The organism is Cupriavidus sp. DF5525 (assembly GCF_040149425.2).
In the GTDB taxonomy this organism is placed as follows: domain Bacteria; phylum Pseudomonadota; class Gammaproteobacteria; order Burkholderiales; family Burkholderiaceae; genus Cupriavidus; species Cupriavidus pickettii_A.
Genome location: NZ_CP168265.1, coordinates 4,460,927 through 4,518,099 on the forward strand (window position 1 = coordinate 4,460,927; position 57,173 = coordinate 4,518,099).

The 57,173-nt window shown below is 67.8% G+C and carries 47 protein-coding genes, 1 tRNA gene and 1 pseudogene (2 of these 49 running past the window's edge); 29 read left to right on the top strand and 20 right to left on the bottom strand.

Annotated features, from left to right (window positions below; all coding sequences use genetic code 11):
- A protein-coding gene (locus ABNX08_RS20865; protein ID WP_022537049.1) for a carbohydrate porin crosses the window boundary here: on the top strand, positions 1-567 show its final stretch. Its footprint begins 1,224 nt before the window's first position; the window shows 567 of its 1,791 coding nt (coding positions 1,225-1,791); its start codon lies beyond the left edge, outside the window; it ends in the stop codon at positions 565-567.
- Here ABNX08_RS20865 and ABNX08_RS20870 read toward each other — a convergent pair.
- Positions 551-1,276 carry an MIP/aquaporin family protein gene (locus ABNX08_RS20870; protein WP_022537050.1) on the bottom strand — a complete coding sequence of 242 codons (726 nt, stop codon included), beginning with the start codon at positions 1,274-1,276 and terminating at the stop codon, positions 551-553. The two genes, ABNX08_RS20865 and ABNX08_RS20870, sit on opposite strands and share 17 nt — an antisense overlap.
- Positions 1,277-1,527: 251 nt before the next feature.
- A complete protein-coding gene (locus tag ABNX08_RS20875; RefSeq protein WP_349608354.1) occupies positions 1,528-2,226 on the bottom strand; it encodes a LysE family translocator in 699 nt (232 codons plus the stop codon).
- A gap of 35 nt (positions 2,227-2,261) precedes the next feature.
- On the opposite strand from ABNX08_RS20875, the gene ABNX08_RS20880 reads away from it, so the two are divergent.
- A complete protein-coding gene (locus ABNX08_RS20880) occupies positions 2,262-2,570 on the top strand; it encodes a diguanylate cyclase (protein WP_349608356.1) in 309 nt (102 codons plus the stop codon).
- On the opposite strand, the gene ABNX08_RS20885 is transcribed toward ABNX08_RS20880, so the two are convergent.
- From ABNX08_RS20885 to def, 9 genes are all read right to left on the bottom strand, one after another.
- Positions 2,562-3,053 (bottom strand): hypothetical protein, encoded by a 492-nt coding sequence (locus ABNX08_RS20885; protein WP_349608358.1) that lies wholly within the window; start codon positions 3,051-3,053, stop codon positions 2,562-2,564. The two genes, ABNX08_RS20880 and ABNX08_RS20885, sit on opposite strands and share 9 nt — an antisense overlap.
- A 249-nt stretch (positions 3,054-3,302) precedes the next feature.
- Positions 3,303-3,378 (bottom strand) — tRNA-Phe (locus ABNX08_RS20890).
- Positions 3,379-3,438: 60 nt separating this feature from the next.
- Positions 3,439-4,149 (bottom strand): response regulator, encoded by a 711-nt coding sequence (locus ABNX08_RS20895; protein WP_022537053.1) that lies wholly within the window; start codon positions 4,147-4,149, stop codon positions 3,439-3,441.
- A gap of 52 nt (positions 4,150-4,201) precedes the next feature.
- The gene (locus ABNX08_RS20900) at positions 4,202-6,643 is read right to left on the bottom strand and encodes a PAS domain-containing sensor histidine kinase (protein WP_022537054.1); all 2,442 of its coding nucleotides are present in this window, start codon (positions 6,641-6,643) and stop codon (positions 4,202-4,204) included.
- The gene (locus tag ABNX08_RS20905) at positions 6,640-7,548 is read right to left on the bottom strand and encodes a DUF4390 domain-containing protein (protein ID WP_349608360.1); all 909 of its coding nucleotides are present in this window, start codon (positions 7,546-7,548) and stop codon (positions 6,640-6,642) included. Before ABNX08_RS20905 ends, ABNX08_RS20900 begins: the two co-directional genes overlap by 4 nt.
- 9 nt (positions 7,549-7,557) lie before the next feature.
- Positions 7,558-8,976: a 16S rRNA (cytosine(967)-C(5))-methyltransferase RsmB gene (gene rsmB / locus ABNX08_RS20910; protein WP_349608362.1), complete on the bottom strand. Its 1,419-nt coding sequence runs from the start codon at positions 8,974-8,976 to the stop codon at positions 7,558-7,560.
- 154 nt (positions 8,977-9,130) lie between these two features.
- On the bottom strand, positions 9,131-9,991 hold the full coding sequence (gene htpX / locus ABNX08_RS20915) for a zinc metalloprotease HtpX (RefSeq protein ID WP_022537057.1): 861 nt from the start codon (positions 9,989-9,991) through the stop codon (positions 9,131-9,133).
- 215 nt (positions 9,992-10,206) lie between these two features.
- The gene (gene fmt / locus ABNX08_RS20920) at positions 10,207-11,229 is read right to left on the bottom strand and encodes a methionyl-tRNA formyltransferase (protein ID WP_022537058.1); all 1,023 of its coding nucleotides are present in this window, start codon (positions 11,227-11,229) and stop codon (positions 10,207-10,209) included.
- A gap of 175 nt (positions 11,230-11,404) precedes the next feature.
- Positions 11,405-11,911: a peptide deformylase gene (gene def / locus ABNX08_RS20925; RefSeq protein WP_349608365.1), complete on the bottom strand. Its 507-nt coding sequence runs from the start codon at positions 11,909-11,911 to the stop codon at positions 11,405-11,407.
- A 160-nt stretch (positions 11,912-12,071) separates the two neighbouring features.
- Here def and ABNX08_RS20930 point away from each other — a divergent pair, with 160 nt between their 5' ends.
- The 4 genes from ABNX08_RS20930 to ABNX08_RS20945 all read left to right on the top strand — a co-directional run bounded on the left by ABNX08_RS20930 (position 12,072) and on the right by ABNX08_RS20945 (position 17,276).
- Positions 12,072-13,241, top strand: a complete 1,170-nt coding sequence (locus ABNX08_RS20930; RefSeq protein ID WP_022537060.1) for a LysM peptidoglycan-binding domain-containing protein — start codon at positions 12,072-12,074, stop codon at positions 13,239-13,241.
- A 7-nt stretch (positions 13,242-13,248) separates the two neighbouring features.
- Positions 13,249-13,917 (top strand): DNA-processing protein DprA, encoded by a 669-nt coding sequence (locus tag ABNX08_RS20935; RefSeq protein ID WP_374063632.1) that lies wholly within the window; start codon positions 13,249-13,251, stop codon positions 13,915-13,917.
- A gap of 93 nt (positions 13,918-14,010) precedes the next feature.
- A complete protein-coding gene (locus ABNX08_RS20940; RefSeq protein WP_349608367.1) occupies positions 14,011-14,415 on the top strand; it encodes a thioredoxin family protein in 405 nt (134 codons plus the stop codon).
- Between the two features lie 158 nt (positions 14,416-14,573).
- Complete coding sequence (locus ABNX08_RS20945) at positions 14,574-17,276, top strand: DNA topoisomerase III (protein ID WP_022537063.1); 2,703 nt, start codon at positions 14,574-14,576, stop codon at positions 17,274-17,276.
- A gap of 87 nt (positions 17,277-17,363) precedes the next feature.
- On the opposite strand, the gene ABNX08_RS20950 is transcribed toward ABNX08_RS20945, so the two are convergent.
- On the bottom strand, positions 17,364-18,311 hold the full coding sequence (locus ABNX08_RS20950; protein ID WP_022537064.1) for a LysR family transcriptional regulator: 948 nt from the start codon (positions 18,309-18,311) through the stop codon (positions 17,364-17,366).
- A gap of 199 nt (positions 18,312-18,510) precedes the next feature.
- Here ABNX08_RS20950 and ABNX08_RS20955 point away from each other — a divergent pair, with 199 nt between their 5' ends.
- A complete protein-coding gene (locus ABNX08_RS20955; RefSeq protein ID WP_022537065.1) occupies positions 18,511-18,765 on the top strand; it encodes a hypothetical protein in 255 nt (84 codons plus the stop codon).
- A gap of 299 nt (positions 18,766-19,064) precedes the next feature.
- On the opposite strand, the gene ABNX08_RS20960 is transcribed toward ABNX08_RS20955, so the two are convergent.
- The 3 genes from ABNX08_RS20960 to ABNX08_RS20970 form a co-directional block, all read right to left on the bottom strand.
- Positions 19,065-19,529, bottom strand: a complete 465-nt coding sequence (locus tag ABNX08_RS20960) for a hypothetical protein (RefSeq protein WP_022537066.1) — start codon at positions 19,527-19,529, stop codon at positions 19,065-19,067.
- A gap of 223 nt (positions 19,530-19,752) precedes the next feature.
- Positions 19,753-19,947, bottom strand: coding sequence for a YbdD/YjiX family protein (locus ABNX08_RS20965; protein ID WP_010811333.1), 195 nt, complete (start codon positions 19,945-19,947; stop codon positions 19,753-19,755).
- A gap of 14 nt (positions 19,948-19,961) precedes the next feature.
- Entirely contained in the window at positions 19,962-22,031 is a 2,070-nt protein-coding gene (locus tag ABNX08_RS20970) for a carbon starvation CstA family protein (protein WP_022537067.1), read from the bottom strand.
- Positions 22,032-22,421: 390 nt separating this feature from the next.
- Here ABNX08_RS20970 and ABNX08_RS20975 point away from each other — a divergent pair, with 390 nt between their 5' ends.
- Positions 22,422-23,840 (top strand): cache domain-containing protein, encoded by a 1,419-nt coding sequence (locus ABNX08_RS20975; RefSeq protein WP_349608371.1) that lies wholly within the window; start codon positions 22,422-22,424, stop codon positions 23,838-23,840.
- Positions 23,837-24,517, top strand: coding sequence for a response regulator transcription factor (locus tag ABNX08_RS20980; RefSeq protein ID WP_349608373.1), 681 nt, complete (start codon positions 23,837-23,839; stop codon positions 24,515-24,517). The genes ABNX08_RS20975 and ABNX08_RS20980 overlap by 4 nt, the downstream gene beginning before the upstream one ends.
- 88 nt (positions 24,518-24,605) lie before the next feature.
- Here the strand turns inward: ABNX08_RS20980 and ABNX08_RS20985 are convergent, their stop codons facing one another.
- Positions 24,606-26,462, bottom strand: coding sequence for a phosphoenolpyruvate carboxykinase (GTP) (locus tag ABNX08_RS20985; RefSeq protein ID WP_022537070.1), 1,857 nt, complete (start codon positions 26,460-26,462; stop codon positions 24,606-24,608).
- A gap of 509 nt (positions 26,463-26,971) precedes the next feature.
- On the opposite strand from ABNX08_RS20985, the gene ABNX08_RS20990 reads away from it, so the two are divergent.
- From ABNX08_RS20990 to ABNX08_RS21015, 6 genes are all read left to right on the top strand, one after another.
- Positions 26,972-27,997: a D-2-hydroxyacid dehydrogenase family protein gene (locus tag ABNX08_RS20990; RefSeq protein WP_349608375.1), complete on the top strand. Its 1,026-nt coding sequence runs from the start codon at positions 26,972-26,974 to the stop codon at positions 27,995-27,997.
- Between the two features lie 230 nt (positions 27,998-28,227).
- A complete protein-coding gene (locus tag ABNX08_RS20995; protein WP_022537072.1) occupies positions 28,228-29,400 on the top strand; it encodes an MFS transporter in 1,173 nt (390 codons plus the stop codon).
- A 183-nt stretch (positions 29,401-29,583) separates the two neighbouring features.
- Positions 29,584-30,222, top strand: coding sequence for an MOSC domain-containing protein (locus ABNX08_RS21000; protein WP_022537073.1), 639 nt, complete (start codon positions 29,584-29,586; stop codon positions 30,220-30,222).
- 261 nt (positions 30,223-30,483) lie between these two features.
- Positions 30,484-31,725 carry an efflux RND transporter periplasmic adaptor subunit gene (locus ABNX08_RS21005; RefSeq protein ID WP_022537074.1) on the top strand — a complete coding sequence of 414 codons (1,242 nt, stop codon included), beginning with the start codon at positions 30,484-30,486 and terminating at the stop codon, positions 31,723-31,725.
- A gap of 3 nt (positions 31,726-31,728) precedes the next feature.
- Complete coding sequence (locus tag ABNX08_RS21010; protein ID WP_022537075.1) at positions 31,729-34,926, top strand: efflux RND transporter permease subunit; 3,198 nt, start codon at positions 31,729-31,731, stop codon at positions 34,924-34,926.
- A gap of 64 nt (positions 34,927-34,990) precedes the next feature.
- Complete coding sequence (locus ABNX08_RS21015; protein WP_349608378.1) at positions 34,991-35,584, top strand: cobaltochelatase subunit CobN; 594 nt, start codon at positions 34,991-34,993, stop codon at positions 35,582-35,584.
- Between the two features lie 123 nt (positions 35,585-35,707).
- Here ABNX08_RS21015 and ABNX08_RS21020 read toward each other — a convergent pair whose 3' ends face one another.
- Positions 35,708-36,931, bottom strand: coding sequence for an RNA-guided endonuclease InsQ/TnpB family protein (locus ABNX08_RS21020; protein WP_374063633.1), 1,224 nt, complete (start codon positions 36,929-36,931; stop codon positions 35,708-35,710).
- A 22-nt stretch (positions 36,932-36,953) separates the two neighbouring features.
- Here ABNX08_RS21020 and tnpA point away from each other — a divergent pair, with 22 nt between their 5' ends.
- The 10 genes and pseudogenes from tnpA to ABNX08_RS21070 all read left to right on the top strand — a co-directional run bounded on the left by tnpA (position 36,954) and on the right by ABNX08_RS21070 (position 46,250).
- Positions 36,954-37,367 (top strand): IS200/IS605 family transposase, encoded by a 414-nt coding sequence (gene tnpA, locus ABNX08_RS21025; RefSeq protein ID WP_374063612.1) that lies wholly within the window; start codon positions 36,954-36,956, stop codon positions 37,365-37,367.
- Positions 37,368-37,444: 77 nt separating this feature from the next.
- Positions 37,445-37,654 (top strand): annotated as a pseudogene (locus ABNX08_RS21030) (DUF2149 domain-containing protein); the annotation flags it as partial.
- A gap of 11 nt (positions 37,655-37,665) precedes the next feature.
- Positions 37,666-38,502: a ChaN family lipoprotein gene (locus ABNX08_RS21035; protein ID WP_349605290.1), complete on the top strand. Its 837-nt coding sequence runs from the start codon at positions 37,666-37,668 to the stop codon at positions 38,500-38,502.
- Between the two features lie 368 nt (positions 38,503-38,870).
- Positions 38,871-39,839 (top strand): tripartite tricarboxylate transporter substrate binding protein, encoded by a 969-nt coding sequence (locus ABNX08_RS21040; protein WP_022537081.1) that lies wholly within the window; start codon positions 38,871-38,873, stop codon positions 39,837-39,839.
- Between the two features lie 266 nt (positions 39,840-40,105).
- The gene (locus ABNX08_RS21045; RefSeq protein ID WP_022537082.1) at positions 40,106-40,579 is read left to right on the top strand and encodes a tripartite tricarboxylate transporter TctB family protein; all 474 of its coding nucleotides are present in this window, start codon (positions 40,106-40,108) and stop codon (positions 40,577-40,579) included.
- Positions 40,580-40,611: 32 nt separating this feature from the next.
- Positions 40,612-42,126, top strand: a complete 1,515-nt coding sequence (locus ABNX08_RS21050) for a tripartite tricarboxylate transporter permease (RefSeq protein ID WP_022537083.1) — start codon at positions 40,612-40,614, stop codon at positions 42,124-42,126.
- A 125-nt stretch (positions 42,127-42,251) separates the two neighbouring features.
- On the top strand, positions 42,252-43,310 hold the full coding sequence (locus ABNX08_RS21055; protein WP_022537084.1) for an AbrB family transcriptional regulator: 1,059 nt from the start codon (positions 42,252-42,254) through the stop codon (positions 43,308-43,310).
- A gap of 51 nt (positions 43,311-43,361) precedes the next feature.
- The gene (locus ABNX08_RS21060; RefSeq protein WP_022537085.1) at positions 43,362-43,796 is read left to right on the top strand and encodes a PaaI family thioesterase; all 435 of its coding nucleotides are present in this window, start codon (positions 43,362-43,364) and stop codon (positions 43,794-43,796) included.
- 22 nt (positions 43,797-43,818) lie between these two features.
- The gene (locus ABNX08_RS21065) at positions 43,819-44,715 is read left to right on the top strand and encodes a patatin-like phospholipase family protein (protein ID WP_349605289.1); all 897 of its coding nucleotides are present in this window, start codon (positions 43,819-43,821) and stop codon (positions 44,713-44,715) included.
- A 65-nt stretch (positions 44,716-44,780) separates the two neighbouring features.
- On the top strand, positions 44,781-46,250 hold the full coding sequence (locus tag ABNX08_RS21070) for an NAD(P)/FAD-dependent oxidoreductase (RefSeq protein WP_022537087.1): 1,470 nt from the start codon (positions 44,781-44,783) through the stop codon (positions 46,248-46,250).
- A gap of 2 nt (positions 46,251-46,252) precedes the next feature.
- On the opposite strand, the gene ABNX08_RS21075 is transcribed toward ABNX08_RS21070, so the two are convergent.
- Complete coding sequence (locus tag ABNX08_RS21075; RefSeq protein ID WP_349605288.1) at positions 46,253-47,707, bottom strand: sensor histidine kinase N-terminal domain-containing protein; 1,455 nt, start codon at positions 47,705-47,707, stop codon at positions 46,253-46,255.
- A gap of 2 nt (positions 47,708-47,709) precedes the next feature.
- On the bottom strand, positions 47,710-48,384 hold the full coding sequence (locus ABNX08_RS21080) for a response regulator (protein WP_022537090.1): 675 nt from the start codon (positions 48,382-48,384) through the stop codon (positions 47,710-47,712).
- Between the two features lie 326 nt (positions 48,385-48,710).
- Between ABNX08_RS21080 and ABNX08_RS21085 the strand changes: the two genes are divergently transcribed.
- Entirely contained in the window at positions 48,711-49,805 is a 1,095-nt protein-coding gene (locus ABNX08_RS21085) for an ABC transporter substrate-binding protein (protein WP_374063687.1), read from the top strand.
- Between the two features lie 44 nt (positions 49,806-49,849).
- Here ABNX08_RS21085 and ABNX08_RS21090 read toward each other — a convergent pair whose 3' ends face one another.
- Positions 49,850-50,596 carry a TetR family transcriptional regulator gene (locus ABNX08_RS21090; protein WP_022537092.1) on the bottom strand — a complete coding sequence of 249 codons (747 nt, stop codon included), beginning with the start codon at positions 50,594-50,596 and terminating at the stop codon, positions 49,850-49,852.
- Positions 50,597-51,224: 628 nt separating this feature from the next.
- Here ABNX08_RS21090 and ABNX08_RS21095 point away from each other — a divergent pair.
- The 3 genes in view from ABNX08_RS21095 to ABNX08_RS21105 are tightly spaced (at most 56 nt apart) and all read left to right on the top strand, a layout consistent with a single transcriptional unit that may run on beyond the window.
- A complete protein-coding gene (locus tag ABNX08_RS21095; protein WP_349605286.1) occupies positions 51,225-52,475 on the top strand; it encodes an efflux RND transporter periplasmic adaptor subunit in 1,251 nt (416 codons plus the stop codon).
- 56 nt (positions 52,476-52,531) lie between these two features.
- Positions 52,532-55,684, top strand: a complete 3,153-nt coding sequence (locus tag ABNX08_RS21100; protein WP_022537094.1) for an efflux RND transporter permease subunit — start codon at positions 52,532-52,534, stop codon at positions 55,682-55,684.
- A 2-nt stretch (positions 55,685-55,686) separates the two neighbouring features.
- Positions 55,687-57,173, top strand: the 5' portion of a protein-coding gene (locus ABNX08_RS21105; RefSeq protein WP_349605284.1) for an efflux transporter outer membrane subunit. 1 nt of this gene lie beyond the right edge of the window; 1,487 of the gene's 1,488 nt are visible here — the first part of the coding sequence; its start codon is at positions 55,687-55,689; only part of the stop codon is in view: it crosses the right edge, with 2 bases visible at positions 57,172-57,173.

The window sequence follows — 57,173 nt, forward strand, 5'->3', positions numbered from 1 at the left end:
GTGGAAGCGCAGCCAATGGTAGAAGACACCGGTGGCGCCTGGTGGGCATCCGCCCTGCATGAGCAGAAAGGCGTGCTGTTCGGCACCAACCGGCTCGGCCTGCAGTTCGGCTCGGGCTCGCGCAACGCCATGACTGGCTATACCGGCATGGGCCCGTCGCTGTCGCGCATGCGCGTGGCCGAATCGATCGAATGGAAGGGGCGCTCGGGGCTAAGCGGCGCGGTGGAACAAAGCCTGCAGTTCGACCGCTCGCCAGTCGGCACGATGCAGTGGACCACCACGCGCCTGCGCCCCGCCTATGTGGCCAGCGACCAGTTCCGACTGAATTTCGAGGTCTCGCACGACCAGATCTCTTCCGGCTTCGGCGTCAGCGGCCAGCGCACCGCGCTTACCGTTGCGCCGACGCTGACGCTGGGCAAGTCGGCGGGCAACGCCAATCTGCGCGCTTTCTACACCTACAGCCGGGCCTCGGACGTGGACGGCATCGGCTACACCGCGCCCGCGGACGCCTGGGCCTCGCAGCCCAGCGGCTCGATCTTCGGCGTGCAGCTCAATCGACGCTGGTAGGCGCGGCGCGCCAGTCGCGGCGCGAGCCCTTGATAGCGCCAGCCGCAGGCACAGGCTTGCGGCACAGCCAGTGGAACAGCAGCGTCGCGGCCAGCCCGCCGCCGATCTGTGCCAGCACAAAGCCCGGCACATCCTCCGGGCGGATCCCGGTAAAGGTATCGGTCAGCGCACAGGCAATGGTCAGGGCCGGATTGGCGAACGAGGTCGACGACGTGAACCAGTACCCCGCCGTGATATAGCCCGCCACCACGAACGGCACCAGCTGCGGCCGGCTGCGCAGCGTGCCGATGCCCACGCCCACCAGCCCGAAGGTCGCCACGCACTCGCTCCACCACATCGATGCGCCGGTACGGCTCTGCGCCGACCACGCCAGCGCCGGTTCGCCGAACATCGCATGCGCGGCCAGCACGCCGCAGACGCCGCCGGCCACCTGCACCAGCACATAACGCAGCGCATCGCGCGGCGACAGCGCGCCCTGCACCAGCGCCGACAGGCTTACCACCGGGTTGAAATGCCCGCCCGACACCGGGCCCAGCGACACCAGCAGCGCCACCAGCCCGGCCCCGGTGGCCAGCGAATTGGCCAGCAGCGCCAGCGCGGTGTCGCCTGCGGCGAGGCGCTCGGCGCGGATGCCGGAGCCCACCACGATCGCCACCAGCAGGGCCGTGCCCAGGCCTTCGGCCACTAGGCGGCGTGCGAGCGTACTCATCGCTGCGCTCCGCTGGCGTCGCGCCGGGGCGAACGAAGGTGGCACGGGATCGGCCGCAAATTCGCGGCCAAAGCGGTGGAAGAAGCGATGGAAAAAGCGTGCAGCGGCATGGAAAACGTCGCCTGAGACGACGCCTCGGAGGTGTGGCGGTACAGTGGCAAGCCCGCGCGCACAGGCTGCGCGCGGACGCGACAGTGTTCCGCTCGCGCACCGGGTGCGTCAATGCGCAGCCGCTTCGTTGTGTGCGGACGCTAGGTATCGAATCGCCGGGATCGCCGCGCGGCCGCTGACCTTGCCGTTACCGGTTGCTGGCCGCCAGCCGCAGGCCGAAGCCGATCAGCGCGATCCCGGCCAGGCGCGTTGCCAGCGTGCGCGCGAACGGAAGTGCCCGCAGCCGGCTGGCCACCGCGTTGCCCGCCAGCACCAGCGCCGCCTAGTAGGCAAAGCTGAGCACCGTGACGTGGGCCATCATTGCCGCCAGCGTGGCCGGCGACGCATCCGGGCGCAGGAACAGCGGGAAGAACGCGACAAAGAACAGCACCACCTAGGCTGACCGTGAAGCCCTGGCGCAGGGTCACGCGCGCGGACTTGCGCGGCTCAGGCACGCCGGCGTCCGCGGCAAGGCGCGTACGCAGCAACTGCACGCCCATCCAGCACAGGTACGCGGCACCAAACCACTGCAAGCCGTGGAACAGCAGCGGATTGGCCTGCATCACCGCCGCCAGCCCCGCCACCGCGGCGAGCATGTACACGAGATCGCCCAGCAGCGTGCCGCAGACGGCGCCCATGCCCGCCGCCACGCCATTGCGCGCGGTGGCGTTGAGGATGGCGATCGTGCCCGGGCCGGGGATCAGCTGGAACACCAGGATGGCGAGCACGAAGCTGGTGTAGTTCTGGATGTCGAACATGGCGTTGCGCGGGTTGGATGGCAGGGCGATAGGAGTTTGCACGCGAAGCCAGGCGCCAGCAGCGCGACGGCAACCCCATGTCAGTGCTGATGGTCGATATCGACTTCTTCAAGAAGATCAACGACCACTGGGGTCACGGCAGCGGCGACCGCGTGCTCAAGACAATGGCGCAGGCGTTGCGCAACGTGCTGCGCGCAGCCGACCTGCCTGCGCGCCTTGGCGGCGAGGAGTTTGCCGTGATGCTGCCGCAGACCGGCCTGGCCGACGCGGTGCAGACCGCCGAACGCCTGCGCCAGGACATCGCCGGCTGCGTCGTCGAAGCCGAGGCCGACACAAGCCGGCTTCAGCGGGCTGAGCCGTGCTCCGTTGCGTGTGCCTCAGCGTAACAGGAACGCGATGTCCTCCACGCTGATCTGCGAAACCGGGATGCCCTTGCGGCGTTGGAAGAGGATGTGCTGCTGCACGCGGCTGCGCTGCTCGGCGAATGCCGCCGCATCGATCGGCGTACCAAGGCGCATGTAGTGCCGGACCAGCAGCTTGTAGGCGCGGTGCCGCACCTGCATCGCCTCGGCCTCCCCGCGCAGCCGTTTCATCTCCGCCGGGCTGCGGTCGATGGCCTGGTGCAGTTCGTCGACGGTGCGGGCGTGCAGTTCGCGGTAGACATCGCGTTCGGCTTCCGCCTTGTGGAGTTCGTCGCGCAATTCGCGGATCTTGCGCTGCAGCTTCAGCGTCTGCGTGACCGCCTGCTGCATCCGCCCGGCCGCGCCAAGCGCGTGGCTGGCCGCGGCCATGGTGCTCTTCCACAGACCGCGCTCGCTGCCCGCGCCTTCCGGCGGCCAGCGCTTGTCATCCCCGATCAACGTATCCATCAGACCCCCGGTAGAGAAACGATAGCCCTGGGCCGGCGTTGTCCGCTCTATTGGCGCGGCTAGACCGGCTCGGCACGCGCTGCCGGGTGGCAGGGCGTCAGGGAATCGTAGAGATACATATAACGGGTGCCAAGTAGAAGATATTTACTTCTGGATTGTCTGTTGCAAGTTGTGCAAAGGTATTGTCTTGGCGGCCGGACAGCGCCCAATGCAAAAAGCCCGGCTGCAGGAGCCGGGCTTTTCTTGTTCTGGTGGCCTGGGACGGAATCGAACCGCCGACACAAGGATTTTCAATCCTCTGCTCTACCGACTGAGCTACCGGGCCAAAGAAGTGAAACTATAACTGGACTTTTTTGGCCAGTCAAGCGTCATCTGCGTCACTGCCTCATTGTTCGGCAGGCTCGGGCTTGTTGCGGCCCAGTTCGACGCCGAGCTGCTTGAGCTTGCGGTACAGGTGGGTGCGTTCCAGGCCGGTCTTTTCGGCCACGCGGGTCATGCTGCCGTGTTCGCGCAGCAGGTGGTATTCAAAGTAGGCGCGCTCGAACAGGTCGCGCGCTTCGCGCAGCGGCATGTCGAAGGAGAACTGCATCTCGGCCTCGGGCACGCGCGCGGGGCTGCCGTTGGTGGCGGCCTCGGCGGTGGGCTCGGGCGCGGCGCCGACGGTGCCGGCTTCGGCCAAGGGCGCGGTGGCCGGCGCGGCTGCAGCGGCCGGGGCGCTGCGTGGGCGATCGACGGCGCGCGCCAGGCCCTGCTCGACCGCGGACAGCAGCTTCTGCAGCGCGATCGGCTTCTCCAGGAAATTCAGTGCGCCGATCTTGGTCGCCTCGACTGCCGTGTCGATGGTGGCGTGGCCCGACATCATGATGACGGGCATCGTCAGCTGGCCCTGCGCGGACCATTCCTTGAGCAGCGTCACACCATCGGTATCGGGCATCCAGATATCGAGCAGCACGAGGTCAGGCGTGCCGGCCGCGCGGTATTCGCGCGCCTGGTGCGCGTTTTCCGCGAGTTCGACCACGTGGCCTTCGTCGCTGAGGATCTCCGAGAGCAGCTCCCGGATTCCCATTTCGTCATCGACTACGAGGATCGTTGCCATACTTCCCCTCTTAACCCCACCGCAGCGTTCCGGGACCGGACGCCAATGTTGACTATGCCAGCTTAACGAACAGGATCGAGATCTGTGCACCGACGATCTCCGCACCTTCCATGCGATTGCGCAGCTCGATGCGCGCACCGTGTTCGTCAATGATCTTTTTTACCATCGCGAGCCCGAGACCCGTGCCCTTGGCTTTCGTGGTCACATAGGGCTCGAACGCACGGCTCAGGATTCGTGGTGCAAAGCCGGGACCATTGTCCGCAATGGTGAGCTTGACGGCCTGCCGGTTTTCGCCGGCAGAATCTTTGTATTCTACAGTCTCGGTGTTCAGAGTGATATGGGGCGCCGCCCTACCCGCCGCCACGTTCTCCGTGGCCGCATCCTGCGCGTTCTGCAGCAGGTTGTGGATGACCTGGCGCAGTTGCGTGGGATCACCCTTGATTTCAGGCAGGCCCGCGCCCAGCGTCGGATGGATCACCGGGTGCTCGTGCACCGCCGCATCGTCGATGCCGTACAGGTGCAGCACCTCCGCCACCAGGCTGTTGAGCTGCAGCGATTGCAGCACCGCCGGCGGCGTGCGCGCGTAGTCGCGGAAGTCATCGACCATGCGCTTCATCGCCTGCACCTGGTTAACGATCGTGGCCGCGCCGCGCTTCAGCACATCCACGTCGGTGCCTTCCAGCTTGGGCGAGAGCTTCATCTGCAGCCGCTCGGCCGAGAGCTGGATCGGCGTGAGCGGGTTCTTGATCTCGTGGGCGAGGCGCCGCGCCACTTCGCCCCATGCCACTGAGCGTTGAGCGGAAATCACATCGGAAATATCGTCGAACACGACCACATAGCCGGGCTCGTCGCGCTCGCCGCCGGGCAGGCGCGCGCCGCGCACCAGCAGCGTGAGCGGCTGTTCCTCGATGCCTGCATTGCCGTGTGGCAGTTCGATCTGCTTCTGCCAGTGTTCGGCGCCGCCCAGCACCTCGCTGGTGTTCTGGTCCGAGAAGGCCTGGCGCACGATCTCGCCGAAGGGCCCCATGCCAGGGATCTGCTCCACCGGCAGGCCCAGCACCGCGCCAAACGGCTGGCGGAAGATGCGCTCGGCGCCGGGATTGGCGGTGATCAGCACGAAACGGCGGTCGAACACCAGCACGCCCGCGGTCAGGTTCTGCAGCACGCTCTCCAGGTAGGCCTTGGACTGCTCCAGCGCGGCGCGGTTTTCTTCGACGGCCAGGCGCGCCTCGGCCAGCTGTCGCGTCATCTGGTTGAACTGCTGCGTCAGCATGCCGAGTTCATCGCGGCTCTTCAGTTCGCGCTTGGGCGAGAGGTCGCCCTCGGCCACTTCCTTGGTCCCTTGCAGCAGCATCAGCAGCGGCCGCGCCAGCTGTCCGCCCAGCAGCAGCGCCAGCATCACCGCGATAAACACCGCCAGGAACAGCGTCAGCGTCAGCGTGCCGATATACATCTTGCGCAGGCCGGTGCGGCCCAGCGCCTTTTCCTGGTATTCCTGGTACGCGCGCTGGACCTCGTCGGCATTGCGCGCGAGCACCGCCGGCACCGGGTGCAGCACCTGCAGGTAACGCTCTTCGCGCACGGTCTCGCCGACCAGGCCGAAGCCGCTGGAGGGCGATTCTTCCGGTCGGCGCTCGACCGACAGGCCGGAGCCGGCCCAGCGCGACTTCGGTGCCGCGCGCGGCACGCTGGCGCCCTCGACCATGTCCTGCGTCGCGGTCGGCGCCGCGCCCAGCGGGATGATCACGCGCAGCCGGTACAAGTGGCTGCTGTCGACGCGCTCGGCGCCCTGGCCGCTGTCGGTGGATGGGTCGGTGCCGCCCTCCACCGCCGCGAAGCCGCCGGCCAGGCGTGCCTGCTCGGCCAGCACGCCCGAAGGCAGGTCTGGCACCAGCGAGGCATAGTTGCTCGACGCGGTCGCCAGCACGCGGCCGCTGCCGGTGAAGATCGCGGCTTCCTGGATGCCGTACTGCTCGCGCAGCCGGTTCAGCTGCAGCGAGGTGGCTACGCCGGTGGAACCGGAGAGCTGGTCGGCCATCAGCCGCGCCTTGACCTGCAGGTCGGCGAGCGAGCTGTCGATGGTGGAACGGCCCAGGTTCAGGCCCGCCTCGAGCGCGGTTTCCACGCGCACGTCGAACCAGGACTCGATGCTGCGCGAGACGAACTGCAGCGATACCAGGTAGATCAGCACGCCCGGCAGCACGCCCACCACGCCGAAGAACACGGCGAGCTTGGTCATCAGCCGCGTGCCGAACTTGCCGCGGCGATAGCGCAGCCACAGCGTCAGCGCCAGCGCGCCAATGGTCAGCACCAGCAGCGCGCCGATCACCAGGTTCACCTTGAACAGCAGCGTGAAATAGCGATCGAAGAATTCAGTGTTGGCCGACGCGCCGGCCAGCAGTCCCACCAGCACCAGCGCCAGGAAGGCGATGATCCCGGCCACGACGCGGTACAGCACGCGCCGGAACCGGCTGTCCCACAGCGAGGTGTTCATGGCTGGCTCGAGGCGGGCTGCGCCAGCAGCGTGGGCGACAGCGCGGTCGACGCTGCTTGCATGAAGACGGTGCCGCGCGCATCGTTGGCGGCGGCGGGCGCGCCCGGCACCGATGCCGGCGCGGGCACGGCGGGCGAAGCCGGCAGCGGCGGCGATGCGGGAGCCGGGGGCGGTGCGGGCGGCGCAGGCGGTGGCGGCTGCGGCGGCGGTGGTGGCGGTGGTGGCGGTGCCGCGTTGAGGTCCGTCGGCACCGTGTAGGTAAAGCGCCGCCAGTCCGACGCCAGGTTCCAGTCGCGCGTATTGACGGCATTGATCTGGAATGGCTTGGGCAGCTGCGACAGGTCGAGCCGCATGCGCACTTCAGCGTGGTAGCTCTCGCCCGGCTTGACCGCATTGCGCTCGAACACGCGCCAGCCGCGCACGCGCTGGATGAATTGCAGCGCGCTCTTCAGGCGCGTGAACGGCAGCTGCAGGCCGCCGGTGGAGACGCGGTACTGGCGTGTCAGCGGCTGGTACGACAGGCGCACGTTGCGGCTGATGTTGACGGGCTTTTCGTCGAACCAGTACCAGCGCGGACGCGTGAGCTGAAAGTCGACCGCGAAATAGAGGGAGATGCCCTTGTGCAGCGCGTCTTCGAGCGCGGGCGGCAGGTCGAAGTCGAAACTGGCAGCGAGTTCAAAACCGCCATCCTGGTATTCGATGCGCGCTTCGGTGGCTTCGATGACTTGCGCCTGCACCGCAGGCGGCTGCAACAGCAGAGTCGCCAGCGCCAGCACGAGGGCCAGCCACCAGCGCGCCAGTGCGCCACGCCTGGCTGCGCCGTGGTGGGGCGGATGCAGGCGCGCCTTGCCCGCCGTAGTGTCCACGGTCGCGCGGCAGTCTGACAGGCGCGGCATGCTCGGCATCGGATCAGATCAGGCGCGTTTCTGAAAGCGGGCGTAGAAGAAGCCATCGTGATCCGATGGCAGGCTGGCCTGGCCGGCTTCCTTTTCACCTTGTTCGCCAGCCATTTGCGTGGTTCGGGTGCCGGGCAGCAGCTGCCCCGGCGCCTGCAATCGTATCGCATCTGCCAGCTGTGCACCAAACCAGCGCGCCTGCTCCTCGCCTTCCGTTGGGAAAATAGAACAGGTGACGTAGACCAGGATGCCGCCCGGTTTGAGCAGCGGCCACAGCTGCGAGACGATGCGGCGCTGTTCGGTGATCAGCTTGGCGATATCGGTGTCGCGGCGCAGCCAGCGGATATCGGGATGGCGCCGCACGATGCCCGAGGCCGAGCACGGCACGTCGGCCAGGATGCGGTCGAATGGCTGGCCGTCCCACCAGTCTGAGGGCCGGCTGGCATCGCCCACCACGATCTTTGCTTCCCTGCCCAGGCGGGCCAGGTTCTCGCCGATGCGAACGGCGCGTTGCGGGTCGCTCTCCACTGCGGTCACGTCGATATCGGCGAGCTCCAGCAGGTGGCCGGTCTTGCCGCCGGGCGCGGCGCAGGCGTCGAGCACGCGCATGCCGTCGGCCACTTCCAGCAGCGGTGCGGCCAGTTGCGCGCCGGCATCCTGCACCGACACCACGCCTTCGGCAAAGCCCGGCAACTGCGTTACCGGCACTGCGCGGATCAGCCGCACGGCCTGCGGGCCGACCACGGTGCCGGCCAGGCCGGCATTGGCGAGGTCGGTCTGGTATTGCTGGACCGAGGTGCGCGCGGTGTTCACGCGCACCGTCATTGGCGGGCGCACGTTGGCGCTGGCGGCAAGCGTCATCCATTGGTCGGGGTAGGCCTCGCGCAGCATGCGCAGCCACCACGGCGGCAGGTTCCAGCGTGCCTGCTCGTCGCGGTTGACGTCGGCCAGCAGCGCCTTGCGTTCGCGCAGGAAGCGGCGCAGCACCGCATTGACCAGGCCGCGCGCGTGCGCGGTCTTGGGTTCGGAGGCGGCGGCGCTCACCGCCTGGTCGACGACCGTGAAGGTGCTGTAGCCGGGGCGGCCCGCGCCCCCGTCCTGCTGGTCTTTGTCTGCATTGTCCTGCTTGTCGCGCGGGCCCGGCGCGTGTTCCAGCAGCAAGGCCAGCGCCACGGCCAGCAGCGAATCGACCTGCGCGCCGGGCGGGCGCGTGACCAGCTTCGTCACCAGCGCGCGCGCGGTGCCGAACTGGCGCATGGTGCGATAGGCGATGTCCTGCAGCGCACCGCGCGTGGCAGCATCGCGCACGCGGTCCAGGCGCAGCTGCGCAGCGGCGTCCTCGATCGCCTGCGGCAAGGCGGTGCCTTCGCTGACGGCACGTACCGCGGCGGCGGCGCCGAGCATCTGGAAGGCAAGCGAATCGGGAGGCAGGCGCATATCGGTCAGGCAGCAGCTAAGGCAGTAAAGTGAGTGGTGGGATCGCGCCGCACGGCGCGGGCCATGAAAAAGCCCGCCGGTCCATGCGGAAACAGCGGGCAGTTTACCCTGTGCGCGGGCCGGGGCCGGTTTTCCGGCCAGCGGGCAGAGGCGATCAGGCCGGGTACGTACCCGTCTGCGCCATCTGCATCAGGCGTGCGATGCGCTCCTCGGTGGCCGGGTGGGTCGAGAACAGGTTGGCGATGGCGCCGCCCGACAGCGGGTTCATGATCATCATCTGCGCCGTGGCCGGGTGCTCCTCGGCCGCCTGGAACGGGATGCCCTGCGCGTAGCGGTGGATCTTGTCCAGCGCGCTGGCCAGCGCCTGCGGGTCGCCGCAGATCTCGGCACCGCCGCGGTCGGCTTCGAATTCACGCGCGCGCGAGATCGCCATCTGGATCAGCGAGGCCGCCAGCGGCGCCAGGATCGCCACGGCAATGCTGGCGATCGGGTTGCTGCGGTTGCCGTTCTCGTCGCGCCCGCCAAAGAACATCGCCATATTGGCCAGCGCGGAAATGGCACCGGCCATGGTCGCGGCGATGGTCGAGGTCAGGATGTCGCGGTGGCGCACGTGCGCCAGTTCATGCGCCATCACCCCCCGCAGTTCGCGCTCGGACAGCACGCGCAGGATGCCGGTGGTGGCGGCCACGGCAGCGTGTTCCGGGTTGCGGCCGGTGGCAAACGCGTTGGGCGCGTCTTCATTGATCAGGTACACGCGCGGCATCGGCAGCCCAGCGCGCTGCGCCAGCTCCTGCACCATGCCGTAGAACTGCGGCGCGCTGCCGGCGTCGACTTCCTGCGCGTTGTACATGCGCAGGACCATCTTGTCCGAGAACCAGTAGGAGAAGAAGTTCATGCCCAGCGCGATCAGCAGCGCCAACATCATGCCGCTGCGCCCGCCGATCATGCCGCCGATGACGATGAACAGCGCCGTGATGGCCGCCATCAGCATGAAGGTCTTGACCCAGTTGAACATTGCGGTGATCTCCGTGTAATCGCGAATCGCGTGACTCGCGCCCGGCCGGGAAAGCTGGCGCGATGACCGTTAGATAGGGGCCGATACCGGAAAATTCAACGGTTGGGCGAGGTCCGGGCCTTGCGCGCCACGCGATGGCGAGCCGCGCACCCGGCGCGATGCGTAGCGTGTCTGCCGGGCGATCCCGCCAGCACTTGCGCCACCTGGCCGCCTGATTATGCCTGTGCCGTCCCGTCCCCGGGCACCGCGCAGCGCGCACCCGGCACCAGCGGCATGCCCTGCAGGAACTGCTGCGCGGGCTGGCGGCGCCCGCCCGGCCTCTGCAGCTCGGTGACCAGCAGCGCGCTGCTGTCGCCGCAGGCGATGAGGATGCCGGCGGCATCGGCCGCGAGTACCGTACCAGGCGAATGCGGCAGGCTGCTGGCCGCGGCAAGCGGCGCGGCCTGCCAGCACTTGATCACGGTGTCGCCGACCTGCACCGTCGCCCCCGGGAACGGATTGAACGCGCGCACCTGGTTGGCCAGTTCCACGGCCGGGCGGCGCAGGTCCAGCGGCGCCTCGTCCTTGGCGATCTTATCGGCGTAGGTGACGCCCTCTTCCGGCTGCGGCGTAGCGGTCAGCGTCTGGCCCGCGGCCAGCGCCGTCAGCCCCTCGACGATCATGCGCGCGCCCAGCGCGGCCAGCGTGTCGTGCAGCGTGCCGGTGGTGTCCTCGGGGCCGATCGGCACCGCTTCGCGCGTGAGCATGTCGCCGGTGTCCAGGCCCTCGTCCATCTGCATCAGCGTGATGCCGGTCTCGGCATCGCCCGCCTCGATGGCGCGGTGGATCGGCGCCGCGCCGCGCCAGCGCGGCAGCAGCGAGCCATGGATATTGAGGCAGCCCAGGCGCGGCAGCGCCAGCACCTCGGCCGGCAGGATCAGGCCGTAGGCGGCCACCACCATCACGTCGGGCGCGATCTCAGCCAGTGTGTCCACCGCGGCCGCGGCTTCTTCCGGGTACTTGCCCTGGCGGCGCAGCGAGCGCGGCTGCAGCACCGGGCCGAGCCCGTTGGCGGCGGCGTACTGCTTGACCGGGCTGGCCTGCAGCTGCATGCCGCGGCCGGCGGGACGGTCCGGCTGCGTGAGCACGGCCACGACGGGAAAGCCGGCTGCGTGGATGGCTTCAAGCGCGACGCGCGCGAACTCGGGCGTGCCGGCAAAGGCGACACGCAGGGATCTGGCTTGGGAGGCTTTCGACATGGCAGGTTCCGGGCTTGCTGGCATCAGGACCGGTGGGCCCTAAAGCAGAACCGGCCGCTATAGCGGCCGGTACCTTCGTTCTTCGGAAGTCATAAAGATAACAGACCCCCGCGCGGGGGCCATGCGCCGGTGGCTGGATTCCGGCGGGCTGTTACATCTTTGTGAGGGGCGCCGCTTACATGCGCGTGCGTTCGCGCTTCTGCAGCTTGCTCTTGATGCGATTGAGCTTGAGCGGCGACAGGTACTCGACAAACACCTTGCCGCGCAGGTGATCGATCTCGTGCTGGATGCACACGGCCAGCAGGTCGTCGGCGTCAAGCTCGAAGGTCTCGCTCTTCTCGTTGAGCGCGCGCACGCGCACGCGGTCCGGGCGCTCGACGCGGTCGTAGACCTCGGGCACCGACAGGCAGCCCTCTTCCCACACCTTGCGGTTCTCGCTGGCCCAGATGATCTCCGGGTTGATAAAGACCTGGAGCTGGTCGCGCGTCTCGGAGACGTCGATCACCACCACCTGCTCGTGCACGTTGACCTGGGTGGCGGCCAGCCCGATGCCAGGCGCTTCATACATGGTTTCAGCCATGTCCTTGACCAGCTGGCGGATGCGGTCGTCCACCGCGGCCACGGGTTTGGCAACGGTGTGCAGGCGGGGATCGGGGTAAGTCAGGATGTCGAGTTTTGCCATGATGCTAGGGCGCAACGCCGGGCGCTGCCGGCGCACCGGTCGCGTTGCGGCGGCCAGTGTTTACATGCAGAATCGGGGCGCAAGTACAAAAATTCAAGGCGCGCCGCAGCAGGCACGCTCTCCCGGGTCAATCCGGCCGAACCACCGGCTGGTCAGGAAAATGCGCGATCTTACCAAAGAACACCAGGCGGCGTCGGGCCGCAGGCTGCACGCGTTCACCCTCCTCTTGCTGAGTGCTGCCGGCCTCACAGCCGCGGCCAGCCTGCCGGCATTGGCAGCGGACCTCACGGTCACGCCAGCGCAGCAGGCCGAGGCCCAGCGCACCGCCCAGCAGGGCATCCCCGTTTCAGAACTCGCCCCCAGTGCGCCGTCGCAGTACACCGTGCGCACCGGCGACACGCTGTGGGGGATCTCGGGCCGCTACCTGCGCCAGCCCTGGCGCTGGCCCGAGTTGTGGGGCATGAACCAGCAGCAGATCCGCAACCCGCACCTGATCTATCCAGGCCAGATCCTGTACCTGATCCAGCGTGACGGCCGCGCCTGGCTGTCGACCACGCCTGGGGGCAGCGGCACGGTGCACCTGTCGCCACGCACGCGCGGCGGCGACGCCGACAGCGCCGCCATCCTGAGCATCCCCGCCGGCGATATCGAGCCTTTCCTGATCCGCCCGCTGGTGGTCGACGAAGGCACGCTCGCCACCTCCGCACGCATCGTCGCGGTGCCCGAGTCGCGCGTGTACCTGGGCCGCGACGACAATGCCTACGCGCGCGGCATCGCCGTCGACGCGCCGCCGGGCAGCGACTGGCAGGCCTACCGCCCGGTCACCCCGGTGCGCGACCCCGTCACCAACGCCGTGCTCGGCTACGAAGCCGAGTACGAAGGCAACGCCCGCCTGGCGCGCGGTGCGCAGGGCCCGGACGCGGTGTCGACGCTGCAGGTCACCCAAGCCCAGCAGGAGATGGGGGTGGGCACGATGCTGATGCCGCAGCCCGCGCGCGAAGCGGTGCGCTACGTGCCGCACGCGCCCGACGCCGAGGTCGACGGCCGCGTCGCCAAGGTCTTCGGCGGCGTGCAGTACGGCGGCGCCAAGCAGGTGGTGGTGCTCAACGTCGGCAGCAAGGCGGGTCTCGAACCCGGGCAGGTGCTGGCGTTGTCGCGCGCCGGCGAGATCGTGCACGACAAGACCGACAGCAACCGCAACATCCGCCTGCCGGACGAACGCTACGGGCTGGCCTTTGTCTTCCGCGTGTTCCCTGGCGTGGCGTACGCGCTGGTGACCGACGCCTCCAACGTGATCGCGGTGGGCGATCGCGCCACCTCGCCACGCTGAGCCGGCCTTGCTCGCAACCTGGCTGGCGGCCGCCGCTGCTCCAGGCGACGCCGCCGCCGGTCCGGGGCGGCGCGACAGTACGCGCGACCCCGATGACGTGATGGCGTGGCTGCGGCTGGCCTGCGCGCCCGGGGTCGGCCCGGTGGCCGCGCGCCTGCTGCTGGCCGCGTTCGGGCTGCCGCAGCAAGTGCTGGCGCAGAGCGTCGAGGCGCTGTCCTCGGTGGTGCCGCAGAAGCAGGCGCGTGCGGTGCTGGCCGCGCCCGGCGCGGCGCTGTCGGGGCTGGCCGCGCGCACGCTGGCCTGGCTCGACACGCCCGGCAACCATCTCGTCACGCTGGCTGACGACGCCTATCCCCGTCGGCTGTTCGACCTGCCCGATCCGCCGCCGCTGCTATATATCAAAGGCGATCCCGCGCTGCTGGCGCGCCCCGCGGTGGCCATCGTCGGCGCGCGCGGCGCCACCCCACCCGCCCAGCCGGGCCGACCGGACTTTTCTGACTTTGCCGACCCTTCCGACCCCCTGCTGGCCGCACTCGGCTACGATCCCGTTACGCTGGACGCGCTGTGCGAGCGCAGCGGCCAGCCCCCGGAAGCCGTCGCCGCGCGCCTGCTCGAGCTGGAACTGGCCGGCCACGCCGAGCGTCTACCGGGAAACCTGTTCCGCCGCCTTGGCTGAGCCGCCCGCGAGGCGTCCCGAGGGGGCCGGTGCGCAATACCGATACAATCGCCGGCTGTCCGCGTGCCGCGGGCGCCTCATGTTTCCGATGCCATGACCGTTTACTTCCCCGAGCGTGATGCCGACGCCATCGCCGAGTGCCTGGCGGCGCGGCCGCAGGGCCGCCTGGTTGCCTGCCTGTGCGCGCAGTGGTGCGGCACGTGCCGGGACTACCTGCCGGCGCTGACGGCCCTGGCCGGGCGCCATCCGGAGGATTGCTTCGTCTGGATCGACATCGAGACGCATGCGGACGCGCTCGGCGATGTCGATATCGAGAACTTCCCGACGGTGCTGGTGCAGCCGGCGTCGGGCGGCACGCCGCAGTTCTATGGCACGCTCCTGCCGCATATCGAGGTGCTGGAGCGTATGCTGACGCGCGGCGCAGCGATGCCGGCAAGTGCCGACGATGTGCCGCAAGTGCTGGACTGGTTACTTGCCGGAAGCCGTGGTGCCGCCTAGGTTAAGTTCTGGCGGCGCGGTAAGCCGCGACGGGGCTTGCTTGCACCGCCGTTGATACCGCGCTTATTATTGGCGCCTCAAAGCCTCCCGGCGTTCTGATTACTTCGTTTGCAGTGCATTAGCGGGTTGCCGGAAGCGGCTCGCAAGGACCCTTTCCAATGTCAAAAGCCCTCATCATCGCGGAAAAGCCGTCGGTCGCGGCGGATATCGCCCGTGCCCTCGGGGGGTTTACCAAGCACGACGAATATTTCGAGAGCGACGACTACGTGCTGTCCTCGGCAGTCGGCCACCTGGTCGAGATCGCCGCTCCGGACGAATACGAGGTCAAGCGCGGCAAGTGGAGCTTTGCCAACCTGCCGGTAATCCCGCCGCATTTCGACCTGCGCCCGATCCCCAAAACCGAGTCGCGCCTGAAGGTGCTCAACCGCCTGATCAAGCGCAAGGACGTCACCGCGCTGATCAACGCCTGCGACGCGGGGCGCGAAGGCGAGCTGATCTTCCGCCTGATCGCGCAGCAGGCCAAGGCCAAGCAGCCGGTGCGCCGGCTGTGGCTGCAGTCGATGACGCAGCAGGCGATCCGCGACGGCTTTGCCAGCCTGCGTGAAGACGAAGACATGCTGCCGCTGGCCGATGCCGCGCGCTGCCGCTCCGAGGCCGACTGGCTGGTCGGCATCAACGGCACCCGCGCCATGACCGCCTTCAACAGCAAGGGCGGCGGCTTCTTCCTGACCACCGTGGGCCGCGTGCAGACGCCGACGCTGTCGATCGTGGTGGAGCGCGAAGAGAAGATCAAGCACTTCGTGCCGCGCGACTACTGGGAAGTGCACGCCGAGTTCATCGCCGCCGCCGGCCTGTATGAAGGCCGCTGGTTCGATCCCAAGTTCAAGAAGAACGAGTTCGATCCCGAGGCACGCGAGTCGCGCCTGTGGAGCGAGGCCGAGGCCAAGAGCATCGTCGCCGCCTGCCGCGACAAGACCGGCACGGTCACCGAGGAATCCAAGCCGTCGACGCAGCAGTCGCCGGCGCTGTTCGACCTGACCACGCTGCAGCGCGAGGCCAACTCGCGCTTCGGCTTCTCCGCCAAGAACACGCTGGGCCTGGCGCAGGCGCTGTATGAGAAGCACAAGGTCCTGACCTACCCGCGTACCGACGCGCGCGCGCTGCCCGAGGACTACCTGGACACGGTCAAGCAGACCATGGACATGCTGGCCGACAGCTCGCCCAACTACCTGCCGCATGCCAAGAAGATCCTGGCGCAGGGCTGGGTACGGCCGAACAAGCGCATCTTCGACAACAGCAAGATCAGCGACCACTTCGCCATCATCCCGACGCTGCAGGCGCCCAAGAACCTGTCCGAGCCCGAGCAGAAGCTGTACGACCTGGTGGTGCGCCGCTTCCTGGCGGTGTTCTTCCCGGCGGCCGAGTTCCAGGTCACGACCCGCATCACGGAAGTTGCCGGCCACCACTTCAAGACCGAAGGCAAGGTGCTGGTCAACGCGGGCTGGCTGGTGATCTACGGCCGCGAGGCGCAGGGCGACAAGGACGCCGCAAACCTGGTGCCGGTGGCCAAGGACGAGAAGGTCAAGACCGACAAGGTCGAGAGCGTCGGCCTCACGACCAAGCCGCCCGCGCGCTACAACGAAGCCACGCTGCTGTCCGCCATGGAAGGCGCCGGCAAGCTGGTGGACGACGACGCGCTGCGCGAGGCCATGGCCGGCAAGGGTCTGGGCACGCCGGCCACGCGTGCGGCCATCATCGAAGGCCTGCTGACGGAAAAGTACCTGGTGCGCGAAGGCCGCGAACTGATACCGACCGCGAAGGCGTTCCAGCTCATGACGCTCTTGCGCGGCCTGGGCGTGCAGGAACTGACGCAGGCCGAGCTGACCGGCGAGTGGGAACACAAGCTCTCGCAGATCGAGCGTGGGCGCCTGAAGCGCGACGAGTTCATGCTCGAGATCGCGCAGATGACGCAGCAGATCGTCAAGCGCGCCAAGGAGTACGACAGCGACACCATCCCGGGCGACTACGCCACGCTGGACACGCCGTGCCCGCAGTGCGGCGGGCAGGTCAAGGAGAACTACCGCCGCTTTGCCTGCACCGCGTGCGAGTTCTCGATCAGCAAGATCCCGGGCGGGCGCCAGTTCGAGATCGATGAGGTCGAGGAACTGCTGCTTAAGAAGGAGATCGGTCCGCTGCAGGGCTTCCGCAGCAAGATGGGCCGCCCGTTCGCGGCCATCCTGAAGCTGGCCAAGGACGACGAAGGCCATTACAAGATGGAATTCGACTTCGGCCAGAACGACGAGGAAGGCGACGGCGAGCCGGTCGACTTCAGCGGCCAGGAGCCGGTGGGCACCTGCCCGAAGTGCGGCGGCGCCGTGTTCGAGCACGGCATGAAGTACGTCTGCGAGAACAGCGTGGCCAGCCCCAAGAGCTGCGACTTCACCACCGGCAAGATCATCCTGCAGCAGGAGATCAGCCGCGAGCAGATCGGCAAGCTGCTCAACGACGGCAAGACCGACCTGCTGACCGGCTTCAAGTCGTCGCGCACGGGCCGCAACTTCAAGGCCTTCCTGGTCAAGCAGCCGGACGGCAAGATCGGCTTCGAGTTCGAGGCACGCGAGCCCAAGGCGGGCGCCAAGACGGCGGCGAAGACCGCCGCCAAGCCGGCTTCGCGCGGCGCGGCCGAGGCCGAGGCCGAGGCGGCGCCAGCCACCAAGACGGCCGCCAAGACCGCGGCAACCAAGACGGCAGCGACCAAGGCACCGGCCAAGAAGGCGGCGGCCACCAAGACCGCAGCCAAGAAGGCACCCGCCAAGACCCCAGCGGCGAAGAAGTCTCGCGCCGCGGCTGCCGGCGAATAAGCGCCACAGCGCCTGTCAGCGCCCCGAAAGCAAAAGCGCCCGGCATGTCCGGGCGCTTTTGCCTTGCTGGCTGGCTACGGCGTGGCGTCAGGTCCGCACGGCCTGGGCATCACGTCCAGGGGCCGGCTCAGGCTGTGTCTCCCTGCCGCGCACCTGCCCTTCTTCCAGCAGGAAGTCGATAAAGGCGCGTACCTTGGTCGGCAGGAACTTGCGGCTGGGATACACCACGCTGACATCGCGCCGCGGCAGCTGGTATTGCGGCAGTACATGCACCAGCTTGCCGGATTCGATGTTCGGGCGCGCCAGGTACGAGGACAGCATCGCCACGCCCATGTCGGCCAGCGCCGCCTGGTGTGCCAGCTCGGCGTCGTTGCACAGCAGCCCCGGGCGGATCGGCACGGTCACCTCGCCCTCGGGGCCCAGCAGCGTCCATTCATGCTCGACATTGGGCAGCCGCATGGCGATGCAGCGGTGGTGGGTCAGTTCATGGGCATGGCGCAGCGGCGCGTGCGCGGCCACGTAGCCGGGTGAGGCACACAGGATCACCTCGGCCGACAGCAGCGGGCGCGCCACCAGGTGCGAACCCAGGCCCAGGTCGGACAGCATCACGGCCACGTCGCGGCCTTCTTCGACGATATCGACATTGCGGTCCGACAGGATCACGTCGAACACCACATCCGGGTATTGCTGCTGAAAGCGCGCAAGCAGATCGGGCAGCAGGTGCAGCCCGAACATCACGGGTGTGACCAGCCGCAGCGTGCCCGACAGCGACTGGCTGCGCGCGGTGACCACGCTCTCGGCTTCTTCCACGTCTTCCAGGATCTGCTGGCAGCGCTGCAGGTAGGTCTCGCCGGCGTCGGTCAGCGACAGGCTGCGCGTGGTGCGGTTAAGCAGGCGCGTACCGAGGTGGCTTTCCAGGTCGGCCACGTAGCGCGTGACCACCGCATTGGACATTTCCAGCTGCTGCGCTGCACGCGCGAAGCTTCCCAACTCCACCACCTTGGAAAACACACGCATCGATTGCAGGCGATCCATGACATAGTCTCCCGGTTCTGCGCTGAATTTTTACGCAATCAGCTTGCTTTATTGTTCGAAGTAAAACTAATCATTGTGGCTCCTGATATTTATTGATATGAGGGAAATGCCTAATATCTAGCCATTGGATGCCGCAACGCAACATAGTCTTTCGTCGAAGTGACGGCTCAGGCATCCGCGCTACACAGAAGGCTGAACCATGAAAACCAACCGCTACGCCCTGATCACTGTCGCTACCCTCGTCGCCGCCCTGTCGGCCGCACCGGCCTTTGCCAAGAACGGCAAGTTCGACGTCTACAGCGACGGCGCCAAGGTGGGCAAGTTCGACCCGTACACCGACGGTGCCAAGGCCGGCAAGTTTGACGCCTTCACCGACGGCGCCCGTGCCGGCAAGTTCGACGCCTTTACCGACGGCGCCAAGTACGAAACCACTACCGATCGCGCGCCGCTCTGAGCGGCCACCCTCCTGCGCCGCGCAGCCACTGCCAGCGGCACCTGCAAGCGCGATCCGGGGTCGCTCCCTCCCCAAGGGCGGCCCCTTCTGTTTCAACCTGGTCTCCACAGGTCTTTAGGAGAGTGCCCCCGACGGCCTCTCCCACTTTATTGGAGAAGAAGCCCGCTCCGGCCGTCGCCGGTTGCGGGCTTCTTTGTTTCAGCTCCCGGCAGGCGGGCGAGGTAGTTCGAACGATTATGCCAGACGCCGCAAATGAAAAACGGGCCATTCCGGCCCGTTCCCTTTACCGCTGCTGCGACTTAATCGTGGTCGTGGTGGCGGTGGTGGTGATGCCTGTGCTTCTTGCGCTTGTAGTGGCTCTTGTAATAGCCGTGGTGGTGGTCATTTTCGTACGAGTTGCTGCGCGAGATATTGCCGCCCAGCGCGGCACCCGCACCGCCACCCAGGCCGGCACCGATCAGGCCGCCGGTGCGGCCGCCCATGGCGTTGCCCGCCGCGGTACCGGCACCGCCACCCAGCGCGCCGCCGATGATGGCGCCCGTGCGCTCGCGGCGGTTGGACGTCACTGCGCCGCCGGCGCCGCCACCCACTGCACCACCGATCACCGCGCCGGTGCTGCCGCCCAGCGCGCCGCCCACCGCGGCACCGGCGACACCGCCGAGTGCGCCGCCCAGGGCGTTGTTCATGTCGCCCGCGAAGGCTGGCAGCGCGCTGGCCGCCAGGGCGAGGGCAATAGTCAGGTTGCGAACGGGATGGCGAGTCATATGTTTTTTCCTCGAATTGCCATGATGTGACGCAAGTGTAGATAAGGAGCCCTACCCTTGCTGTAACTACCTGTAAAGCCCTGTAACCCTCTACAGAAACAGCCTCCGTGGGTTACAAATGCGCGGCGAAAATACAACACTTAATAAAAAGACAGGCGATCGTGTGATCGCCTGTCTGCTTTGTCTGCAGCCCACCATCGGCGGGCCGCGTGTCAGCGTGTGCTCAGCAGCACTTGCCCTGCCCGCCGCCGTAGCGTGCCTCCTGGCGCTCGCGGAAGAATTCCTCGTAGCTCATCGGCTCACGGTCCGGGTGGGTGCTTTCCATGTGGGCCACATAGGTCTGGTAGTCAGGCAGCCCGACCATCAGCCGCAGCGACTGCCCCAGGTAGCGCCCCATGGTTCCGAGTTGTTCCAGCATGGCGGGCTCCCGGGTTACTGGGCCGAAGCGGCGCCCGGCAGGGGCTCGAACGGCGTTTCCTTGTCGGTCGGGCGGTTCACGGCGCGTGCCTGCATCGCAGTCTTGAAGCCGTAGAACACGATCGACAGCACCACCAGCATGAACAGCGCGCACAGGCCGGCATCCAGGTAGTCATTGAAGACGATGCGGTGCATCTGCTCCATCGACTTGGCCGGGGCCAGCACCTTGCCCTCGGCAATGGCGGCGCTGAACTTGGCGGCGTGGGTCAGGAAGCTGACCTTGGGATCGGCATGGAACAGCTTCTGCCAGCCGGCGGTCAGCGTGCAGATCAGCAACCAGATGGTCGGCAGCAAAGTGACCCAGGCGTACTGGCCGCGCTTCATCTTGACCAGCACGCAGGTGCCCAGCACCAGCGCCACCGCGGCCAGCATCTGGTTGGAGATGCCGAACAACGGCCACAGCGTGTTGATGCCACCCAGCGGATCGACCACGCCCTGGTACAGGAAGTAGCCCCAGGCCGCCACGCACAGCGCGGTGGCGGTCAGGTTGGCAACCAGCGAGTCGGTCTTGCGCATCGACGGGATAAAGCTGCCCAGCAGGTCCTGCAGCATGAAGCGGCCGGCGCGGGTGCCCGCGTCGACAGCGGTCAGGATGAAGAGCGCCTCGAACAGGATGGCAAAGTGGTACCAGAACGCCATCATGGCCTGGCCGCCCACCACCTGGTGCAGGATATGGGCGATGCCCACGGCCAGCGTCGGCGCGCCGCCGGCGCGCGAGATGATGGTGTTCTCGCCGACGTCCTTGGCGGTCTGCACCAGCACGTCCGGCGTGATCACGAAGCCCCAGGTCGACACGGCGTGTGCCACTGCTTCCGGCGTGGTGCCGATTACCGCGGCCGGGCTGTTCATGGCGAAGTACACGCCCGGCTCGATCACCGAGGCGGCCACCAGGGCCATGATGGCGACGAAGGACTCGGCCAGCATCGCGCCGTAGCCGATAAAGCGCGCGTGCGATTCATTTTCCAGCAGCTTGGGCGTGGTGCCCGACGAGATCAGCGCATGGAAGCCCGACACCGCGCCACAGGCGATGGTGATGAACAGGAACGGGAACAGGTTGCCCGTCCACACCGGCCCGCCGCCCTTGGCGAACTGCGTGAAGGCCGGCATCTTCAGCTCCGGCGCGACGATCAGGATGCCCACGGCCAGCGCGATGATGGTGCCGATCTTCAGGAAGGTCGACAGGTAGTCGCGCGGCGCCAGCAGCAGCCACACCGGCAGCACGGCGGCGATAAATCCGTAGATGATCAGCATCCAGGTCAGTGCCTTGCCGTCGTAGGTGAACAGCGGCGCCAGCGTGGCGCTTTCATGCACGTACTGGCCGCCGATGATGGCCAGCATCAGCAGCACGAAGCCGATGACCGACACCTCGCCGATCCGGCCCGGGCGGATGTAGCGCGTGTAGATGCCCATGAACAGCGCAATCGGAATCGTCACCGCCACGGTGAAGGTGCCCCACGGCGAGTCGGCCAGCGCCTTCACCACGATCAGCGCCAGCACCGCCAGGATGATGATCATGATCATGAAGCAGCCGAACAGCGCGATCATGCCCGGCACCGTGCCCATCTCCGACTTGACCAGGTCGCCCAGCGAGCGGCCGTCGCGGCGCGTGGAGATAAACAGCACCATGAAATCCTGCACCGCGCCGGCGAACACCACGCCGGCCAGGATCCACAGCATGCCCGGCATATAGCCCATCTGCGCGGCCAGCACCGGGCCGACCAGCGGGCCGGCGCCTGCAATCGCCGCGAAGTGGTGGCCGAACAGCACCGCCTTGTTGGTCGGCACGTAGTCCAGGCCGTCGTTGTGGCGCCAGGCGGGCGTCATGCGTTTGGGATCGAGCTGCATCACCTTGTCGGCGATAAAGCGGCTGTAGTAGCGGTAGGCGATCAGGTAGATGCAGAGCGCGGCAACCACGATCCACAGCGCGCTGACGGCCTCGCCGCGCGCCAGCGCGACGGTGCCGAAGGCAAACGCGCCGAGCACGGCGACGGCCAGCCACACCAGGTGTTCTCCGATGCGATTCATAGTGAAGGTCTCCTCAGACCGGGATGTCTTGGATAGCCTGCGGTGGCGAAGGACGGGAACGGCGAACAGCGGTGGCATGCGCCCCGAAGGCGGGCAGCTTGCGGTGAATCCGGCGGTGAGGGCGTCTCCTGGGATCTGCTGCTGCACGCCCGGTTTGTCGTCGTTTCCGGATCTCGTCTTGCAGGCAGGCGATGCACCGTCCAGGGGTGTCCGGTGCACCAGCTGCGTCGACTCGCGCGCCCTGCTGGGGCGGTGGCGTGTCCGGCGTGTAGTATTGACACCCGCCAAACCCCGCACAAGCGCGTAACTACGCAGCACATCTGCGTAGTACTACGCAAATCGACGGTGGCATGCCGCCTGCGCGGCGTCGGTGTTTACCCCCGGTCCCAGATGAAACTCCGCCAGAAGATCCTGTTGCTAGCCGTGGCGCCGCTGGCGGTGGCCATGCTCGGCATCGCCATAGCCGTGCGCTACCAGGCCACCCAGCTAGCCCGGCATGAACGCGCGCTGGTCGAAGCCGCCTACCTGCAGAGCAAGGAAATGGAGCTGCGCCACTACGTGGAACTGGCGCAGAGCGCGATCGCGCCGATGGTGCGCTCCGGCCGCAACGACGCCGATACCCGGCGCGCGGCGATGGAGGCACTGGCGCGGCTCGACTACGGCCCCGACGGCTACTTCTTCCTGTACGACCTGCAGGGCCGCAACCTGATGCATCCGCGCCAGCCCGAACTGGTCGGCCAGGACCTGTGGACCATGCGTGACCCCCAGGGCGCGCTGACCATCCAGCAGCTGATCGCCGCGGCAAAAAGTGGCGGCGGCGCGGTCCGCTACCTGTGGAGAAAGCCCTCGTCGCAGCAACTCGCGCCCAAGCTCGGCTACGTGGTCGCGGTGCCTGAGTGGGGCTGGATGCTCGGCACCGGCATCTACCTGGATGACGTGGAGCGCACGCTGCGCCAGCTTGACGCCCGCGCCGAGACCGATATCCGCGAAACCATGGCCTGGATCGGCGTGATCGCCGCGATCAGCATCCTGCTGGTCGCCGCCAGCGGCCTGGCGCTGAACGTCAGCGAACACCGCGAGGCCGATGCCAAGCTGCGCCAGCTGGCGCAGCGCGTGGTGCAGTCGCAGGAAGAGGAACGCGCGCGGCTGTCGCGCGAGCTGCACGACGGCATCAGCCAGCTGCTGGTGTCGGTCAAGCTGGTGCTGGAGACCGCCACCAACCGCCTGCGCCTGGCGCCCACTGAAGGCGCGGCGGTGGCGCCGGTGCTGGGCATGGCGCTGAACCGGCTCGACACCGTGTTCAACGAAGTGCGGCGCGTGGCGCGCAACCTGCGCCCCGCCCTGCTCGACGACCTGGGCCTCTACGCCGCGCTCCAGCACCTGGCGCGCGAGATGCAGGGCGGCAGCCGGCTCGAGATCGCGGTGACGCAATCCGGTACGCCGCGCGAACTGGCGGATGAACAGGCCACGGCACTGTTCCGCATCGCGCAAGAAGCGCTGACCAATGTGGAGCGCCACGCCCGTGCGCGGCGCGTGAGCGTGTTGCTGGCGTTCGATGCCGACGCCACGCGCCTGACCGTGCGCGACGATGGCAGCGGCTTCGATGTGGCGCGCATGCAGCTCGACCCGCAGCGCGGCATCGGCCTGCGCAACCTGCGGGAGCGTATCGCCGCGCTGGGCGGGCAGTTCGGCATCGTTTCCGGCGTCGGCGGCACCGAGCTGGTCGCTTCGCTGCCGCTGGCGAAGCCTGCAGCAAAAGCCACTGCAATTTCGCACGATCCCGTTTCCGCAGGACCCTCGCAGTCATGACCCAGTTTCCCGACTTCGCCCCCGGCAGCGCCGACGCACCCGCCCGCGTGCTGCTGATCGACGACCACGCGCTGGTGCGCGACGGCATGCGCATGCACCTGGCGCTGCAGCCGAGGCTGCGCGTGGTAGGCGAGGCCGACGACGGCGAAGCCGCGCTGGCGTGGCTGGACCGTGCCGCTGAAGCCGAGCTGCCGGACCTCGTCATCACCGATATCGGCATGCGCGGCATGGGCGGCATCGCGCTGGCGGCGGCGTTGCACGACCGCTATCCGGAACTGGCGGTGCTGATCGTGTCGATGCACGACAACCTGGAATACGTGCGCCAGGCGGTGCGCGCCGGCGCGCGCGGCTATGTGCTCAAGGACGCGCCGGCTGACGAGCTGATGGCGGCGATCCAGTCGGTGCTGGCCGGGCGTGTGTTCTACAGCGCGCGCATCGCGCGCGGCATGGCCGAGCAAAGCCCTGGCCCGCTCGACGCGCTGACCTGGCGCGAGCGCGACATCCTTGGCTGCATCGGGCGTGGCATGGCCAACAAGGAGATTGCGGTGCAGCTCGGCGTGTCGGTGCGCACGGTGGAAACGCACCGGCTCAACCTGAAGCGCAAGTTGGGGATCGAGGGGCGGGCGGGGTTGGTGAAGTATGCGGTGGAGACGTTGGGGGATAGCGAGGCGGGATAAAAAACGCCCGCCTCCGGAGAGACGGGCGTTGGTTTGCCGACCAAACCTGGCACAGCGTGCCAGCTTTGTCAGCACGGCTGCGAGAGCATCAGCCCTCCAGCCGCTTGCCCAGCGCAACCCGCGTTTCCGCCAGCGCCTGCGGCAGGTTGTGCTTCAGCTGCGTAAACAGCTCGTCATGCAGCGCCAGCTCCTTCTGCCACGCGTCACGGTCGATCGAGGTCACCTGCTCGAACTGCGCCGGCGAGAACTCAACGCCGTTCCAGTTCAGGTCCTCGTAGCGCGGCGTCGTGCCGAACATGTGCTCGGCGCCCTGCCCCTTGCCTTCCACGCGGTCGATCATCCACGACAGCACGCGCATGTTCTCGCCAAAGCCCGGCCACACGAAGTTGCCCTCGGCATCCTTGCGGAACCAGTTGACGCAGTAGATCTTCGGCAGCTTGGCCCCCGACGCTTCCAGCTTCTTGCCCAGTTCCAGCCAGTGGCCGAAGTAATCGCTCATGTTGTAGCCGCAGAACGGCAGCATGGCGAACGGGTCGCGGCGCACCACGCCTTGCTGGCCGGCGGCCGCGGCGGTGGTTTCCGAACCCATGGTGGCGGCCATGTAGACGCCTTCGGTCCAGTTGCGCGCCTCGGTCACCAGCGGCACGGTGGTCGAGCGGCGGCCGCCGAAGATAAACGCATCAATGGGTACGCCGGCCGGGTTGTCCCAGTTATCGTCGATCGACGGGCACTGCGCGGCCGGCGCGGTGAAGCGGGCGTTCGGGTGCGCGGCCTTGGCCCCGGTGGCCTTGGCGATTTCCGGGGTCCAGTCCTTGCCCTGCCAGTCGGCCAGGTGCGCCGGCGCTTCCTTGGTCATGCCCTCCCACCACACGTCGCCGTCGTCGGTCAGCGCCACGTTGGTGAAGATGACGTTTTCCTTAAGCGTCGCCATCGCGTTGAAGTTGGTCTTCTCGCTGGTGCCCGGGGCCACGCCGAAGTAGCCGGCTTCCGGGTTGATCGCGTACAGGCGGCCGTCCTTGCCCGGCTTGATCCAGGCAATGTCGTCGCCGATGGTGGTGACCTTCCAGCCCTCGAAGGCCTTGGGCGGGATCAGCATGGCGAAATTGGTCTTGCCGCAGGCCGAAGGGAATGCGGCGGCAACGTGGTACTTCTTGCCCTCGGGCGAGGTCACGCCCAGGATCAGCATGTGCTCGGCGAGCCAGCCTTCATCGCGGCCCATGGTCGAGGCGATCCGCAGCGCGAAGCACTTCTTGCCCAGCAGCGCATTGCCGCCGTAGCCCGAGCCGAACGACCAGATTTCGCGCGTTTCCGGGAAATGGACGATGTACTTGGTCGGGTTGCACGGCCACGCCACGTCCTTCTCGCCGGCGGCGAGCGGCTTGCCCACGGTGTGCACGCACGGCACGAACTCGCCGTTGCTGCCCAGCACTTCATACACAGCCTTGCCCATGCGCGTCATGATGCGCATGTTCACCGCCACGTACGGCGAATCCGACAGTTCCACGCCGATATGGGCGATCGGCGAGCCCAGCGGGCCCATCGAGAACGGCACCACATACAGCGTGCGGCCGCGCATGGAACCCTCGAACAGGCCGTTCAGCGTCTGGCGCATCTCGGCGGGAGCGGTCCAGTTGTTGGTCGGGCCGGCGTCTTCCTGCTTTTCGGAGCAGATGAAGGTACGGTCTTCCACGCGGGCCACGTCGGAGGGGTCCGACAGGGCCAGGAAAGAGTTCTTGCGCTTGGCCGGGTTCAGGCGCTTCATGGTGCCGGCGGATACCATCTGCTCGCACAGGCGGTCGTATTCTTCCTGCGACCCGTCACACCAGTAGATATTGTCGGGTTTGGTCAGGGCGGCAATTTCCGCGACCCAGGACACCAGCTTCGGGTGCTTGACCCAGGCCGGTGCATTGACTGGCGCCGTGCCTTGCATCGTGGGGTGGTTCATACTGCAACTCCGGTTCGTAAAGGGAAGTAAGGGAATGGGGAAACCTTGCAAAGCCTTGGCCGGCGGGAGGCAAATCCGAGATCGTCACAGGATGTGGGTAACATCAGGCCGTGATATCCGAATCGTCACATCCCGTTACAACTCCGCGGCGACCCGGGTTGTGCAAAGGTCGCGGCGGTCCCTGCGGCTGCGCTAAAGTTGCGCTTCGCCCGCGCAGGGGTGGCTGCGCGCGCCGGGTGGGCTTTGTCCGGATGGGGCAGCGTGACGGGAGCTGGGCTCGACCGACAATCCGCGGCGACACCGGAGCAGGCAAGGATACCACTGGCGCACCCCCCTGTTTTTTGCTGCGCAGCAATTGCCGCGGCCGGCTGGCGCGGCATCCCCGTCGCTCGGCGGGTATCGTTGCGTAGCGCCGGCGAGGGGTATTCAACAATACTGTTGACCGGCGCGCGGCTCCGTTGCCGCGCGCACCAACCGGCACTAAGGCCGGTAGACAACCAGAGTTGCCGATGAAGATTGCCGTACTCGACGATTATCAGGACGCCGTGCGCAAGCTGCCGTGCTTCAGCTTGTTGGAGGGGCACGACGTCAAGGTGTTCAACAACACCGTCAAGGGCGTGGGCCAGCTGGCCGCGCGCCTGTCCGACGTGGAAGCCGTGGTGCTGATCCGCGAACGCACCCGCATCACCCGTCAACTGCTGGAAAAACTGCCCAAGCTGAAGCTGATCAGCCAGACCGGCAAGGTCGGCGCGGGCCCGGGCAGCCATATCGACCTGGATGCGGCCACCGACCGCGGCGTCGCGGTGCTGGAAGGCGTGGGCTCGCCGGTGGCCCCGGCCGAGCTGACCTGGGCGCTGATCATGGCGGCGCAGCGGCGCATCCCGCAGTATGTGGCGAGCCTCAAGCACGGCGCCTGGCAGCAGTCGGGCCTGAAATCGACGACGATGCCGCCCAACTTCGGCCTCGGCCAGGTGCTGCGCGGCCAGACGCTGGGGATCTGGGGCTACGGCAAGATCGGCCGGCTGCTGGCCGGCTATGGCCGTGCCTTCGGCATGAAGGTGCTGGTCTGGGGCCGCGAGGCTTCGCAGGAAGCCGCCCGCGCCGATGGCCTGGGCGTGGCCGGGTCGAAGGAGCAGTTCTTTGCCGACAGCGACGTTTTGTCGCTGCACCTGCGCCTGAACGACGACACCCGCGGCATCGTCAAGCTGACCGACCTGACGCGGATGAAGCCCACCGCGCTCTTCGTCAACACCAGCCGCGCGGAGCTGCTGGAAGAGAACGCGCTGGTTACCGCGCTGAACCGGGGCCGGCCCGGCATGGCAGCGGTCGACGTGTTCGAGTCCGAGCCGATCCTGCAGGGCCACGCGCTGCTGCGCATGGAAAACTGTATCTGCACGCCGCACCTGGGCTATGTGGAGCGTGACAGCTATGAGCTGTACTTCCGCACGGCGTTCCAGAACATCCTGGATGTGCTGGGCGGCAAGCACGACTGCATCGTCAATCCCAAGGCGCTGACGCCGGCACTGTCGCGCTGAGTTGTTGCGGCCGGATTGCCGCGAGGTAACCTCGCCATGAGGCCCTGTTCGCCCCTGTTCCGCGATGCGGGACAGGGGCGTTTCACATCTGGGTAGCCATTTCCGGGGGAAAACGCGAACGCCGCGAAACCGCTACACTCGGGACTTCCCTCACCGCCCGGCCGCCCTGGCCCGCGGCAGCCCAGACAACAACAAGGCGCCTGCGCGCTGAACACCTCCCCAAGGCCGGCATGGACCCCAGGCTAGTGACGCTCTGCGTCGGCAATTTCGTCATTGGCACCGGTGCGATGATCGTTACCGGCATGTTGAACGACATTGCCGGCGATTTCGGCCTCGGCGCGGCCAGTGCTGGCCAGCTGGTGTCCGTGTTCGCGCTGGCGACCTGTGTCGGCGCGCCGCTGTTCGCCACGCTGGGCTCGCGCATCGACCGTCGGCTGCTGCTGGCCGGATCGCTGTTGATCTACGCGGTCATGCACCTCGCCGCGGCGTTCGCTCCCAGCTTCGCGGCACTGATGGCGATCCGCTTCCTGACGGCCATCGGCGCGGCCATCTACACTCCCCAGACCGCGGCCACGCTGCCGCTGCTGGTCAATGCGCAGACGCGCGGGCGCGCCATCAGCTTTGTCTTCCTCGGCTGGAGCATCGCCAGCGTGGTGGGCGTGCCGCTGGGCACCTGGATCTCTTCCACGCTGGGCTGGCGCGTCAGCATGGCGCTGGTGGGCGTCCTGGCCCTGCTGGTGTCGGCGGCGGTGTGGCGCGCGCTGCCGCGCGGGCTGTATGTGCCGCCGGTCGGGCGCGAGGCCTGGGGCGCGGTGCTGCGCCACAAGCCGATCATGCTGGTGGTGCTGACCACCATGATCTCGTCGGCCGGCATGTTTACGGTGTTTACCTATATCGCCCCCCTGCTGCGCGACCAGTACGGCATCAGCGGCGGCACGCTCAGCCTGATGTTCCTGGCCTACGGCGCCTGCGGCGTGTTCGGCAACGCCGTGGCCGCGTCGCGCATGGACCGGGTCACGCCGAGCCGGATCGTGCAGGTCACGCTGCTGACCTCGATCACCGCCATGGTGCTGTGGCCGCTGGCCGGGCTGGGCGGCGTGGCGCTGGTGCTGCTGTTCATGCTGTGGGGCGTGGGCGGGTTTGCCACCAACAGCGCGCAGCAGGCGCGCCTGGTGCTGCTGGCGCCGGAGCGGGCCTCGGTATCGATCTCGCTCAATTCCTCGTCGATCTACCTGGGCCAGGCGGCCGGCGCCATGACCGGTGCCGCGATCTACACCCTGGCGGGGGCGGATTCGCTGCACTGGGGCGCGGCGGCGCTGATGCTGGCGGCGCTGGCGGTGTCGCAGCGTGCCCGCGCGCTCGGCTGCCAGGAACAGCGCCAGCAGGCGCCGCAGCAGGCCTGATCCCCAGGCGGTGCGGGCCCGACGGCCGCGCCGCCAGCCTGCCACAAGCGCGCCAGCCCTTGCCACCGCGTCTGGTGAGGCACCGCACCAAGCCTTTTTCCACAGCGTTATCCGCCCGTTATCCTCAGGGATATCCGCAGCTTATCCACATCCCTTTCCACAACCACCGAAGCGGGGGCTCACGTGAGCGATTCCAGACCCTGGCAGGCCCGTGCACGCGTGCTGGCGGTGAGCCTGGGCAAGGCCATCCCGCTGGTGGTGGCGGGCGCGGGCACCGAGGCGGTGGTGCTCTCCGGCATTCGCAAGCACCCGGTCAGCACGCTGCTGCACCCGATCTGCGTACAGGTGCTGGCGCTGGGCATGGCCGGCGACGAGCAGGCCGACCTGACCGTGCACGGCGGCCGGGACAAGGCGGTCTACGCCTATCCGGCCGAGCACTACCCCTGGTGGAACGCGCGCCGCCGCGCCTGCTCGCAGCCGGAGTCGGGCCAGCCGCTGCCCTATGGCGCGCTGGGCGAAAACCTGACGCTGGAAGGGTTGGTCGAGGCGGACCTGTGGGTCGGCGACCTGCTGCGCGTGGGCACCGCACTGCTGCGGGTGGAATCGCCGCGCCAGCCCTGCTACAAGTTCAACGCGGCCATGGCTTACCGCCATGCGGTGCGGGACATGGTCCAGAGCGGTTACACGGGCGTTTACCTCAGCGTGGTGCGGGCGGGTTCAGTTCGCGCCGGCGATGCCGTCATTGTGCAGGCCGGGCCACGCGAACTCTCGGTCGACAGCGTCAATCAGTGGCGCCGCGATGGCCGGCGGCAGCTTTTCTGATAATGTTTGTCTAACCATACAAGCGCCCCGCTACACACATCCCCGGCCTCCTCCGTGGTCCGGACGGCGTTTGCTGGCGCCGTCCCGTCACCCGACCCTTGCAGGTCCTGTAACGGACTGTAATACGCGGCGCTGGCCCCGGGCGGCGAAGCGCGGTACTAGTAGAGTCTTTGCGCAACACGCACCGGCGGCATGTCATGACAACAAGCCGGGCGGGTCACGGGGAGTGGCGCGAAGTCGGGTGCAGAGGGTCCACAAAACATGAAAACTGACAGGATCGACCAGCCCAAGGGCTTCGTCGACAGCAACTGGAGTGCGGCTGCCGGGACCGGGCGCGGCCGTGTATCGCCGTGGGGGATGGTGGCCGTGGTGCTGGTGATAGCCGGCCTTGGCTGGCTGGCCTGGCGCACCTGGCTCGCGCCCAAGCCGGAGCCCAAGGCGCCTGCCGCCGTGGTGGTGTCCACCGCGCGGGTGCAGCAGGGCGACGTGCCGCTGCAGGTCTCGGCCAACGGCAATGTCACCGCGTTATCCACGGTTGACGTGCGCCCGCAGGTATCCAGCACGGTGCGCACGGTGCATATCAAGGAAGGCCAGACGGTCAGGCCGGGCGACCTGCTGTTCTCGCTCGACACCCGCATGGACGAGGCCAACCTGGCCAAGGCCCAGGCCCAGCTGCTGAAGGATCAGGCCGACCTGGCCGATGCCCGTCGCACGCTGGCGCGCAGCCAGGAGCTGCTCGAGCGCAACTTCATTTCGAAGAGCGCGGTCGACACCGCCCAGGCCAAGGTCGACGGCTTTGCCGCCACCGTGCGCGCCGACCAGGCCGCGATCGAAGCCAGCCGCGTGGCGATCAGCTACGGCGTGATCCGCGCCACCATCAGCGGGCGCACCGGCGTGATCAACGCCTTCCCGGGCTCGCTGGTGATGCCCGGCAGCACCGTGCCGATGGTCACCGTCGCCCAAGTGCAGCCGATCGCCGTGACCTTCACCCTGCCCGAGCGGCAACTGGCCGCGCTGCGCGAAGCAATGCGGGCCGGCCCGGTGCAGGTCACCGCGCAGCCCAACGACGGCAGCAAGACCCCGGTGACCGGCAAGATCACCTTTGTGGATAACACCGTCGATCCGCAATATGGCACCATCCGCGTCAAGGCGCAGTTCGACAATGACGAGCAGCGGCTGTGGCCCGGCACCTACGCCACTGTGAGCGCCGTGGTGCAGACCCTGAAGGGCGCGCTGTCGGTGCCGCCGCAGGCGGTGGTGACCGGACCCGAAGGCCGCTTCGTCTACGTGGTCCAGCCCGACAGCAAGGTCGCGCGCGTGCCGGTGCAGGTGGTGACCACCACCGCCGCCGCCGCCGTGGTCGAGGGCGTGCAGCCCGGGGCCCGCGTGGTGGTGGAAGGCACGCAGAACCTGCGCCCCGGCGCGCTGGTGCGCGAGGCGCCCGCCGCAGGGGCGTCGGCCGCCGCCGCGTCCCGCACGGCCAACGGCGCAGCGGGGCACTGAGCCATGACGCTCTCGGAACTCTGTATCCGCCGTCCGGTGATGACGGTGCTGCTGTGCCTGGCCGTGGTGGTCACCGGCATCGTGCTGTACCCGACCATCCCGATCGCCGCGCTGCCCAGCTTCAACTCGCCGGTGATCCAGGTCACCGCGACGCTGCCCGGCGCCAGCCCGGAGACCATGGCCGCATCGGTCGCCACGCAGCTGGAAAAGCAGTTCGCGACCATCCCCGGCGTGACGGTGATCAGCTCGCAGAACACGCTCGGCAACTCCAGCATCACCATCGAATTCAACAACGACCGCGATATCGACGACGCGGCCGTGGACGTGCAGGCGGCGCTGTTCCGCGCGCAGCGTTCGCTGCCGATCGAGATGACCGTCCCGCCGTCGTACCGCAAGGTCAATCCGGCCGACGCGCCCGTGCTGCTGCTGGCGATCAATTCCCCGGCAATGAGCCTGGCGGACCTGAATGCCTTCGGCGACAACCTGATCTCGCCCACGCTGGCCACGCTGCCGGGCGTGGCGCAGGTGCAGATCTTCGGGCAGAAGCGCTTTGCCGTGCGCGTGCGCGCCCACCCCGACGCGCTCGCCGCGCGCGGCCTGACGCTGGATGAGTTGGCCACGGCGCTGAATCGCGCCAACGCCAATACGCCGGTGGGCACGCTCGACAGCGCGCGCCAGACCCTGACCATCCAGGCCAACCGGCAGCTGACCAGCGCCGACGCCTTCCGCAACATCATCGTCGCCAGCCAGCCCAACGGCGCGCTGGTGCGGCTCTCTGACGTGGCCGAGGTCGAGGACAGCGTCGAGACCATCAAGACCGGCAGCTGGCTCAACAACGAGCGCTCGATCGTGCTGGCCGTGCTGCGCCAGCCCGACGCCAACACCGTGGCGGTGGTCGATTCGATCAACGCCGCCCTGCCCCGCCTGATCCACCAGATGCCGGGCTCGGTCAGCGTGTCGGTGGTCAACGACCGCTCGCGCTCGATCCGCGAATCGATCCACGACGTGCAGTTCACGCTGGCGCTGACCGTGGCGCTGGTGGTGATGGTGATCTTCCTGTTCCTGCGCCGTGCCGCGGCCACGCTGATCCCCACCGTGTCACTGCCGATCTCGCTGATCGGCACGGTGGCGCTGATGAAGGCCTTCGGCTACAGCCTGGACAACGTCTCGCTGCTGGCGATCACGCTCGCCGTGGGCCTGGTGGTTGACGATGCCATCGTGATGCTCGAGAACATCGTGCGCCATATCGAGGAAGGCGTGCCGCCGCTGAAGGCCGCGCTGGTGGGCTCGCGCGAGATGGGCTTCACCATCCTGTCGATCTCGATTTCGCTGGTGGCGGTGTTTATCCCGATCTTCTTCATGCCGGGCGTGATCGGGCTGTTGTTCCATGAATTTGCCGCGGTGGTGTCGCTGGCGATCCTGGTGTCGGCGCTGGTGTCGCTGACGCTGATCCCGATGCTGTGTGCGCGTTTCCTGTCGGCCGAGAACGTGCCGGTGGATGAATCGCACCATGCCTACGGCGACCACGCGTCGGCGCAGCCTGCCATCGTGCAGAAGCAGACCTTCGGCATGCGCTCCACGCAGTGGTTCGAGAACCTGTTCGAGTTCACGCTGCACCGATATGCGCGCGGGCTGGACTGGTGCCTCGCGCACCGCCGCACGGTACTGGCGGTCGCAGGGCTGACCTTCGTGCTGACCGCGGTGCTGTTCATCACCATCCCCAAGGGCTTCTTCCCCGAGGAAGACATCGGCCAGATCCGCGTCAACGCGGAAGGTCCGCAGGACATTTCCTTCGACGCCATGGCCGAGCGCCTGCGCGACGCCGCCGAGCGCATGCGCGCCAACCCGGCGGTGAAGAGCATCGTGGTCGCCATCGGCGGCGGCCCGTCGCCAGCGATCAACACCGGCCGCATGTTCGTCGAGCTCAAGCCGCGCGGCGATCGCGACGCCATGCCCAAGGTGATCGAGTCGCTGCGACGCGACGTCGCCGGCGTGCCCGGCCTGGCGGTCTACTTTGCGCCGGTGCAGAACCTCCAGCTCGGCGGGCGCCAGAGCAAGAGCCGCTACCAGTACACGCTGCAGAGCGTGAAGGCCGGCCAGCTGCAGAACTTCTCCGACCAGCTGATGGCGAAGATGCGCGCCGACCCGATCTTCCGCGACGTCACCAGCGATTCGCAGCAGTCGGGCCTGGAGGCGCACCTGTCGATCGACCGCGACAAGGCCAATGCGCTCGGCGTGCAGATGCAGGACGTGCGCACCGCGCTGTATTCCGCGTTCGGCGAGCGGCAGGTGTCGACCATCTATACGCCGATCGACAACTACTACGTGATCCTGCAGGCGGCCGATATCGACCGCGTCGACGAGACCGCGTTCGCCAAGCTCTACGTGCGCAGCAAGACCGGCCAGATGGTGCCGATCTCCGCCTTCGCCACCACCGAGCGCCGGGTCGGGCCAATCGCGGTCAACCACCAGGGGCAGCTGCCTTCGGTGACGGTGTCGTTCAACCTGGCACCGGGCGCGGCGCTGGGCGATGCGTCGTCGCGCATCGACCGCTACCGGCAGGAGATCGCCATGCCGACCTCGATCTTCACCAGCTGGGGCGGTGACGCGGCGGTGTTCCAGTCGTCGCAGGCCACGCAGATCGTGCTGCTGGTGGCGGCCATCGCGGTGATCTATACGCTGCTGGGCGTGCTGTACGAGAGCTATATCCACCCGCTGACGATCCTGGCAGGTTTGCCCTCGGCGGCGGTGGGCGCGTTGCTGACGCTGTTTATCTTCAATGTCGAGCTGTCGCTGATCGCAGTGATCGGCGTGCTGATGCTGATCGGCATCGTCAAGAAGAACGCGATCATGATGATCGACTTCGCGCTGGCGGCGCAGCGCGAGCAAGGCATGACGCCGGCAAAGGCGATCCGGCAGGCGTGCCTGCTGCGGTTCAGGCCGATCATGATGACGACTTTTGCGGCGGTGATGGGGGCGTTGCCGCTGGCGCTGGGCCTTGGTGCCGGCGCCGAGTTGCGGCAGCCGCTGGGCCTGGCCGTGGTGGGCGGCCTCCTGTTCTCGCAGGTGATCACGCTGTTCATCACGCCGGTGATCTACCTGGCGCTGGACCGGTTCTCCGGCACCGGGCCGTTGCAGATCGATTCGGAAGGCAACAAGCTGCCGGAGAAGGCGCCGGGCGAGACGGTGCATCAGCGCTGAGGCCTGCTGCGTCCTGCCCGCTGCGGGTTTGTTCCCCTTTCCCGCTTGCGGGAGAAGGGCGCGTTTGCAAGGGTCGCTGATGAAGTGGCTGGCCGAAGCGGTGAAAGTCGCCGCCGCGCAGCCGGAGCCCGACAACGTGGTCGCCGCCAACACGCGCGCCGTGCGCGAACGGCTGGCGAAGCTCAACGTCCCTGCCGATCGCCTCGATGCCTTGGCGGTCACGCGCATCTTCGCCAGCGAATCGGGCAACTACGGCACCGGCCTGAACGACGCCACCATGGCCACCGATACCTTCGGCAGCGGGAGAGAAGCCGATGCGAAGCTCTACCTCGCGCGCATGCAGTACGCCTACGGCCCCGACGAACAGCACTGGGGCGAGGCGCTGCCGCAGGTCAACCTCTATGCCGAGAACCTGAAGGGCGTCGATGCCGCGCTGCTGGCGCGCAGCGCCAACCTGTACGGTATGCTGACCACCGACGATCCCTTCCAGTACCTGGGCGGTATCGGCCTGGCAGTGCGGTACCTGACCGGCAAGGCGCCGGAGCTGTTGATCTCCAACCTGCGCGATGCGAACAACGCGCGCACCGAGACCGCCACCGGCTTCCTTGCCAGCGAACTGCGCACGCGCTACTTCCATTCCTCGACACCGTCAACCTGATCGACGTGTTCCTGGTGGTGATCGCCGCGCTGTTGGTGGCGATCGCGCAGAATCCGGCCAACCCGTTCACGCATGACGACTTGACATCCTCCCCGACCTGAAGGCCGGAGATTCCTACGGCGCTCAGACGCGGCATTGAGCCGCCCCTGAGTCGCTTCGGTGGGTTCCTGATGCTGACGCCGCTACCGCAGCGTTCACTTCACAGGCTAACCGGGCGTGTCCCGCCCTTAGAACATTGATCGCGCCGACCACATCGGCATTTTCCTCGAAACCGCATTCCACGCACTCGAACCGGGCTTGCGTCTGGCGGTTGTCTGCCGAGACATGGCCGCAGCACGGACAGGTGCGGCTCGTGTTCTGCGGTGGCACGGCGATGAGATAGCCACCGTTCCAAGCCAGCTTGTAGTCCAGTTGGCGGCGGAACTCGAACCAGCCTTGATCGAGGATGGCTTTGTTCAGGCCGGACTTGGCCTGAACCTGCTTACCCGGCTGTTCGGTGCTGCCTGCCGCCGACCTGGACATATTCCGTACCTGCAAGTCCTCGATACACACCATCGCGTGGTTTTGGCTGATCGTGGTGGAGCACTTGTGGAGGTAGTCGCGGCGGGCATTGCCGATGCGGGAATGGATGCGCTGGACGCGGGCTTTCGCCTTCTTCCAGTTGCTGCTGAACTTCTTCTTGCGGCTCATCGCCTGCTGCGCTTTGCGCAGCGCGGCCTCTTGCCGCTTGAAACAATTGAGCGGGGCGTAGAACGTCCCGTCCGAAAGCGTGGCGAACCGGGCAACACCCATGTCGATGCCAACCGCGCTCGCGGCCTGTGCCACCGGCTGTTCGACCTCACGCTCGGTCTGGATCGACACGAACCACTTGCCGCAGGACTGCCTGACTGTGACGTTCTTCACCACCCCCAGCACCTTCCGGCTGTTGCGGTATCGTAGCCAGCCCAGCTTGGGCAAAAACAGGCGGCTGCTGGCCTGGTCGAGCTTGATTTGCTTGGGGTCGGGATAGCGGAAACTGTCGCCCTGGCCCTTCTTCTTGAAGCGCGGAAAGTCGGCCCGCTTGGCAAAGAAGTTGCCGTAGGCCCGCTCCAAATCTTTGAGCGTCTGTTGCAGCGGATGAACCGGCGCATCGGCCAGCCATGCGGTTTCCGTGCTGTTGCGCCACTCGGTGAGCAGCTTGCACAGTCCGGCGTAGCCGTGCTTCTTCTCGCCTTGCTCGTAACGAGCCTTCTGCAACGCCAGTGCCTTGTTGAAGACGAACCGGCACGAACCAGAAAAGCGACGCATGTTGCGTTGCTGCTCGCCGGTCGGCATCAGTTCGTACTTGTAGGCTTGAAGTCGCTGCATGGCTCAATCATACTCTTGGCCTATGAGCGATGACAACGATATTAGACACGGAAGACACTGTGTTTTCAAGATGCACGTCCATTTGGTCTTCGTGGCGAAATACCGCCGCAGAGTGTTCGACGGCGACGCCATCAAACGGCTGCACGCCATCTTCGACAAGGTATGCGCCGACTTCGAGGCGAACTTGATCGAGATGGACGGCGAGGACGATCACGTTCACCTGCTGGTGGAGTACCCGCCAAAGGTCGCGGTGTCGAATCTGGTGAACAGCCTCAAGGGCGTGTCCAGCCGCCTGCTGCGCAAGGAAAGACCCGACATCCAGAAACGCTACTGGAAGGGCGTGCTGTGGTCGCCTTCCTACTTCGCATCATCCTGTGGCGGCGCACCGATCGCCATCGTGCGCCAGTACATCGAACAACAGCAGACCCCACACTGAAAAACCAACAGCAAGGACGGCTACGCCGTCCGCGCTATCCTTCCCCACCATGAGTGGCGGGGCTTGCCGCGCACTGGGTCACCATCATCACCAACCCGGGCAAGCCGAACATGGAGATCGTGTCGCGCCAGGGCGAGAAGGTGGTGCGCTACCAGGCCAGCGGGCAGGTCGGCAGCGGCGACGGCATCAAGGCCGGGGTGGCGTACCGGTTGAAGGACGGGTCGATGGTGTATGTGCCGGAGCAACCGGGACAGCAGGCCGCCGCCCCGACGACTCAGACGAAATAAGGAGCTGCGTGATGTCATTCCGTTTGCGCGTTATGGGCATGCTTGCCGCCACCGTCACCGTGCTCGCCGCCGGCTGCGCATCCACGGCGCCCGCGCCCGACGCCGTCAGCGCCGCCTTCACCGGCAAGTCCTATGTGCTGCTGGGCGAAGTCCACGACAACGCCGCGGCGCAGCAGCAGCGGCTGGCTGCCCTCAAGCGCGCCGTCGAGCTGGGCTGGCGCCCCGCCATCGCCATGGAGCAGTTTGACCGCGAGCGCCAGGCCGATATCGAGCGCGCCCGCCGCGAGCGCCCGCGCGACGCCGACTACTTGATCGCCCAGGCTGGCGGCGGCGCCTGGCAATGGCCGCTGTACCGCCCGGTGGTGGCGCTGGCGCTGCAGTACGACCTGCCGCTGGTGGCCGCCAACCTGTCGCGGGCCGATGCGGGCAAGATCGTGCGCGGCGGGCTGGACGGGCTCTTCTCGGCGGACGAGCGCAGGCAGCTCGGCCTGGACGGCGCACTGCCACCCGACCTCGTTTCAGCACAGACCGCGGTGCTGGATCGCGGCCACTGTGGCAACTTCCCCAAGGCCATGCTGCCCGGCATGCTGTCGGCGCAGGCGGCGCGCGATGCGGTAATGGCGCAGGTGTTGCGTCCCCATGCGCAGCGCGGCGCGGTGCTCGTCGCCGGCAACGGGCATGTGCGGCGCGATATCGGCGTGCCGCGCTGGCTGGCGGCGGATGCGGGCAAGGTGCTCAGCGTGGGGTATGTGGAAAGCCCGCCGGGGGATTGGGAATTCGATATGGCGGTGGTGGTGCCGGCGGTGGCGCGGAAGGATCCGTGTTTGCAGGCGAAGCCGGCGGGGTAATTGGGCGCGCCGGCGGGCACCCGGCGACCGCGCCTGTCACCCGCAAAGCCAAGCCAGGCCTCGCTATCCACGTAAACCCCGACCCCTTCTCCCCCCTTTTGACAGCCTTTTGACAGTTTCCACGTCCTAGAATCCGCCCCATGACCGGTAACCCCGGTCTGATGTTCACCAAAAGTCCAAGAACAGTTCCGGCCACGCCCCGCCGCGCCGGACAGGAGACAACAACCGGCACTGCGCCCTTCTCGCGCAGCCGCCTCGCTGTGTTCCCGTCCGCTTGCAACGCACTGGCTGCCGCCGGAATCCCCGGGTCGGATCGCGGCTGCCAGCCGGCTGCCATGGCGATCACCGGTACTACCAAGGAGACCGCTATGCGTCGTTCGATTTCCCGATTGGCCCATGCCGTGATGGCATCGGCTGCCGTTGCCGCCACCGTTGCCGCCGCGCCCGCCTTTGCGCTGGACAGCGTCAAGTTCATGATCGGCGCCAATCCCGGCGGCGGCTATGACCAGACCGGCCGTTCGCTGGGCGCGGCCATGATCGCCGCGGGCCAGGCCAAGACCGCTTCATACGACAACAAGGGCGGCGCCGGCGGCACCATCGGCCTGACCCAGTTCGTCAACACCGACAAGGGCAATCCCAATGCGCTGATGGTGGTGGGCGCGGTGATGGTCGGCGCGATCGAGACCAACAAGCCGCCGGTCACGCTGAAGAACGCCACGCCGATCGCGCGCCTGTTTGCCGACACCATGGTCATCACCGTGCCGGCCAGCTCGCCGATCAAGTCGATCAAGGACCTGACCACGCAGCTCAAGGCCAACCCGGGCAGCGTCAGCTGGGGCGGCGGCTCCAAGGGTTCGATCGACCACATCCTGGCCGGCCTGGTCGCCAAGGAAAGCGGCGTCGACCCGAAGAAGATCAACTACGTGCCCTTCCAGGGCGGCGGCGAAGCCTCGGCCTCGATCATGGGCGGCCACGTGACGGTCGGCATCGCGGGCGTGTCCGAGTTCCTGCCCTTTATCAAGAGCGGCAAGATGCGCGCGCTGGCGGTGACCTCCAAGGACCGCACCGCCGACATCCCGACCCTGAAGGAACAGGGCGTCAACGTCGAGATCTACAACTGGCGCGGCGTGTATGGCGCACCCGGCATCAGCGCCGACCAGCGCAAGGCCATGATCGACGCCGTGGTCAAGGCCACCGAGAGCAAGGCCTGGAAGGACACGCTGCAGAAGAATGACTGGACGCCGTTCCTGCTGACCGGCGACGAGTTCGGCAAGTTCGTCGACAGCGAATCGGCCCGCCTGGGCGGCACGCTGCGCGAGCTGGGCGTCGCCAAGTAAGACCAGCGGGCGCGCTGACGCCGGCGCGTCCGCCCTGGCAGCACCCTGCAATACCGTACCAACCGCATCCACTGCTTTACCTGTCGTGCCTGCCAACCCCGCCGGCTGATCCCGGCGGCAGGAAGAACGGCGCGGGGCCCGGTGTCCACCTGCGATACCGACGACTACAACCATATGTCACCGGGCCCCGCAGCCGCGCGGGCAATATAAAGCCAGCGTCGCGGACGCCAGCGCCCTTCGCTGGCGACAAAGGCCAAGGAGTCTCCATGAAACCCTCGCACCTTGCCATCGGCGTTGCCGTCCTGGCGCTCTCGCTGTTCTTCTTCCTCGGCCTCGCCGGCATTTCCGGTGAGGAGGGCTATGCCGGCCTGTCGCCGCGCTTCGTGCCCACGCTGGTCGCCATCGGCCTGGCCGTGTGCGGCGCGCTGCTGACCTGGCAGGGCGTGCGCGGCGGCTTCCGCAACATGCCGGAGGAAGATGCCGAGCTGCCCAATGCCCCGCACAACTTCAAGGGCTTCCTGTGGGTGGCGGCCGGCCTGCTGCTGAACATGGCGCTGATCGGCACGCTCGGCTTCGTGTTTTCCTCCACGCTGCTGATGGTGTGCGTGGCACGCGGCTACGGCAGCCGCCGCATCGTGCGCGACGCGCTGATCGGCCTGTGCATCACGGTGCCGATGTGGGCGCTGTTTGAATTCCTGCTCGGCATCAACCTGCCGCTGCTGCCCATCGCCGGCTTCTGAGCCTGCTCGCCCGTCCAGCAAGGAGTCTTCGAATGGATACCCTGAACCAGCTGATGCACGGCTTTGCCGTCGCGATCACGCCGATCAACCTGATGTGGGCCCTGGTGGGCTGCTTCCTCGGTACCGCCATCGGCGTGCTGCCGGGCATCGGCCCCGCCCTGACGGTGGCGATGCTGCTGCCGCTGACCGCCAAGGTGGAGCCCACCGCCGCGCTGATCATGTTCGCCGGCATCTACTACGGCGCGATGTACGGCGGCTCGACCACCTCGATCCTGATGAACACGCCGGGCGAGTCTTCCACCATGGTGACAGCCATGGAAGGCAACCTGATGGCCAAGAACGGCCGCGCCGGCCCGGCGCTGGCCACCGCGGCGATCGGCTCGTTCGTGGCCGGCACCATCGCCACCGTGCTGCTGTCGATGTTCGCGCCGGTGGCGGCCGACGTGGCGCTGCAGTTTGGTCCGGGCGAGTACTTCATGATCATGCTGCTGGCCTTCACCACCGTCTCGGCGGTGCTGGGTTCGTCGCTGCTGCGCGGCATGACCGCCCTGTTCCTGGGCCTGGGCATCGGCCTGATCGGCATGGATTCGCTGTCGGGCCAGACGCGCTACTCGATGAACGTGCAGGAGCTGTACGACGGCATCGACATCGTGGTCGTCGCCGTGGGCCTGTTCGCCGTGGGCGAGGCGCTGTTCAACGCCTTCTTCCCGCAGCCGGAGGGCACCTTCAACAAGCTCAGTTCGATCCACATGAACAAGTCGGACTGGAAGCGCTCGATCCCGGCGTGGATCCGCGGCACCATCATCGGCTTCCCGTTCGGGCTGATCCCCGCCGGCGGCGCCGAGATCCCGACCTTCCTGTCGTACGCGTCCGAGAAGAAGCTGTCGAACCACAAGGAAGAGTTCGGCAAGGTCGGCGCGATCGAAGGCGTGGCCGGCCCCGAGGCCGCCAACAACGCCGCCGTGACCGCGACGCTGGCGCCGCTGCTGACGCTGGGCATCCCCACCTCCAACACCACCGCGATCCTGCTGGCCGCGTTCCAGAACTACAACCTGCAGCCGGGCCCGATGCTGTTCCAGACCTCGGGCGACCTGGTGTGGGGCCTGCTGGCTTCGCTGTATATCGGCAACGTGATGCTGCTGGTGCTGAACCTGCCGGCGATCGGCCTGTGGGTGCGCATGCTGCGCGTGCCCACGCCGCTGCTGTACGGCGGCATCCTGATCTTCGCGGGCCTGGGCGCCTATGGCATCCGCCAGTCGTGGTTTGACCTGCTGCTGCTGTTCGTGATCGGCCTGCTGGGCATGGTGATGCGCCGTTTCGACTTCCCGACCGCGCCGGTGATCGTCGGCATGATCCTGGGGCCGATGGCCGAGAAGCAGCTGCGCAACGCGTTGTCGATCGGCCAGGGCGACTGGACCCTGTTCCTGCGCCAGCCGATCTCGGCCAGCATCCTGGCGCTGACCGTGGCCGTGGTGGTGATCCCGCGACTGCTGCGCTGGCATGCGTTACGCAGCACCGCGCACGCGCAGGCTGACAACGCGGCCTGATGCGCGTTAGCATGCGGTAGTTCCTGAGGCCCGACGCCCTGGCGTCGGGCCTCTTGTCTTTCTCTCTTGCGTTTCATCGTCAAGAACAACAAGCCGCCGGTGCCCCCGCGCCAGGCCGCTGACCAATGAGTCTTTCCACCAACCGCTGGCTGTCCGCGGTGCCCACGCTGGCACTGGGGCTGGCCGCCGCGCTGCTCTGCAGCCTGCTGCATACCCCACTGCCGTGGATGATCGGCCCGCTGCTGGCCGTGGCCGCCGCGCGCATGGCCGGGGCCGACCTGCGTGCGCCGTCGCAGGCGCGCAATGCGGGCCAGTGGGTGATCGGCGCGTCGCTCGGGCTCTATTTCACGCCCGATGTGGTGGCGCGGCTGGTGGAGTTCCTGCCCTACATCATTGCCGGCTCGCTGTTCGCGCTGGTGCTGGGCGCGGGCGGCGCGGTGATGCTGCAGCGGACCACCGGGGTGGCGTTCAAGACCGCGTTCTTCTCCACCGCCATTGGCGGCGCCTCCGAGATGGCCAACCTGGCCGAGCGCAACGGTGCGCGCATCGACCAGGTGGCGGCGGCGCATTCGCTGCGGGTGCTGATGGTGGTGGTGACGGTGCCGGCGATCCTCCAGTACGGCGGCATCCACGGGCTCGATCCCTATATCCCTGGCCCGCGCGTGGTCAGCGCGCCGGGGCTGCTGGCGCTGATCGCGATCACGCTGGGCGTGGCGCTGCTGATGCAGCGGCTGAACATGCCCAACCCGTTCGTGATCGGCACGCTGCTGGCGGCGGCGGTGCTGACCGCGTCCGGCGTCGAGCTGTCAGCCATTCCCACCTGGATGAGCCGTGCGGGCCAGTTGCTGATCGGTGTGTCGCTGGGCGTGCGCTTCTCGCGCGAGTTCCTGCATACCGCGCCGCGCTTCCTGTCGGGCGTGGCGCTCTACACACTGGTGGCGCTGGCGGTGTCGGCGCTGTTCGGCTGGGGGCTGTCCGCGCTGTCCGGCGCGCACCCGGCCACGGTGATCCTCGGTACCACGCCGGGCGGCATCGCCGAGATGTGCATCACCGCCAAGGTGCTGGAGCTGGGCGTGCCGCTGGTGACGGCCTTCCATGTGATCCGGATGGCCTTCGTGGTGCTGGCCACCGGGCCCCTGTATCATTGCCTCAAACATCGCGTCGCGCCGGAGGAGACAGAGTAGAGGTCCGCCACAGGACAGCTACGGTGCGGCCAGCCAGAACAAGGACTGCCAATGCCTGAAGCCGTTGTAGCCACGCCAGCGCAGCTGACCCTTGCCGACATCGATGCCACGCTGGAGCGCGTGCTGGCCCCCTGGGTACGCCAGCTCGGCCTGCGTGCCGAAGCCGTCGATGCGCAAGGCGTAACACTGCGCCTGCCCTTCAGCGAATCGTTTCGCCATGCAGGCGGCGTGGTCTGCGGCCAGGTGCTGATGTCGGCGGCCGATACCGCGATGATCGTCGCGGTCGCCAGTGCGCTCGGCGCCTTCCGCCCGATGACCACGGTCTCGCTGACCACCAACTTCATGCGCCCGGTGATCGATGGCGACGTGCTGGTACGCGCCAACGTGCTGCGCCTGGGCAAGACCGTGGTGTTCGGCGAGCTCGAACTGACCGGCAAGGACGGCAAGCTGGCGGTGCAGGCCACCACCACCTACGCCCTGCTCTGAGCACCGCGCCTTCCAGATCGCGATGCGCTCCGGCCACGCCAATCCCTTCGACCAGGTCGTCTTCGCCGGCGGCGGCAACCGCTGCTGGTGGCAGGCGGGCTGGTGGGACACGGTCGCGCCCGAGTTGCAGCTGCGCCCGCGCGTGATCGCCGGCATCTCGGCCGGGGCCGCCACGGCATGCATGGTCTATGCGCACGACTCGCACCAGACCATGGACTACTACCGCGAGGTGCTGTCCAACAACCGCCGCAATGCCTACTGGGGCAACCTGCTGCGCAACGAGCGCGTGTTCCCGCACTACGGCATCTACCGCACCGCGCTGCTGACGATCTTTGCCGACGGGCGCCTGGCGCACCTGCAGCAGGCGCCTGAAATCCGCATCGGCGTGGCCCATATCCCGCGCTGGAGCGGCCCGCGCCAGGCGGTGGCGGCGGGGCTGCTGGCGTACAACATCGACAAGCATGTGCTCAAGACGCTGCATCCGCGGCTGGGGCGCAAGCTTGGTTTCCGGTCGGAGTTCGTGCGCGCACAGGACTGCGGCTCGCCCGAGCAGCTGGCCGACCTGCTGCTGCAGTCGTCCTCCACGCCGCCGTTCACGCCGGTGCTGCGCCGCGACGGCCGCCCGGTGCTCGACGGCGGGCTGGTGGACAACGTGCCGGTGGACGCGCTCGACGCCGCGCCGGGCAATGTGCTGGTGCTGGTCACGCGGCTGTATCCGCGCCCGCGCCATTTCGTACTCGAGCAAGGCGGCCAGCGCCGCCTGTACCTGCAGCCCTCGCAGCGCGTGCCGATCTCGAGCTGGGACTACACCCGGCCCGATGCCATGACGCACGCCTACGAGCTCGGCCGCCTCGACGGGGAAACCTTCCTGCGCGAGTGGCCGTCAATCCTGAATACCGAATTGCGGCCGGCTGCCTAGCTTCGTGGCGTGGCGCCGGCCAGATCGTTGTCGATGCGGCCCGCGTGCCGCGACAGGAGGCATGGATGACTAAGCGCCAGACAACCCCCGCGGGGACCAGGGAGCCGCGGCGTGCCCGCGAGGTCAGCGCGGCGCCGCCGGTGGAGCAGGTGCCGCGTGCCCGCGGCAGTGGCGCCCGTCGCAACGATAGGGTGCGCAAGGCGGACCTGGTCGTGATCGGCGGCGGCTCCGGCGGCGTGGCGTGCGCGCGGCGCGCGGCCTCGCACGGCGCGCGCGTGATCCTGGTCGAGCGCGACGCCATCGGCGGCACCTGCGTCAACCGCGGCTGCGTGCCCAAGAAGATGCTGTCCTACGGCGCCAGCTGGGCAGCCATTTTGTCGGGCTGCCTGTCGCATACCGGCGGGCATGAGGACTGGCGCGACGCCATCGTGCGCGTCAACGCCGAGGTCGCACGGCTGAACGCGGGCTACACCCAGCGCCTGCACGAATCCGGCGTGGAAATCCTGCGCGGCGACGCACTGGTCACCGGCAAGAACGAAGTGCGCGTCGGCGACGAGACCATCCACGCGCGCCGCATCCTGATCGCCACCGGCGCGCGCCCGCGCGCGCTCGAAGTCCCCGGCGGCGAACTGGCCGCCAGTTCCGACGACGTCTTCACCTGGCAGACCGTGCCGGGCTCGATCGCGGTGATCGGCGGCGGCTATATCGGCGTGGAGCAGGCCTCGATCCTGTCGCGCTATGGCGTCAAGGTCGACCTGATCGTCGCCGGCGACCGGCTGCTGCCGCGCTTCGACCACGAGATCGGCACGGCGCTGGCCGATGCGCTGACCGCGCGCGGCGTGCGCCTGCACCTGAATGCGGAGGTGAACCTGCTCAGCCAGGCCAACGGCGCGGTGGAAGTCTGCTACCGCCCCACCGATCGCCCCGGCCAGACCGAGGCGGTGCGCGCGCAGGCGGCGCTGGCGGCGATCGGGCGCGTTTCCAATGTGCAGGGGCTGGGGCTGGAAGACCTTGGCGTCGAGTTCGGTGACAAGGGCGGCATCCGCGTCGACCGGCAGTTCCGCAGCAGCGTGCGCGGTATCTATGCGCTGGGGGACGCCATCGAAGGCCTGCACCTGACCCCGGTGGCCACCGCGCAGGGCCGTTGGCTGGCCGACCGGCTGTACGGGAAGCGCGGCGATCGCGCGGACTTCGACTTCGTGCCCACCGCGGTGTTCTGCGAGCCGGCCATCGGCGCCGTGGGCCTGACCGAGGCGCAGGCGATCGAGGCCGCCGGCAAGCCCGATCGCGTCCGCACGGTCGTGAAACGCTTTGTCTCGCTGGAGAACCGCTTCGGCGGCTCGCAGCACCAGTCCGTGTTCAAGCTGGTGCTCAATGCGCGCAGCGGGCGCGTGCTGGGCGCGCACCTGATGGACAACGCCGCGCCCGAGATCGTGCAGACGCTGGCGGTGGCACTGCGGCTGGGGGTGCGTGAATCGCACCTGCAGACCACGGTGCAGCTGCATCCGACGGTGGCGGAGGAATTCTTCGGCTAGCGCTATTCGCCGACGGGCAGCTTCAGCACGGCACGCACGCCGGTGCCCTGCGCGCCCTCGCCCAGTTCCACCGTGCCGCCGAAGCGCGCGGCCATTTCGCGCGAGATTGCCAGCCCGAGCCCCGAGCCGGGCTCGGCATTGCCCACGCGGCGGTAGAAGCGCGCGAACACCTTCTCGCGCTCCTCCGCCGGGATGCCGGGCCCATCGTCCTCGACCACCAGGCAGGCGGTCTGGTCTTCGCGCGTGGCCGACAACGTGATGCAGCTGCCCCGCGGCGAATACTGGATCGCGTTGTGGACCAGGTTGGCGAGCGCCTCGCGCAGCAGCGCGGGGTCGGCGCGCACCGGCAGTTTCAGCCCCGGCATCGGTTCCCAGCCGAAGTCCTGCTGCTTGCCGCGCGCCAGCGGCAGGTAGTCCAGCGCCACCTGCTCCGCAACGGCAACGGCATCGATGATGTCGATGGCGTCGACTTCCTGCGCGGATTCGCCGCGGTGCTGGCGTACCCGCGCCAGCGCCAGCAGCTGGTTGGTCAGGCGCGCGGCCTGCTCGAGCTGGGTGACGATGCCGCCCACCGCCTCGCCGGCGGCCTGGCGCGCGGTTTCGGGGTCGGGCGCGCGCAGCTGGCGCTCGGCGTATTCGGCCTGCGTCTTCAGGATCGCCAGCGGCGTGCGCAACTGGTGCGCGGCATCGGCGATGAACTGCGCCTGCGACTGCGCCATGGCCGCCGAGCGCGACACGTGCAGGTTGACCGCGTCGACCAGCGGCCGCACTTCGGCCGGTACGCGCTCGAAGGTGAGCGGCGTCAGGTCGTCCGGTGAGCGCGCCTCGACGTCATCGCGTACCCGCGCCAGCGGGCGCAGCACGTAGGTGACGCCACCTACCAGGATGGCCGCGCTCAGTACGATCAGCAGCAGGTCGCGCGCCAGCGCGCTGCGCCAGACCGTGCCGATCAGCGCGGTGCGGGGCTCGGCGGTCTCGGCCACCTGGATGATCACGCGCATGCGCGCGTCGGGCCGGTACACGGGGCGCGCCATGGCGGCGATGCGCACGGCCTCGCCCAGGTATTCGGCGTCGTAGAAACGCGGCTGGTTGTTCACCAGCGTGCCGGCGGGCAGCGGCAGGTCGCCGTAGCCGGTGATGGTTTCGATGCTGCCGGCGCGTTCCAGCGAGACGCGGTAGAACACATGGGTCTGCGCCGCGGTCTCGAACATCTCCATGGCGGCGTCGGGCAGCGTCAGCTGGATGCTGTCGCCGGCCATGCCGATGGCGTTGTCGATGGCGCGGATCGAGCCGTACAGCGAGCGGTCATAGGCCGTGTTGGCGGCGTCGCGCAGCGTGCCGTAGGTGAGCCAGGTGTCGATCGCCATCATCACCGCCAGCGCCGGCAGCAGCAGCAACAGCAACTGGCGGCGCAGGCTGCCGCGGCGCCACAGCAGGACCGGATGGCGCGGCCACATTGCTAGCGGCCGGCCTCGGGCTCCAGCAGGTAGCCGAAGCCGCGCAGCGTGACGATGGTGACGCCGTGCCCGGCCAGCTTCTTGCGCAGGCGGTAGACCAGCACCTCGATGGCGTCGGGCGAGACGTCGGCGTCCAGCGAGAACACCTTGTCGAGCAGCTGCGCCTTGGTCAGCGGCTGGCCGCTGCGTGCCAGCAGCGCACCCAGCAGCGTCGATTCGCGCGGCGTCAGCGCCAGCGGCGCGCCGTCCAGCGTAAAGCTGCGGGTCTCGCCGTCGAACACCAGCGTGCCGCACTGCAGGCGCGGATGCGCGCGCCCGCGGCTGCGCCGGATCAGCGCCAGCAGCCGGGCTTCCAGCTCGGCGATGGCGAAGGGCTTGGGTAGGTAGTCGTCGGCGCCCAGGTTCAGGCCGCGCACGCGTTCGTCCAGCGTGTCCTGCGCGGTCAGGATCAGCACCGGGGTGCGGTCGTCGCGCCCGCGCATGGACTTGAGCACGGCCAGCCCGTCCTTGCCGGGCAGGCGCAGGTCCAGCACCACCGCGTCGTATTCCTCGGCCTGCAAGCGCGCCTCGGCCTGCAGGCCGTCGGCGACGTGCTCGATCACGAAGCCGCCCTGCTCCAGCGCGCGGGCGACCCAGCGTGCCAGTTCGACTTCATCCTCCACCAGCAGGATGCGCATTGCCGGTCCTCCTCCGCCGGTTGGGTTTATTGTGTCGGTTGCGGCGGCCGTACACGAGGTGGCACGAGGCGCCACACAGGGTTCAGCACGCTGGAGCGCGCCCGCCGCGGGCGCCTATAATACCTCCGCCCCGCCGGTCCTGGCGCGCGATGCAAGCGCGCCCACTCCTTTCCACAGGCAGTTTTTCCGTTCCGACCACCGTGCCCACGCGTCCGCCCCTGCCGTCCGCTCCTGTGCCGTCCGCGGCCGATGGTGCAGCCGACGGCGCGCCCGCCTCGGACCTGCGCCGCCGGCTGCTCGGCGCCTCGCTGCTGGCCGGTGCCGCGCTGCCCGTCGCCTCACCCCTCCATGCCCAGTCTATGCTGCCCGCGCCGCCGCCGGGCTACCCCTCCGGGTATGACGTCACCATCGCCCGGGCGCTGCGCGAAGGCGAGGTCGTGGTCTATGCCTCGACCGACCTGAGGGTCGCCCAGCCGCTGATCGCCGCGTTCGAGGCGCGCTACCCGGGCATCCGCGTGCGCTACGAGGATCTCAACACCATCGAGCTGAACCAGCGCTTCCTGGCCGAGACCGCGGCGCTCGGCGGCGGCCGGCCCGCGCCCGGCGCGTTCTACGCCGACGTGCTGTGGAGCACAGCGATGGACCTGCAGATCAAGCTGGTCAACGATGGCCACGCGCAGCGCTACACCTCGCCCGAGCGCGCCGGCCTGCCCGGCTGGGCGGTATGGCGCGACGAGGCCTGGGGTACCACCTTCGAGCCCGCGGTGATCGTCTACAACCGCCACCACTTCGCCGGCATGCGCGCGCCGCGCAGCCGCAGCGGGCTGGCGCGGCTGCTGCAGGAAAATGCACCGCGCTGGCGCGCCAGGGTGGTGACGTACGACGTGGAGCGTTCGGGCGTGGGTTACCTGCTGGCGCAGCAGGACGCGCGCATGGGAAGCGAGTTCTGGTACCTGGCGCAGGCGCTGGGCCGCGCCGGCGTGCAGCTGTCGGCGTCCACCGCCGACATGATCGAGCGCATCGCCAGCGGCGAGCTGGTGATGGGCTACAACCTGCTGGGCTCGTACGCGCTGTCGCTGATGGAACGCGGCGCGGCCATCGACGTGATCGCGCCCCGCGACTACACGCTGGTGATGTCGCGCGTGGCCTTTATCAACCGGCGCGCGCCGCGGCCCAATGCGGCGCGGCTGTGGCTGGACTACCTGCTGTCGCGCGACGGGCAGGCGCTGCTGGCCAAGTCGACCTCGCCGCTCTATACCATCCGCACCGATACCGACAGCGTGCACACCGCGGCGGCGCTGTCCGAGCGCCTGGGCTACGCGCTCAAGCCGATCAGCGTCGGCCCCGGCCTGCTGGCGGCACAGGATGCGCTGCGCAAGCGCGCGTTCCTGGCGCGCTGGCGCGAGGCCATGCGCGGATAGCGCGAACCAAGACGCATGCGCCGGCCCTCAGCCGGCGCGGCGCATCAGGGCACCAGGTCGCCGGTATCCAGGCCGCCGGCCCCGGCAGCGTCCTTGCAGGCCTGCTCGCACAGCGAGGACAGCTCTTCGTCGAGCTGTGCCATCGGCCGCGGCACGTAGCCATGGCGCAAGGCGGGGGAATATTTCAGGGTATCGATAAAGACGTCCGACATGCGCTCGGCATTGGCGTCGAGGTCGAAGTCCTCGGGCGAGAACAGCCAGTGCGCCAGCACGCCGCCGATCGCGGCATGGAAGGCGTTGACGGACAGGTCCAGGTCCAGCTCGGCGGGCAGCTGGCCGCGCTCCATGGCCAGGCGCAGGTGCTCGCGCATCTTGACCAGCCCTTCCTGGTGGGACTGGCGCTGGCGCTCGAAGATGGCGCCGTTGTCCTGCACCATCTCGCACTTGTGGAAGATGATCTCGAAGACACGGCGCCAGCGCGGATTGACCACGGTCTGGCGCATGACATAGGCGCAGATGTCGCGGATGCCGCCCAGCGGGTCTTCCTGGCGCGCGAGCCGCTCGGGGTCGCACAGCGCCTCAACCGGCAGGTTGACGCGGTCGCACATGGCGGCGAACACATCGCTCTTGTTCTTGAAGTGCCAGTAGATCGCGCCGCGGGTGACACCCGCCGCTTCGGCGATGTCGGCCAGCGACGGGCGTGCCACGCCGCGGGCGTGGAATACCGCTTCGGCAGCGTCGAGAATCCGGTGGCGCGTCTCCAGCGCCTCTTCCTTGGTGCGTCTGACCATCTCTCTCTCTGATGCCGGCGTCATGGCCCCGATGGGTAGTTCATGGCCGGCTTGTTGGGGATCTCCCTGGCGCCGGTGCCGCATGCGGCAGGCGCTCTGGCCGGTGCAGGGCACCGGCGGGTCGTTGTCATCACATGGCAATGCCTTCGCGGAGCCGTGCGGCCGACAGGACGGCGCGCATCCTAACCCGAGTCGGCCGTTTGCGCCGCAATCCCGGGCGGTCCCTTGCCGTTGCAGACAAATCCGATGGATAAAACCGGATGCGCGCTGCTAGTCGTGCAGTGGCCGGAGACGCTGATGTGCGTCCAAAAACCCCTGCGAAGGGAACCACTTAACATACATGCTTGAATGTATATATAATACGCGCTCGCCCGGCTTTCGGCCAGCCGCCCATCCTGTGACATAGCCAGCACAGCTGGCGCTTGCTGCGGGGCCAGCCGGTCGTATATCCAGTCGTCATAGAAGAGCCACCGTTCGTCGCAAAGGACATCGCGACGCCGCGAATTGTGGCTAGCATCACGCTTTTGTCCGCCGCAAACCGTGCGGCGGGCTGTGTCGTTTCCGTTTGCCACAAGATGGCAGGTCGGGACGATGCGGCAGATCTCAAATTGCCATCATGGGGTTATCGATGAGGAAGTCCCAACGTATCAGTTGCGTTGCCGCCTATGCAGTCGCTGCGCTGTCGGCGCTGGCGCTTGCCGCCTGCGGCGAGAAGAAGGCCGAAGGCAGCCCCCCGCCGCCGCCGGAAGTGGGCGTGGTCACCGTGACGCCGTCGCCCGTCGCCGTCGTCAATGAACTGCCGGGCCGCCTGGAAGGCGTGCGCACGGCCGAAGTCCGTGCCCGGGTGGAAGGCATCGTGCTGTCGCGCAACTACACCGAAGGCGGCGAAGTGAAGGCCGGCCAGGTGATGTTCCGCATCGACCCGGCGCCCTACCAGGCCACGCTGGCTTCGGCCCAGGCCGCGCTGCAGCGCGCCGAGGCCAATGCCGTGTCGGCGCGCCTGAAGGCCGACCGCTACAAGCCTCTGGTGGCCGTCAACGCGGTCAGCAAGCAGGAGTACGACGACGCCGTGGCCTCTGCCGGCCAGGCCAACGCCGACGTGGCTTCGGCCAAGGCGGCGGTGCGCACCGCCCAGATCAACCTGGGCTACACCACCGTGACCGCGCCCATCAGCGGCCGTGCCGGCCGCGCGCTGGTGACCGAGGGCGCGCTGGTGGGCAAGGGCGAGGCGACCAAGCTGGCGCTGGTGGAGCAGGTCGACCCGATGTGGGTCACCTTCACCCAGCCGGCCTCGGAAGTCACGCGCCTGCGTCGCGCCATCGAATCCGGCGCGGTCAAGGGCGTCAACGGCGGTGCCAACGTGCACCTGTTCGTCGAAGACGGCCGCGAGTACGAGCACACCGGCAAGCTGCTGTTCTCGGACATGACGGTGGACCCGACCACCGGCGCGATCACGCTGCGGGCGCAGTTCCCCAACCCCAACCGCGAGCTGCTGTCGGGCACCTTCGTGCGCGTGAAGATCGAGCAGGGCATGGATGAGAACGCACTGACCGTGCCGCAGCGGGCGCTGATCCGCGGTGCCCAGGGCGCCAGCGTGCTGGTGGTGGGCGCGGACGGCAACGTCGCGGCGGTGCCGGTCAAGGCGCCGCAGGCCATCGGCGACCGCTGGGTCGTGACCGAAGGCCTGAAGGGCGGCGAGAAGGTGATCGTCGAGGGCCTGCAGAAGGTCAAGGTCGGCGCGCCGGCCAAGGCGGTGCCGTTCGTCCAGGCAGGTGCCTCGGCACCGGCCGCTACTCCGGCCTCGGCTTCGGCAGCCCCTGCCTCTGCCCCCAAGGCCGAGGCGAAGCCGCAGCCCAAGGCTGAAGCCAAGCAAGGCTGAAACAGGCCGTATCACCACTACGGCAAATACGGCTAGACAAAGAGGGAGCCAGTCTTATGGCCAAGTTTTTCATCGACCGGCCGGTGTTCGCGTGGGTGCTCGCGCTGATCATCGTCCTGGGCGGGCTGTTGTCGATCATGCAGTTGCCGATCGCGCAGTACCCGAACATCGCCCCGCCGACGATCTCGGTCACCGCCACCTATCCGGGTGCGTCGGCCAAGACGCTGGAGGATTCCGTCACCTCGGTGATCGAGCAAGAGCTGAATGGCGCGCCCAACCTGCTCTACTACAACTCGACCAGCGAATCGACCGGCCTGGCGTCGATCACCATCGCCTTTGCGCCGGGCTCGAACGTCGACCTGAACTCGGTCGAAGTGCAGAACCGCCTCAAGCGCGTGGAAGCGCGCCTGCCGGCGGAAGTGCGCCAGCAGGGCGTGCGCGTGGACAAGGCCGGGAACAACTACATGATGTTCCTGACCGTGTCGTCCAAGTCCGGCACGGCTGACGCGATCCAGCTCGGCAACTATGTCTCGGCGCAGGTGATCGACTCGATCCGCCGCGTGCCGGGCGTGGGCCAGGCCGACCTGTTCGGCACCGAGTACGCCATGCGGGTCTGGCTGGACCCGGCCAAGCTGACCGGCTACAACCTGACCCCGCTGGACGTCACCGCCGCGGTGAGCGAGCAGAACATCCAGGTCGCCGTGGGCGAGCTGGGCGGCACGCCCTCGCCCAAGGGCACCGAACTGAACGCCACCGTCACCACGCAGAGCCGCCTGTCGACGCCCGAGCAGTTCGCCGACATCCTGCTGCGCACCAACCCTGACGGTTCGTCGGTACGCATCAAGGACGTGGGCCACGTGGAACTGGGCGGTGCCGACTACTCGACGCTGGCCCGCACCAACGGCAAGCCGTCGGCGGCCATCGCCATCAAGCTGGCCCCGACCGGAAATGCGCTGGCCACCGCCACCGCGGTGCGCGCCAAGATGGAAGAGCTGTCTAAGAACTTCCCGGCGGACTACCAGTACTCGGTGCCTTACGACACCTCGGCCTTCGTCAAGATCTCGATCGAGGAAGTGATCAAGACGCTGCTGGAAGCCGTGGTGCTGGTGTTCCTGGTGATGTACCTGTTCCTGCAGAACTTCCGCGCCACGCTGATCCCGACGCTGGTGGTGCCGATCGCGCTGCTGGGTACCTTCGGCGCGCTGCTGGCGTTCGGCTTCTCGATCAACGTGCTGACCATGTTCGGCATGGTGCTGGCCATCGGTATCCTGGTGGACGATGCCATCGTGGTCGTCGAGAACGTCGAGCGGATCATGAGCGAGGAAGGACTCTCGCCACGCGAAGCCACGCGCAAGGCCATGGGCCAGATCACCGGCGCCATCGTCGGCATCACGCTGGTGCTGACCGCGGTGTTCATCCCGATGGCATTCTTCTCGGGCTCGGTGGGCAACATCTACCGCCAGTTCTCGCTTTCGCTGATCGCCTCGATGGCGTTCTCGGCGCTGCTGGCGCTGACGCTGACCCCGGCACTGTGCGCGACGCTGCTCAAGCCCGTCGAAGCCGGCCATCATCATGAGAAGAAGGGCTTCTTCGGCTGGTTCAACCGCACCTTCGCGCGCGCGTCGACCAGCTATCAGGGCGTGGTGGCGCGCATCCTCAAGCGCACCGGCCGCTACCTGATCATCTACGCGCTGATCATCCTCGGCGTGGTGGTGCTGTTCAAGCGCCTGCCGTCGTCGTTCCTGCCCGATGAAGACCAGGGCTACATGATCACCGTGGTGCAGCTGCCCAATGGCGCGACCCAGGACCGTACCATCGGCGTGCTCAAGCAGATCGAGGACTACTACCTGCAGAAGGAAAGCAAGGTGGTGGACCAGATGATCACGGTGGCGGGCTTCTCCTTCTTCGGCCGCGGCCAGAACGGCGGTATCGCGTTCGTGCGCCTGAAGGACTGGAAGGAACGCACCGGCGAGGGCGAGAACGCGCAGGCGCTGGTCGGCCGAGCCTTCGGCGCGCTGTCGTTCATCAAGGACGCGATCATCTTCCCGCTCAACCCGCCGGCGATTTCCGAGCTGGGCAACTCCTCGGGCTTTGACTTCCGCCTGCAGGACCGCACCGGCCAGGGTCACGCTAAGCTGATGGAAGCGCGCAACATGATGCTCGGCATGGCCGCGCAGAGCCCGGTGCTGATGGGCGTGCGCCCGGAAGGCCAGGAAGACGCACCGCAGCTGCAGATCGACATCGACCGCGAAAAGGCGCGCGCGCTTGGCGTCTCGGTGGCGGAGATCAACTCGACGCTGTCGATTGCGTTCGGCTCAAGCTACGTCAACGACTTCATCTATGAAGGCCGCGTGCGCAAGGTGATCGTGCAGGCCGACGGCAGCGACCGCCGCCTGCCCGACGACCTGACCAAGCTGCGCGTGCGCAACGCCAACGGCGACATGGTGGCGTTTGCCGCGTTCGCGACGTCCAAGTGGATCATGGGCTCGCCGCGCCTGGAGCGCTACAACGGCATGCCGGCGGTGAAGCTCGCGGGCCAGGCCGCGCCCGGACGCAGTACCGGCGAAGCCATGCGTGTGATGGAAGAGAACTTCGCCAAGCTGCCGCCGGGCTTCGGTTTCGAGTGGTCGGGCCAGTCGTACGAAGAACGCCTGGCCGGCGCGCAGGAACCGATCCTGTACACGCTGTCGCTGATCATCGTGTTCCTGTGCCTGGCCGCGCTGTATGAAAGCTGGTCGATCCCGTTCTCGGTGCTGCTGGTGGTGCCGCTGGGCGTGCTCGGCGCGCTGCTCGGCGTGACGCTGCGCGGCATGCCCAACGATGTGTACTTCAAGGTGGGCCTGATCGCGACGATCGGCTTGTCGGCGAAGAACGCCATCCTGATCGTGGAATTCGCCAAGGACCTGCAGGCGCAAGGCAAGGGCCTGGTCGAAGCCACGCTCGAGGCGGTGCACCTGCGTTTCCGCCCGATCCTGATGACGTCGATGGCGTTCATCCTGGGCGTGCTGCCGCTGGCAATCGCCACTGGCGCGGGTTCGGGCAGCCAGCGCGCCATCGGTACCGGCGTGATGGGCGGGATGATCACGGCCACGGTGCTGGCGATCTTCCTGGTGCCGGTCTTCTTCGTCGTGGTGCGCAAGCGCTTCAAGGGCAGCGAGCGCCAGCGCATGCTGGACAAGAAGTGGCATGAGCCGCAAGAGGAAATCTGACAATGACCAAGACTCTGACCACGCTGCTGCTGGTGGCCGGCGTTCTGACCGGCTGCACGCTGGCGCCCCACTATGACCGCCCCGCCCCGCCGGTGGCGGGCAGCTACCCGGTGGCGCCCGAGGGCTACGCCACCGCTGAGGTGAAGAGCGGCGAGACCCGCCGCGCCGTCGATATCGGCTGGCGCGAGTTCTTCCGCGACCCGCGCCTGCAGGTGCTGATCGCCAACTCGCTGGAAAACAACCGCGACCTGCGCACCGCCGCGCTGCGCATCGAAGAGGCGCGCGCGCTGTACCAGGTGCAGCGCGCCGACCTGTTGCCCACGGTGGACGTCAACGCCGGCTACACCCGGGCCCGTACCACCGCCGCCCAGGCGGCAACGGTGCTCGGCCAGGCCGGGGTGACCGAGGTCTACCAGGTCGGCCTGGGCATCGCGTCCTACGAGCTCGATTTCTTCGGGCGCGTGCGCAGCCTGTCCAATGCCGCGCTGGCGCAGTACTTCGCCACCGAGGAAGCGCATCGCTCGGCGTATATCTCGCTGGTGTCGGAAGTCGCCAAGGCCTACCTGGCCGAGCGCTCCTTTGCCGAGCAGTACGACCTGGCACGCGACACGCTGAAGGCGCGCGAAAGCACCTATGGCCTGGCCAAGCAGCGTTTCGAGGCGGGCGCCACCTCGGCGCTGGACCTGCGCGACAACGAATCGCTGGTGGCGCAGGCCCGCGTCGCGGCGGCCCAGCTCGCACGCCAGCGCGCGCAGGCGCAGAACGCGCTCGAAGTGCTGGTGGGCAAGCCCATCGGCACCATCGAGAACCTGCCCGAGCCGGTGCGCCTGTCGGATGAGCGCATCATCAGCGATATCCCGGAGGGGCTGCCGTCCGACCTGCTCGAGCAGCGTCCCGATATCCGCCAGGCCGAGCAGCTGCTGCTGTCATCCAATGCCAATATCGGCGCGGCGCGCGCGGCGTTCTTCCCGCGCATCACGCTGACCGCCAGCGCGGGCACCATCAGCCCGACGTTCTCGGGGCTGTTCGATGCCGGCACGCGCGCATGGTCGTTCGCGCCGCAACTGGTGCTGCCGATCTTCGACTATGGCCGCAACCTGTCCAACCTGGACCTGGCCAACGTGCGCAAGAACATCCAGGTCGCCAACTACGAGAAGACCATCCAGACGGCCTTCGCGGAAGTGGCGGATGCGCTGGTGGCGCGTGGCACGCTGGAAGACCAGGTCACCGGCCAGGAAGAAGTGCGCAATGCGGAAGCGGCGCGCTATGAGCTGGCGCGCCTGCGCTTCCGCAGCGGCATCGCCAGCTACCTGGACGAGCTCGATGCGCAGCGCCAGTTGTTCACCGCGGAGCAGGCGCTGATCCAGGCGCGGCAGCTGCGGCTGAACAATTCGATCGACCTGTATCGCGCGCTGGGTGGCGGGTTGCAGGAAACCAGTCCGGTGGCGCGGCAAGGTACGCCTGCGCAACAGGGGACGGTGACGCAGTA

Coding starts and splice junctions, on each gene's coding strand:
- ABNX08_RS20870 (WP_022537050.1), bottom strand. CDS start 1,276: ATGAGTACGCTCGCACGCCGCCTAGTGGCCGAAGGCCTGGGCACGGCC.
- ABNX08_RS20880 (WP_349608356.1), top strand. CDS start 2,262: ATGTCAGTGCTGATGGTCGATATCGACTTCTTCAAGAAGATCAACGAC.
- ABNX08_RS20885 (WP_349608358.1), bottom strand. CDS start 3,053: ATGGATACGTTGATCGGGGATGACAAGCGCTGGCCGCCGGAAGGCGCG.
- ABNX08_RS20895 (WP_022537053.1), bottom strand. CDS start 4,149: ATGGCAACGATCCTCGTAGTCGATGACGAAATGGGAATCCGGGAGCTG.
- ABNX08_RS20900 (WP_022537054.1), bottom strand. CDS start 6,643: ATGAACACCTCGCTGTGGGACAGCCGGTTCCGGCGCGTGCTGTACCGC.
- ABNX08_RS20905 (WP_349608360.1), bottom strand. CDS start 7,548: ATGCCGAGCATGCCGCGCCTGTCAGACTGCCGCGCGACCGTGGACACT.
- rsmB (WP_349608362.1), bottom strand. CDS start 8,976: ATGCGCCTGCCTCCCGATTCGCTTGCCTTCCAGATGCTCGGCGCCGCC.
- htpX (WP_022537057.1), bottom strand. CDS start 9,991: ATGTTCAACTGGGTCAAGACCTTCATGCTGATGGCGGCCATCACGGCG.
- fmt (WP_022537058.1), bottom strand. CDS start 11,229: ATGTCGAAAGCCTCCCAAGCCAGATCCCTGCGTGTCGCCTTTGCCGGC.
- def (WP_349608365.1), bottom strand. CDS start 11,911: ATGGCAAAACTCGACATCCTGACTTACCCCGATCCCCGCCTGCACACC.
- ABNX08_RS20930 (WP_022537060.1), top strand. CDS start 12,072: ATGCGCGATCTTACCAAAGAACACCAGGCGGCGTCGGGCCGCAGGCTG.
- ABNX08_RS20940 (WP_349608367.1), top strand. CDS start 14,011: ATGACCGTTTACTTCCCCGAGCGTGATGCCGACGCCATCGCCGAGTGC.
- ABNX08_RS20945 (WP_022537063.1), top strand. CDS start 14,574: ATGTCAAAAGCCCTCATCATCGCGGAAAAGCCGTCGGTCGCGGCGGAT.
- ABNX08_RS20950 (WP_022537064.1), bottom strand. CDS start 18,311: ATGGATCGCCTGCAATCGATGCGTGTGTTTTCCAAGGTGGTGGAGTTG.
- ABNX08_RS20955 (WP_022537065.1), top strand. CDS start 18,511: ATGAAAACCAACCGCTACGCCCTGATCACTGTCGCTACCCTCGTCGCC.
- ABNX08_RS20960 (WP_022537066.1), bottom strand. CDS start 19,529: ATGACTCGCCATCCCGTTCGCAACCTGACTATTGCCCTCGCCCTGGCG.
- ABNX08_RS20965 (WP_010811333.1), bottom strand. CDS start 19,947: ATGCTGGAACAACTCGGAACCATGGGGCGCTACCTGGGGCAGTCGCTG.
- ABNX08_RS20970 (WP_022537067.1), bottom strand. CDS start 22,031: ATGAATCGCATCGGAGAACACCTGGTGTGGCTGGCCGTCGCCGTGCTC.
- ABNX08_RS20975 (WP_349608371.1), top strand. CDS start 22,422: ATGAAACTCCGCCAGAAGATCCTGTTGCTAGCCGTGGCGCCGCTGGCG.
- ABNX08_RS20980 (WP_349608373.1), top strand. CDS start 23,837: ATGACCCAGTTTCCCGACTTCGCCCCCGGCAGCGCCGACGCACCCGCC.
- ABNX08_RS20985 (WP_022537070.1), bottom strand. CDS start 26,462: ATGAACCACCCCACGATGCAAGGCACGGCGCCAGTCAATGCACCGGCC.
- ABNX08_RS20990 (WP_349608375.1), top strand. CDS start 26,972: ATGAAGATTGCCGTACTCGACGATTATCAGGACGCCGTGCGCAAGCTG.
- ABNX08_RS20995 (WP_022537072.1), top strand. CDS start 28,228: ATGGACCCCAGGCTAGTGACGCTCTGCGTCGGCAATTTCGTCATTGGC.
- ABNX08_RS21005 (WP_022537074.1), top strand. CDS start 30,484: ATGAAAACTGACAGGATCGACCAGCCCAAGGGCTTCGTCGACAGCAAC.
- ABNX08_RS21010 (WP_022537075.1), top strand. CDS start 31,729: ATGACGCTCTCGGAACTCTGTATCCGCCGTCCGGTGATGACGGTGCTG.
- ABNX08_RS21020 (WP_374063633.1), bottom strand. CDS start 36,931: ATGCAGCGACTTCAAGCCTACAAGTACGAACTGATGCCGACCGGCGAG.
- tnpA (WP_374063612.1), top strand. CDS start 36,954: ATGAGCGATGACAACGATATTAGACACGGAAGACACTGTGTTTTCAAG.
- ABNX08_RS21035 (WP_349605290.1), top strand. CDS start 37,666: ATGTCATTCCGTTTGCGCGTTATGGGCATGCTTGCCGCCACCGTCACC.
- ABNX08_RS21040 (WP_022537081.1), top strand. CDS start 38,871: ATGCGTCGTTCGATTTCCCGATTGGCCCATGCCGTGATGGCATCGGCT.
- ABNX08_RS21045 (WP_022537082.1), top strand. CDS start 40,106: ATGAAACCCTCGCACCTTGCCATCGGCGTTGCCGTCCTGGCGCTCTCG.
- ABNX08_RS21050 (WP_022537083.1), top strand. CDS start 40,612: ATGGATACCCTGAACCAGCTGATGCACGGCTTTGCCGTCGCGATCACG.
- ABNX08_RS21055 (WP_022537084.1), top strand. CDS start 42,252: ATGAGTCTTTCCACCAACCGCTGGCTGTCCGCGGTGCCCACGCTGGCA.
- ABNX08_RS21060 (WP_022537085.1), top strand. CDS start 43,362: ATGCCTGAAGCCGTTGTAGCCACGCCAGCGCAGCTGACCCTTGCCGAC.
- ABNX08_RS21065 (WP_349605289.1), top strand. CDS start 43,819: ATGCGCTCCGGCCACGCCAATCCCTTCGACCAGGTCGTCTTCGCCGGC.
- ABNX08_RS21070 (WP_022537087.1), top strand. CDS start 44,781: ATGACTAAGCGCCAGACAACCCCCGCGGGGACCAGGGAGCCGCGGCGT.
- ABNX08_RS21075 (WP_349605288.1), bottom strand. CDS start 47,707: ATGTGGCCGCGCCATCCGGTCCTGCTGTGGCGCCGCGGCAGCCTGCGC.
- ABNX08_RS21080 (WP_022537090.1), bottom strand. CDS start 48,384: ATGCGCATCCTGCTGGTGGAGGATGAAGTCGAACTGGCACGCTGGGTC.
- ABNX08_RS21090 (WP_022537092.1), bottom strand. CDS start 50,596: ATGGTCAGACGCACCAAGGAAGAGGCGCTGGAGACGCGCCACCGGATT.
- ABNX08_RS21095 (WP_349605286.1), top strand. CDS start 51,225: ATGAGGAAGTCCCAACGTATCAGTTGCGTTGCCGCCTATGCAGTCGCT.
- ABNX08_RS21100 (WP_022537094.1), top strand. CDS start 52,532: ATGGCCAAGTTTTTCATCGACCGGCCGGTGTTCGCGTGGGTGCTCGCG.